The sequence below is a fragment of the Halomonas sp. McH1-25 genome (assembly GCF_022348165.1).
Taxonomy (GTDB): Bacteria; Pseudomonadota; Gammaproteobacteria; order Pseudomonadales; family Halomonadaceae; genus Modicisalibacter.
Map to the genome: position 1 here is coordinate 1 of NZ_JAKRFI010000012.1, position 53,304 is coordinate 53,304.

43 protein-coding genes, 1 other RNA gene and 1 pseudogene are annotated in these 53,304 nt (G+C 59.0%); 35 read left to right on the plus strand and 10 right to left on the minus strand.

The features are described 5' to 3' along the window. Positions 1-296 (plus strand): annotated as a pseudogene (locus MHM84_RS20580) (tripartite tricarboxylate transporter permease); the annotation flags it as partial. 86 nt (positions 297-382) lie between these two features. Here the strand turns inward: MHM84_RS20580 and MHM84_RS20585 are convergent. Beyond that, the gene (locus tag MHM84_RS20585) at positions 383-2,401 is read right to left on the minus strand and encodes a hypothetical protein (RefSeq protein ID WP_239268807.1); all 2,019 of its coding nucleotides are present in this window, start codon (positions 2,399-2,401) and stop codon (positions 383-385) included. Positions 2,402-2,424: 23 nt separating this feature from the next. Beyond that, positions 2,425-3,648 (minus strand): carboxylate--amine ligase, encoded by a 1,224-nt coding sequence (locus MHM84_RS20590; protein WP_239268809.1) that lies wholly within the window; start codon positions 3,646-3,648, stop codon positions 2,425-2,427. Between the two features lie 307 nt (positions 3,649-3,955). Between MHM84_RS20590 and ffs the strand changes: the two genes are divergently transcribed. The 7 genes from ffs to MHM84_RS20625 all read left to right on the plus strand — a co-directional run bounded on the left by ffs (position 3,956) and on the right by MHM84_RS20625 (position 9,111). Continuing rightward, an RNA gene (ffs, locus tag MHM84_RS20595) (signal recognition particle sRNA small type) lies at positions 3,956-4,052 on the plus strand. A gap of 140 nt (positions 4,053-4,192) precedes the next feature. Then, a complete protein-coding gene (gene dnaX, locus MHM84_RS20600; protein WP_239268811.1) occupies positions 4,193-6,232 on the plus strand; it encodes a DNA polymerase III subunit gamma/tau in 2,040 nt (679 codons plus the stop codon). Between the two features lie 25 nt (positions 6,233-6,257). Then, on the plus strand, positions 6,258-6,584 hold the full coding sequence (locus MHM84_RS20605; protein ID WP_239268813.1) for a YbaB/EbfC family nucleoid-associated protein: 327 nt from the start codon (positions 6,258-6,260) through the stop codon (positions 6,582-6,584). Beyond that, positions 6,584-7,189: a recombination mediator RecR gene (gene recR, locus MHM84_RS20610; protein WP_239268814.1), complete on the plus strand. Its 606-nt coding sequence runs from the start codon at positions 6,584-6,586 to the stop codon at positions 7,187-7,189. Before MHM84_RS20605 ends, recR begins: the two co-directional genes overlap by 1 nt. Before the next feature lie 35 nt (positions 7,190-7,224). After that, a complete protein-coding gene (gene rnd, locus MHM84_RS20615) occupies positions 7,225-8,370 on the plus strand; it encodes a ribonuclease D (RefSeq protein WP_239268815.1) in 1,146 nt (381 codons plus the stop codon). 1 nt (position 8,371) lies between these two features. Beyond that, on the plus strand, positions 8,372-8,662 hold the full coding sequence (locus tag MHM84_RS20620; protein WP_239268817.1) for a YcgL domain-containing protein: 291 nt from the start codon (positions 8,372-8,374) through the stop codon (positions 8,660-8,662). Next, on the plus strand, positions 8,662-9,111 hold the full coding sequence (locus tag MHM84_RS20625) for a YcgN family cysteine cluster protein (protein ID WP_239268819.1): 450 nt from the start codon (positions 8,662-8,664) through the stop codon (positions 9,109-9,111). Before MHM84_RS20620 ends, MHM84_RS20625 begins: the two co-directional genes overlap by 1 nt. Positions 9,112-9,173: 62 nt before the next feature. Here MHM84_RS20625 and MHM84_RS20630 read toward each other — a convergent pair whose 3' ends face one another. Continuing rightward, a complete protein-coding gene (locus MHM84_RS20630; protein ID WP_239268821.1) occupies positions 9,174-11,228 on the minus strand; it encodes a prolyl oligopeptidase family serine peptidase in 2,055 nt (684 codons plus the stop codon). 47 nt (positions 11,229-11,275) lie between these two features. Between MHM84_RS20630 and MHM84_RS20635 the strand changes: the two genes are divergently transcribed. The 9 genes from MHM84_RS20635 (at position 11,276) to MHM84_RS20675 (ending at position 23,831) form a co-directional block, all read left to right on the plus strand. Next, the gene (locus MHM84_RS20635; protein ID WP_239268823.1) at positions 11,276-11,704 is read left to right on the plus strand and encodes a hypothetical protein; all 429 of its coding nucleotides are present in this window, start codon (positions 11,276-11,278) and stop codon (positions 11,702-11,704) included. Between the two features lie 9 nt (positions 11,705-11,713). Continuing rightward, the gene (locus MHM84_RS20640) at positions 11,714-13,507 is read left to right on the plus strand and encodes a vWA domain-containing protein (RefSeq protein ID WP_239268825.1); all 1,794 of its coding nucleotides are present in this window, start codon (positions 11,714-11,716) and stop codon (positions 13,505-13,507) included. Next, entirely contained in the window at positions 13,500-14,312 is an 813-nt protein-coding gene (locus tag MHM84_RS20645) for a class II glutamine amidotransferase (protein WP_239268827.1), read from the plus strand. Before MHM84_RS20640 ends, MHM84_RS20645 begins: the two co-directional genes overlap by 8 nt. Positions 14,313-14,462: 150 nt before the next feature. Continuing rightward, positions 14,463-16,118 carry an AMP-binding protein gene (locus MHM84_RS20650; RefSeq protein WP_239268829.1) on the plus strand — a complete coding sequence of 552 codons (1,656 nt, stop codon included), beginning with the start codon at positions 14,463-14,465 and terminating at the stop codon, positions 16,116-16,118. 125 nt (positions 16,119-16,243) lie between these two features. After that, complete coding sequence (gene hrpA, locus MHM84_RS20655; protein WP_239268831.1) at positions 16,244-20,233, plus strand: ATP-dependent RNA helicase HrpA; 3,990 nt, start codon at positions 16,244-16,246, stop codon at positions 20,231-20,233. A 49-nt stretch (positions 20,234-20,282) separates the two neighbouring features. Beyond that, on the plus strand, positions 20,283-21,410 hold the full coding sequence (locus tag MHM84_RS20660; protein ID WP_239268833.1) for a beta-ketoacyl-ACP synthase III: 1,128 nt from the start codon (positions 20,283-20,285) through the stop codon (positions 21,408-21,410). Beyond that, positions 21,407-22,141, plus strand: coding sequence for a VacJ family lipoprotein (locus MHM84_RS20665; RefSeq protein WP_239268835.1), 735 nt, complete (start codon positions 21,407-21,409; stop codon positions 22,139-22,141). Before MHM84_RS20660 ends, MHM84_RS20665 begins: the two co-directional genes overlap by 4 nt. Positions 22,142-22,153: 12 nt before the next feature. Continuing rightward, the gene (locus MHM84_RS20670; protein WP_239268837.1) at positions 22,154-23,338 is read left to right on the plus strand and encodes a SpoIIE family protein phosphatase; all 1,185 of its coding nucleotides are present in this window, start codon (positions 22,154-22,156) and stop codon (positions 23,336-23,338) included. Continuing rightward, positions 23,325-23,831, plus strand: coding sequence for an STAS domain-containing protein (locus MHM84_RS20675; protein ID WP_239268839.1), 507 nt, complete (start codon positions 23,325-23,327; stop codon positions 23,829-23,831). Before MHM84_RS20670 ends, MHM84_RS20675 begins: the two co-directional genes overlap by 14 nt. Positions 23,832-23,910: 79 nt before the next feature. Here the strand turns inward: MHM84_RS20675 and tal are convergent, their stop codons facing one another. Both tal and MHM84_RS21545 read right to left on the minus strand, forming a co-directional pair. Then, positions 23,911-24,846 (minus strand): transaldolase, encoded by a 936-nt coding sequence (tal, locus tag MHM84_RS20680; RefSeq protein ID WP_239268841.1) that lies wholly within the window; start codon positions 24,844-24,846, stop codon positions 23,911-23,913. 66 nt (positions 24,847-24,912) lie between these two features. Next, entirely contained in the window at positions 24,913-26,586 is a 1,674-nt protein-coding gene (locus tag MHM84_RS21545) for a methyl-accepting chemotaxis protein (RefSeq protein WP_275445889.1), read from the minus strand. A 337-nt stretch (positions 26,587-26,923) separates the two neighbouring features. On the opposite strand from MHM84_RS21545, the gene MHM84_RS20695 reads away from it, so the two are divergent. The 8 genes from MHM84_RS20695 (at position 26,924) to pstB (ending at position 36,187) form a co-directional block, all read left to right on the plus strand. Further along, entirely contained in the window at positions 26,924-29,152 is a 2,229-nt protein-coding gene (locus MHM84_RS20695; RefSeq protein ID WP_239268843.1) for a PAS domain S-box protein, read from the plus strand. A gap of 2 nt (positions 29,153-29,154) precedes the next feature. Further along, entirely contained in the window at positions 29,155-29,547 is a 393-nt protein-coding gene (locus MHM84_RS20700; protein WP_239268845.1) for a response regulator transcription factor, read from the plus strand. Positions 29,548-29,749: 202 nt separating this feature from the next. Beyond that, positions 29,750-30,937, plus strand: coding sequence for a Bcr/CflA family multidrug efflux MFS transporter (locus tag MHM84_RS20705; protein WP_239268847.1), 1,188 nt, complete (start codon positions 29,750-29,752; stop codon positions 30,935-30,937). After that, positions 30,930-31,652, plus strand: coding sequence for a sulfite exporter TauE/SafE family protein (locus tag MHM84_RS20710; RefSeq protein ID WP_239268849.1), 723 nt, complete (start codon positions 30,930-30,932; stop codon positions 31,650-31,652). Before MHM84_RS20705 ends, MHM84_RS20710 begins: the two co-directional genes overlap by 8 nt. 96 nt (positions 31,653-31,748) lie before the next feature. Next, positions 31,749-32,762, plus strand: a complete 1,014-nt coding sequence (locus MHM84_RS20715; RefSeq protein WP_239268851.1) for a PstS family phosphate ABC transporter substrate-binding protein — start codon at positions 31,749-31,751, stop codon at positions 32,760-32,762. 110 nt (positions 32,763-32,872) lie between these two features. Then, entirely contained in the window at positions 32,873-34,129 is a 1,257-nt protein-coding gene (pstC, locus tag MHM84_RS20720) for a phosphate ABC transporter permease subunit PstC (protein WP_239268853.1), read from the plus strand. A gap of 16 nt (positions 34,130-34,145) precedes the next feature. After that, entirely contained in the window at positions 34,146-35,312 is a 1,167-nt protein-coding gene (pstA, locus tag MHM84_RS20725) for a phosphate ABC transporter permease PstA (protein WP_239268855.1), read from the plus strand. 65 nt (positions 35,313-35,377) lie between these two features. Beyond that, a complete protein-coding gene (pstB, locus tag MHM84_RS20730) occupies positions 35,378-36,187 on the plus strand; it encodes a phosphate ABC transporter ATP-binding protein PstB (RefSeq protein WP_239268887.1) in 810 nt (269 codons plus the stop codon). A 54-nt stretch (positions 36,188-36,241) separates the two neighbouring features. Here pstB and MHM84_RS20735 read toward each other — a convergent pair whose 3' ends face one another. Then, entirely contained in the window at positions 36,242-37,429 is a 1,188-nt protein-coding gene (locus MHM84_RS20735) for an acetyl-CoA C-acyltransferase (RefSeq protein WP_239268857.1), read from the minus strand. Between the two features lie 76 nt (positions 37,430-37,505). Between MHM84_RS20735 and MHM84_RS20740 the strand changes: the two genes are divergently transcribed. From MHM84_RS20740 to MHM84_RS20755, 4 genes are all read left to right on the plus strand, one after another. Further along, on the plus strand, positions 37,506-38,093 hold the full coding sequence (locus MHM84_RS20740; protein WP_239268859.1) for a TetR/AcrR family transcriptional regulator: 588 nt from the start codon (positions 37,506-37,508) through the stop codon (positions 38,091-38,093). Positions 38,094-38,273: 180 nt separating this feature from the next. After that, on the plus strand, positions 38,274-39,035 hold the full coding sequence (locus MHM84_RS20745; protein WP_239268861.1) for an SDR family NAD(P)-dependent oxidoreductase: 762 nt from the start codon (positions 38,274-38,276) through the stop codon (positions 39,033-39,035). Between the two features lie 142 nt (positions 39,036-39,177). After that, a complete protein-coding gene (locus MHM84_RS20750; RefSeq protein ID WP_239268863.1) occupies positions 39,178-40,992 on the plus strand; it encodes an acyl-CoA dehydrogenase C-terminal domain-containing protein in 1,815 nt (604 codons plus the stop codon). Positions 40,993-41,149: 157 nt separating this feature from the next. Then, positions 41,150-42,235, plus strand: coding sequence for an AI-2E family transporter (locus MHM84_RS20755; RefSeq protein ID WP_239268865.1), 1,086 nt, complete (start codon positions 41,150-41,152; stop codon positions 42,233-42,235). Positions 42,236-42,347: 112 nt separating this feature from the next. On the opposite strand, the gene MHM84_RS20760 is transcribed toward MHM84_RS20755, so the two are convergent. After that, positions 42,348-43,199 (minus strand): hypothetical protein, encoded by an 852-nt coding sequence (locus MHM84_RS20760; protein WP_239268867.1) that lies wholly within the window; start codon positions 43,197-43,199, stop codon positions 42,348-42,350. Between the two features lie 352 nt (positions 43,200-43,551). Then, a complete protein-coding gene (gene trxA, locus MHM84_RS20765; protein WP_239268869.1) occupies positions 43,552-43,875 on the minus strand; it encodes a thioredoxin in 324 nt (107 codons plus the stop codon). Between the two features lie 273 nt (positions 43,876-44,148). Here trxA and cysB point away from each other — a divergent pair, with 273 nt between their 5' ends. Then, a complete protein-coding gene (gene cysB, locus MHM84_RS20770) occupies positions 44,149-45,120 on the plus strand; it encodes an HTH-type transcriptional regulator CysB (protein ID WP_239268871.1) in 972 nt (323 codons plus the stop codon). Between the two features lie 65 nt (positions 45,121-45,185). Here cysB and MHM84_RS20775 read toward each other — a convergent pair whose 3' ends face one another. Both MHM84_RS20775 and pabB read right to left on the minus strand, forming a co-directional pair. Then, positions 45,186-45,806, minus strand: a complete 621-nt coding sequence (locus MHM84_RS20775; protein WP_239268873.1) for a phosphoadenosine phosphosulfate reductase family protein — start codon at positions 45,804-45,806, stop codon at positions 45,186-45,188. 175 nt (positions 45,807-45,981) lie between these two features. Beyond that, a complete protein-coding gene (pabB, locus tag MHM84_RS20780) occupies positions 45,982-47,331 on the minus strand; it encodes an aminodeoxychorismate synthase component I (protein ID WP_239268875.1) in 1,350 nt (449 codons plus the stop codon). Positions 47,332-47,448: 117 nt separating this feature from the next. Here pabB and MHM84_RS20785 point away from each other — a divergent pair, with 117 nt between their 5' ends. The 5 genes from MHM84_RS20785 (at position 47,449) to prpD (ending at position 52,806) form a co-directional block, all read left to right on the plus strand. After that, positions 47,449-48,306, plus strand: a complete 858-nt coding sequence (locus MHM84_RS20785) for an alpha/beta hydrolase (RefSeq protein ID WP_239268877.1) — start codon at positions 47,449-47,451, stop codon at positions 48,304-48,306. A 137-nt stretch (positions 48,307-48,443) separates the two neighbouring features. Further along, a complete protein-coding gene (locus MHM84_RS20790; protein WP_239268879.1) occupies positions 48,444-49,175 on the plus strand; it encodes a GntR family transcriptional regulator in 732 nt (243 codons plus the stop codon). Next, the gene (gene prpB, locus MHM84_RS20795; protein WP_239268881.1) at positions 49,172-50,059 is read left to right on the plus strand and encodes a methylisocitrate lyase; all 888 of its coding nucleotides are present in this window, start codon (positions 49,172-49,174) and stop codon (positions 50,057-50,059) included. The genes MHM84_RS20790 and prpB overlap by 4 nt, the downstream gene beginning before the upstream one ends. Positions 50,060-50,117: 58 nt before the next feature. Further along, positions 50,118-51,245, plus strand: a complete 1,128-nt coding sequence (gene prpC, locus MHM84_RS20800) for a 2-methylcitrate synthase (protein ID WP_239268883.1) — start codon at positions 50,118-50,120, stop codon at positions 51,243-51,245. Positions 51,246-51,321: 76 nt separating this feature from the next. Further along, positions 51,322-52,806, plus strand: coding sequence for a 2-methylcitrate dehydratase (prpD, locus tag MHM84_RS20805; protein ID WP_239268885.1), 1,485 nt, complete (start codon positions 51,322-51,324; stop codon positions 52,804-52,806). Positions 52,807-53,304 lie beyond the last annotated feature (498 nt).

Below are 53,304 nucleotides of genomic sequence, written 5' to 3' on the forward strand. Positions count from 1 at the left end.
CGGCGTTCGATCTGTACTTCATGGTCGCCTTCGGGGTGTTCGGCTACCTGCTGCGCAAGCTGGAGATTCCCATGGTGCCGATCATCCTGGGTCTGCTGCTGGGGCCGGAGATGGAGAAGAACCTGCGCCACACGCTGGACATCGCCGACGGCGACTGGACCGCGCTGTGGGACAGCGGTCTGGCCATCGGGCTGTGGGTCGTGGCCATCGTCGGCCTGGTGCTGCCGGTCATCGTCGGGCCGATCCTGCGTCGGCGTATGCAGGCGGCGGCCGGGCACGGTAACCAGACGGATTGAGCCGTCAGTCCCAAGCCGGCCAACCTGGTCGATGAGGGCGAAGCCCCCGGCAGTGCAAGCTGCCGGGGGCTTCGACGTTCAGGAGGTCAAGCCTGTCCAGTGCCTGCCTGTAACCCACCGGAGGGCTGACGATCGGCACCCCAGCTGCGCTGGATCTTGGCGATCACTGTGTCGATGCTGTGGGGGTCGATGTTGGTGGGCGTTCCCGGTTCGAGCGGATCATAATGGAAGATGTACAACCGCGAAGCGAAGTCCTCGAAGGGTAGTGACGCTTCGCCGAAACGTTCCCCGTGCCCCGAGGTGCTGACGACGACACCGTCGCCCCAGTCTTGCCCACTGTCATTATTGGGATTGAAGAAGTACATCCGCATGACCTGTTGGGGATCGAGACTGACGCGCAGCAGTGTAATGGCATGCCAGCCGATGAAGCGGGCAGCGCTGTCCGTGATGGCGATGCCCGCCGGTTGGGGATGGATCAATGGCTGATTGCCGTTATAGAACGGATGGTAGCTGGCATAGAAGTAGCGCAGGAAGTCGTCCAGGCGATACAACTGACCGGTAGCGATGTCCACGGCAATGCGAAACCCTCGTCCGGCCCACCAGCCATGGAACTCGGGATTGATCCAACGGTGGGGATCTTCGTCGCGTCCGATACAGCGCCGGCCCATTTCCGCATAGATGCGATCCAGGTGCGGTACGACCAGCAGGGAAACCGGGTCGAGGTCGATCGGCAACTGCTTGGCGACGCCTTCGGGATTTTCCCGTGACGAGACCGGCTGGCCTTCGAAATGCATGATGATTTCATCGTCACGGGCAGCCCAGGCTACCATCTGCAGTAGATAGTCGGGGTCGTTGTAGGCCCACATCGACAATGCGCGTGCCGATTGGCAAGTCGGGTTATTGCCTTGGCCGACACCCAGCGGCTGGCCGAGCATGCACAGCACGCCTTCCATGAGACGGGCGGCGGGTGAGGGCGTGTCGCCGAACGCAATATGCAAGCGCTGCTGCGAATAGGGCGATAACGGTAGCGCGACCTGGCGCCATAGAGCTGGAGCGACCGGGGGTTGATAGAGAATGCCCCGCTCGAGCAGCAGAGCCAGGCCATAGATGGCCTGTGGCGTCTGAGGATGCACGGCGAGATCGATCATGGCGTGGACCAACTCACGGTAGCACAGCAGGCAATCGCGTCCGGTGCTGGAGAGCCCCATGGCCTCGCTCAGCAGGTGGTCGCCCCGGGTTAGCAAAAAACGCAGCAATTGCGAATGATAGGGCGAAACCAAACCCGTATCGTGCATTGCCCGGGCAAAGCCGGTGGCTTCGTATTGCAGAGCCGCGTTGTCCATTGCCTCGAGGCGCTGTTGGTAGATGTCCAATCCGGGGTCTTCCCGGCAGCCATTGGTGGTGCCGAACAAGCTGCTGATCAAGCGATCGGCCCCTTGGCCACTGCTGCCCAATTCGATGTTGGGATTGGCCTGGCAGGCAGCGATCTGCAGGATCATTTGCTTGACGGTATCCACCTGGATGGGACGCTGCTCCAGGATACGCCAGATCTCGTCTATCAATTTGTCGACGATATGCTCGTAGCCGATGCCGTCGGACAGATACTGGAACAGACGTCTTGTCAGCAATGCCAGGTTGCCCTGGCGCGTTCGCTCGGCCTCGCTGGGCGGCATGAACAGCAGGTCCAGATTGAGCGCAAGAACCTGAGTCAGGTGGTGGTGGGCCTGTTGCCGTGAAATCGAGGCGTGGGTGTAATTGCCCCGCGCGACAGCCAACATGCGCAATTCGCTCAAGGCTTCCAGCATGACGGTTTCCGTTGCAGCGGCTGCCAGGGAGTGCTTGGCCAAGGCGGGTAATAGAATTTGCGGCTGCGACCAGTCCGAGCCTTCGAAAATGCCGGCGCTTTCCAGCGTGGGCATACGCTTTTCGAGGGCCGCGCAGCCGCCATCGACCATGAGTACACGTCTTGCTGCATGCAGGACACGCCCGCTCTTGAGAGGCTTGGCGAACGAACTGGTCTGGGCCAGCGCCTGCGTCGCATCGTCCAGCTTGTCCAGTAGAGGGGGCAGTTCGCCCCCGCTGGAGGTACGGTCTTCGGTAGTCAAGCAGGATCCTTTCTCACCAATGGTCAGACATAAAAATCGAGTTCTTCCTGATGCTTGAGGAGATCGCGCATCTTGTGCGGCTCGTCACCGAAGAAATATATCAGACCCCAGTGCGTTCCGAACGCCGTACGTTTGGTGACGGTCTCTTCGAGGGGAGCCGTGAGCTCGTGGGATTCGAAGTATTCGTGCTGTTCGGTTTCTTCAGGAATCTCCAGTTTGCTGACGACGCGGCGGCGCGGATAGACCCCGAAGCATCCTGCGTAGCCCTTGGCATCCACCACTTCGCGGGGGAAGAAATTGGTGATCTCTTCTTCGGTGGTCTTGGGATCGAATGTCAGTACCATCGCCTGGTAGGCGTTGAATCCGTAGGCTCGCTCGAGCAGCTCGAAGACCTTGAAGCCCGGGGGGCGGTAGGCGACCTCGCCGAAGTACATTTCGCCATCGCTGGTGACGAAGTATTCGGGATGTATGAAGCCGAACTGAATATCGAAGGTTTTGATCAGTTTCTCGATTTGGGCCGTGATTTGGGGGCGGTATTTCTCCAGCTCCGGTGTGGCGGGAACGAAGACCGAATAGCCCAGCGTCACATATTCGGAAATATTGAGAAAGCGAATCTTGCCATCATGGATCCAGGCTTCGACTGCGAATTCCCAGCCATCCAGATGGCTTTCCATCAGGACGGGAAACTCTTCCTCGGGAATCATGTCGATCTCGTCCGGGGTGCGAATCACACGGTGCCCCAGGCAGCCTGCCTTGTCGAAGGCTTTGAGGTGAATCGGGTCGTTCGGGTCGCCGTCGAGCTTGAGAAGTGTCTGGTTGACGCGCTTGAGGAAGCGCACCACGTCCTCACGGTCGTGGGCTTCCTCGAAGATGCCGACACGAATGCCGCCCAGTTGGGCACGCCGCTTCATCAAGGCCTTGTCGCGAAACAGGATGGACTGACCATAGAGGCGGGGATTGTCCATGAGCACCGAGTTGATGGCACCGGACCATTCCACGGTTTCCTCGAACAGCGGAATGGCGACATCGACGCCCATGTCCTTTAGCGTCTCGGCGATTTCCATGGAGCGATCGTTGAGGCGCTCAAAGTTCCAGGGTAGGTACGGAATGTTATGCTGTTCGCAATATTCCTGCGCCCAGTCGGGGGCCACGATGACGTAGCGGCGGTCAAAACGTTCCAGGGCCTCGATAGCGTTGAGACTCCAACCGAGCATGGCGATATAGCCTTTATTCGGATCCTTGTCCATCAGTCCGCTCCTTTTAGTTAATATTATAAAAAGCAAAAATAATGCGGCGCTTTTTAATAGTAGAAATAAGGGTAGCAGCCAGAGAGATGAATAAAACGCCAAACTTTTAGTTATTTATATCTAATGTTTGTTTTTCTTTCGTTTCTCAGGAGCGAAGCCTGTTTCAGCGCAGGAGTGACAGGGGTGCTTGATGCGCCTTCTGGGTGCTGGTATAGTGTGGCCTCGTTCCACAACGCATTGATGCACAAGCGCTTGTGGGGCTTGTCTCGCCGAAACACGTTTTCGTGCAGGCACGTCTGTGGTGGCCCATCGGTCCTCCCGCAACGCTAAACCGCGAACCCCGCCAGGCCCGGAAGGGAGCAACGGTAGTGGTGGCTGCGTGTGCCGGGATGTGGCTGGTGGGCCGCCTCCATTTTTGGCTGTCGCAATCCTGGCCACGCTTTTCGCCTCTCCCCAAGCCGTTTAGAATAGTCCGTTTCGTTCACTGTCATCGATGGGCTGCCATTGGCATGCCTGGTCCAAGAGCCGAGGACATTCCTGCCGCATGAGCTATCAGGTACTGGCCCGCAAGTGGCGCCCACGCACCTTCCACGAACTGGTCGGTCAGGAGCATGTCCAGCGTGCCCTGGTCAACGCACTCGACCAGGGGCGGCTGCATCACGCCTATTTGTTCACCGGCACGCGGGGGGTGGGCAAGACCACGTTGGCGCGTATCCTGGCCAAGTGCCTCAATTGCGAAAACGGGGTCACCTCATCGCCATGCGGCCAGTGCAGCACCTGCCGTGAGATCGATGATGGCCGTTTCGTCGACCTGATTGAGGTCGATGCGGCATCACGCACCAAGGTCGAAGACACTCGGGAACTGCTCGATAACGTGCAGTACGCGCCAACGCATGGCCGTTACAAGGTGTACCTCATCGATGAGGTGCATATGCTCTCGACGCACAGCTTCAATGCATTATTGAAGACGCTCGAAGAGCCGCCACCTCACGTCAAGTTCCTGCTGGCCACCACCGACCCGCAGAAATTGCCTGTCACGGTGCTATCGCGTTGCCTGCAGTTCACGCTCAAGAACATGCCGCCCGAGCGCATCGTGGAACACTTGGCAAAGGTGCTCCAGGCGGAAGGGGTGCCGTTCGATGAAAGTGCCCTGTGGTTGCTCGGCAAGGCCGCCGACGGTTCCATGCGTGACGCCATGAGTCTTACCGATCAGGCGATCGCCTTCGGCCAGGGTGAAATCGTGCGGGCCGATGTGGCCGCCATGCTCGGCACGCTGGACCACCGTCACATGCTGGCATTGGTCGAGGCGCTGGCCGAGGTCGATGCGGCGCGGGTGCTGGCGGAAATCGCCAGTCTGGCCGAGCAAGGGCCAGACTTTGCCGGCGTACTCGATGACCTGGCGGGCGTGTTCCATCGCCTGGCCATTGCGCAGATGGTGCCGGAGGCTCTCGACAACGGTCACGGTGACCGGGATGAGTTGCTGGCGCTGGCGGCCCGCTTCACTGCCGAAGACGTGCAACTCTACTACCAGATTGGTCTGCAGGGTCGCGCCGATATGGAAAGCGCTCCCGATACGCGTACGGCATTGGAAATGACCTTGCTGCGCATGCTGGCCTTTCGTCCTCAGGGCGTACCCAAGCCGGCGCAGACGCCACTGCCCCTGCGTGGTCAGCAGGCGGAAACGCCTCCGCGGAGTGACACCGGCACGCCCGCGAACGTAACGGAGCGTCCGCCCGTTCAGCAATCCCCGCCCGTTCAGACAGCACCGGCACCCTCTCGCGGAGTGCCTGATGCGCCGGTGTCGGAAAGTGCGAAAGCCGGCGAGAGGGGAGCGAGTCAGCCACTCGCTGAGAGCAAGCCGGCCACGGACGGGGAGCGGCTCGGGGGCCAGGATGAGGAGCCTCCGCCCTGGGAATATGCGCAAGACGCTCGGCAAGACCTTTCTGCTGAGGAAGGTAACGTCGCCAGCGCCGAAGGCGACCCGGTACCAGTAGCTGCTATGTCCGAGGCGGCACCTGTCGCAGAAGCCCCGGCACCGGCAACGCCGGTTGCCGAGGAAGCCGTGCCGCCACTCCCGCCGGCGGATATGCCCGCGGAGTCGGCAGAAGCCACGACGACGGTCGCGGCATCTTCTGCGTTTGCCTCTCCCGAGGCGCAGGCTGTCACCCAGCCACAGGGAACGGGCCCACTCGATCATGCCGCTTGGCTCGACCTGTTTCCTCGCCTGAGTTTGGCCGGACTGACCCGCAATCTGGCAGCGCACTGCATTGTCGACCATGATGACGGCCAGACCGTGCAGTTACGCCTGGCGCCAAGCCAGGCGGCGATGAATGCCGAGGTGCATGTCGAGCGGATCCGGCAGGCGCTGGCTGGCGCAGGTCTGGAGCGGCGTGTGCTCATCGAGCCCGCCGAGCTTCCCGAGGGCATCGAGACGCCCAAGGCACGCAGTGATCGCGAGGCTGCCGAACGTCATGCCTCAGCGGTTGAAGCGTTGCGTGATGACCCGCATATCCAGCAACTGGAACAGGCTTTCGGTGCGCGCCTGCTCGTACAGACCGTTTCGCCCCAAGGGCAAGCGGAGTGATTCATGACACTAACGAGGTGACCACATGTTCAAGGGCGGAATGGGCAACCTGATGAAGCAGGCCCAGGAAATGCAGGAAAAGATGCAGCAGGTGCAGGAGGAGATCGCCCAGTCCGAAGTGACGGGCGAAGCCGGCGCCGGCATGATCAAGGTTGTCATGAATGGCCGTCACGATGTCAGTAAGGTCGAGATCGACCCCAGCATCATGGACGAGGACAAGGAAATGCTCGAGGACCTGTTGGCGGCAGCGGTCAACGACGCAGTACGCAAGGTGGAAACCAGCTCACGGGCCAAGATGGAAGAGGCCACGGCCGGGCTCAATCTGCCGCCCGGTTTCAAGATGCCGTTCTAATGAGCTTTTCGCCTCTCGTCGACCGATTGCTCGAATCGTTGCGGGTGCTGCCGGGCGTTGGGCCCAAAACTGCCCAGCGCATGGCACTTCACCTCCTCGAGCGGGATAGGGAAGGGGGGCGTCGGCTGGCTAGCGTGCTCGAACAGGCGTTGGAGCGCGTCGGCTATTGTCGACGTTGTCGCACCCTGACCGAGGAAGCGTTGTGCTCGATTTGCAGCAGCCCCCGACGTGACGTTTCGCTGTTGTGCATCGTCGAGTCGCCAGCCGACCTGCTGGCCATCGAAGATGCCGGTGGGTATCACGGTTACTACTACGTTCTGCATGGCCACCTGTCGCCCTTGGATGGGATCGGGCCCGAGGATATCGGACTCGACCAGCTCGATGCGCGTCTCGACGAAGGGGGCGTCGAGGAAGTGATACTCGCCACCAACCCGACAGTCGAAGGTGAAGCGACGGCACACTATATTGCCGAGCAGATACGCGAGCGTGGCTTGCGGCTGTCACGACTGGCCTATGGCTTGCCCATGGGGGGCGAGCTGGAGTATGTCGATGGCGGTACGTTGAGCCGGGCCTTCAATGGACGACAGCCGTTTCTCGGCGACTGACGACCGCAACAAGAACCGAACCAGACGATGACGCGATGCCTGTTGATCCCGATATACACTGGGTGGATACCCCAGAGACCTTGAACCGTGCCTGCGACGAGCTGGCGAAGGCATCGTATCTGGCCATGGACACCGAATTCATTCGCGAATCCAGTTTCCATCCGATACCTGCCCTGATCCAGCTGACGGGTGGCGACAAAGTCTTCCTGATCGACCCTCAAGCTCTGGAAGCGAACGATGCCGTGCGTCACCTGTTGGGCCAAGAAGGGCCGGTGAAGTTGCTGCATGCCTGTAGCGAAGATCTGGAAGTTCTGGCCAAGTGGTCCGGCGTCGTCGTGCAGCCGATGTTCGATACCCAGCTTGCCCAGGCCATGTTGGGTGAAACGCCCGCCATGGGTTACCAGCGCCTGGTCGAGCACTGGACAGGGGATGTGCTGCCCAAGGACGAGACCCGTTCCGACTGGCTCGAGCGTCCTTTGAGCGAGGCGCAATGCCGCTATGCGGCATTGGATGTCGTCTATCTATTGCCGATCTGGCAGTTGCAGCGTCAGGCCCTGGAATCCAAGAATCGCCTGGCGTGGCTGCAGGCCGACTGCGACGAACTCGTGAGCCAGGCCCAGCGTAGCGCCGAGAACGACGATGAATGGTATCGCCGACATCGCCAGTTGTGGCGGCTGGATCCGCGTTCGATCGCTGCCTATCAACGACTCACGGCCTGGCGCGAAGGGGAAGTGCGTCACCGCGATATGCCGCGCAACTGGCTAATCAGCGACAAGGTGCTGTTTTCCATCGCCGAGACGTTGCCTGCCAATCGCTATGAGCTGTCCCAGGTGGAAGGCGTCAAGCCCAGCCTGGTCAAGCGTGAGGGCGATACGCTGCTGGCCATTGTACGTGACGTGATCCATCTCGAGCCGGAGCAGCTGCCGGCGGCCTTGCCCTCGCCGATGTCGGGGGCATTCAAGCGTCGCCTCAAGGCGCTCAAGAGGTGCGTCAGCGAAGCGGCGGAGCGGCTGGGGGTGGCACCGGAACTGTTGGCGCGCCGGCGTGATATCGAAGCGCTGGTCGTGGCTGACATGGAGCGTCTGCCCCTGCCGTTACCCGATGGGTGGCGGGGCGAGCTGCTCGCCGACCCCTTCAGGAAGGCGTTGGACGCCGTAGCCGCCGAGACTGCAAGGAGCTGATATGCGCAAGATGATATGTGAAATCTTCAAGAGCCCCCTAAAGGACGAGATGTATCTCTACGTTGACAAGCGCCGCGGCCTGGAAGACGTGCCGGCTGCATTGCTCGAACGCTTCGGCCAGCCGGTGTCGCTGATGACCCTGCTGCTGACCGAAGACAAGGCGCTGGCACGAGCCGATGCGGGCAAGGTCATGGCAGCGATAGACGAGCAGGGGTTTTATCTGCAAATGCCGCCGGCCAAGGAAGAATATCTATTGGATCTGTATCGCACCCCGACGCAGGCCCGGTATTGATGCGTGAGCGGTTCTGGGAGCGCTTTTCGCTATCGGAAATGAGCGACGACGAGTGGGAAGCGCTCTGTGATGGCTGTGGCCAGTGTTGTCTGGTCAAGCTCGAGGACGAGGATAGCGGCGACATCGTTACCCTCGACCTGGCGTGTCGACTCCTCGTTATCCCGCATTGTCGTTGCAGTGACTACGCCAACCGTTTTACGCATGTGCCGGGTTGCACCAAGCTCAGCTTGGATAACTTGCCGGCCTTTCGTTGGCTCCCCGGGAGCTGTGCCTACCGACGGCTGCATGAAGGGCGCGGGCTAGCGAGTTGGCACCCTCTGGTATCCGGCGATCCACGCAGTGTGCAGCGTGCGGGTATCGGGGTGGCACGCTTCGCCGTCCCTGAAGGAAGCGTGCCCGACGATGAACTCGAAGACCATATCATCGCTGTGCTGTCCATCGATGACTGAATCCGCTAGCTGGCTCACCCATGCCGGGCATGGGTGAGCCAGGGGCTTCATTGTCTCCTGACTTAGCGTTCCGCCTCGCCCAGCGCCCACAGCACGAAGGCATCCTGCCGGGCGACATCGCGCCAAGCCTTGAAGCGTCCCGATGCACCGCCGTGGCCGGCGGCCATGTCGGTGTGCAGTAGCACCGGCCCTCTTGCCGTGCCCAACTCGGTCAGGCGGGCATATAGCTTGGCGGGCTCCCAGTAGGGCACCCGTGAGTCATGCCAGCTGCCTTGCAGGAAAACGCTGGGGTAGGGATGGGCAGCCAGGTTGTCGAGTGGGGAATAGGCGCGAATGCGACGCCGGACAGCGGGCTCGTCGGGATTGCCCCATTCGGTGTATTCCGCCGTCGTCAGCGGCAGGTCGGGATTCTCCATGGTGCGCAGTACGTCGACGAAAGGGACGTCGAGTACTGCAGCGCAGAAGGCCTGGGGAGCGAGGTTGATGCTGGCGCCGACCAGCAGTCCGCCGGCACTGGCCCCGTAAGCGGCGATGCGTTGAGCGTCGGCCAGGCCGGTATCGACCAGGGCATTGCGGGCGGAGAGGAAGTCGCGGAAGCTATTCTCCTTATGCTCGAGCTTGCCTGCCAGATACCAGGGTTCGCCACGATCGCCGCCGCCGCGTACATGGGCAACGGCAAATGCGATACCGCGCTCGAGCAGTTCCAGACGCGCCACCGAGAACCAAGGATCGAGAACCTCGCCATAGGCGCCATAGCCGTAAAGCAGCGTGGGCAGGGGATGCTTGCCCAGCAGGTCGGCGCGAGCCACGACCGATACGGGGATACGTTCGCCATCGTGGGATGTCGCCCAGATGCGCTGACAGACGAGCGCCTCGGGAGGAAGGTCGCCGTGGATCGGCATGCGCTTCAGCACGCTACGCGTATCGCTATCCAGGTCATGTTCGACCCAGCGGACCGGGAGCGTGAAAGACTCTTCGCGCAGGCGCAGACGCCGGGAAAAGAAATCGGGGGTGTCGCCCAACGTCAGGCTGCATGGCGTGTCGGCCAACGGCAAATAACGATCTTCACGAATGGCATGCCGGACGTCGAACTCGATGACACGCAGCAACACTTGGGCCTGTTCGTGGTCGCGTTCGGTGAGGACCACTCCCCAGTCGAAGGCATCGATGCCCTCCAGAGTATGATCCTGTCGGTGATCGAGCAATGGCTGCCAGTGGCCGGGTGTCTCTTCGTCGGCGATGTCGAGCCGAAAATGCGGAGCGGCGCGGTTGTGAATGACGTAGAAATGTCCGGGACGGTGTTCGATGCTGTATTCCACGCCATTTTCCCGAGGGCGAATGCAGCGCGGAGGGGCGGCTGGCGAACGCGCTGGAATCAGATGGCATTCCGAGGTGTCCTTGGAAGCTGTCTCGAGAACCAGCCAAGCCTTTGACCGGGTCTTGCCCAGTCCTACCCAGAATTCCGGATCGGCTTCTTCGAAAATGCACACGGGCTCATTGCCGTCTCGTGTCATTCGCCAGACACTCGAGGGGCGCTGTGTGGCATCGTAACGGGTAAATAATAAAGTCCGGTTATCCTCGGCCCAGGTAAGTTCGGGACCGATATCCGTGAGCATGAGCTGCGGTTCGCCATCGGGCAAGCGGCGTAGATAGAGTTCGAAGTATTCGTCGCCACGACGATCCTCTGTCCACGCCAGCCAGTCTTCATCCGGTGAAATGGCCAGGTCGCCGAGCTCCAGGTAGTGATGTTCGCTGGAGCGCCGTTCGAGATCGAGCAGGCATTCCTTCTGAGCAGGGATCTGATTGGGGTGACGCCACCAGACCGGATAGTCGGCATCCGCCGCGGTCTCGCTCCAGTAGGTGTAGCGTTCCAGCGGCGTTCGCAGTCCTTCGACGGCCAGTTCGCGACGCGCCAAGTGGCCTTGGTAAAGCGCTTCCATCAAGGGCTCGAGCGTTTTCAACGCCTGCTCGCTCTGTGCATTGGCGGCATCGAGAAAGCGCTTGACCTCGGGGTCGTCGCGGTCTTCCAGCCAATGCCAGTCGGGATCGTCGGCACGCGCGAAGCGGGCTACAGGAGATTCGGAGTTCGACGAAATGATCGGCGGCTGTGCTTTCATTGGGTGCGGTGTACCATGATGGACAAATGAGTTAGGGAAATAAGCAGATGCTGATATCCGATTCCATACCATTACTATGGCTGTGCTATGTGGCATTGTCGCTCGTCGTCCTGGGGACTGGCTACCTTGCCATTCGTTGGTTGCCGCGATTGCCGAAATTGGTGATTACGGGCGTGGTGGCTGGTCTGGTGTGGATGCCTGCCGGTTTTACCCTGACCCGGCTGGAGGGCGGCTCCACCTATGATGGCCTTGCACCCGCCGTTGTGGTGTCCAGTGTGGCGTTTCTGCAGCACGACGGCGAGGCAATGCGCGGTGCGCTAGCGCTGCTGCTGCTGGGTGCCGGCATTGGTGCGGCGCTGAGTGTAATGCTATGGGTATGGCTGAGACGGCGCGATGCCGGCGCAAACGATGGCGCAGAGGATGGCGATGCTCCGGTGAGCACTGCCCAGGATCGCCGGGAGCCGGTGATAAGATAAGGATACTCGATGCGAAGTTTGATCGCTGCGATAGTCATGGCGTTGCTGGCTTGGGCCGGCCAAGGGTGGGCTCAGGAGCGGCCGGACGTTCGCTTGGTAGTGGATGTCTCGGGCAGCATGAAGCAGAACGATCCCAACCGTTTGAGTGGCAGTGCACTGGAACTGCTGGTCTCCCTGATGCCATCGGGCGCGAGCAGCGGCCTTTGGACGTTCGGCAGCGATGTTTCCAATATCCTGCCCACCTCGCAGGTTGACGAGGGCTGGCGTCGGCGCGCCCTGGCCTTGAAACCGGCGCTCGTCGACTATCAGCAGTATACCGACATCGAACAGGCCATCCGTACGGCCGCCCAGGCCGATCCGGCATCGGGGGAACGGCATCTGATCCTGTTGACCGACGGGGTGGTCGATGTCCCCGCGCCACGCGGCGACAAGCAGGCGGCTGATGCCGCCTCACGGCGACGTTTACTTGAAGAGCTGGCGCCCGAACTGGCCGATCGGGGCGTGGTGATACACACCATCGCCTTCTCGCCAGGCGTCGATCTGTCGCTGGTCGAGCAGCTGGCTACCATGAGCGGTGGGCTTGCCACCGTGGCGGAAAATCCCGAAGCGCTGTTGCGCGCCTTCCTCGATGTACTCGACCGCATCTTTCCGGTCGAGCAGGTGCCATTGCAGGAAGGCCGCTTCACCATCGACGAGCGGGTCGATTCCTTTTCGGCACTGCTGTTCCACGATCCCGACTCGCCGCCGTTGACTCTGGTCGGTCCGGCCGGCCAGCGATACACCGCCAAGGATCATCCCGATACGATTCAATGGCAGGCCCAGGATCGCTTCGACGTCATTACTGTGCCTTCACCCGGCGCAGGCGAATGGCGTATCGAAGGCAACATCGGCGACGACAGTCGCATCAATGTCGACTCGTCCCTGACGCTGCGTACGAGCGAAATGCCGACCACTCTCTATCAGGGTTTCCAGGCTCCGGTCGAGGCCTGGATGGAATCCCGAGGGATCCCTCTGACCGAGGAGGAAGCTGCCGGACTCGACATCACCGCCGAGTTGCGTGCGACCGAGGGTGACGTCATCGAGTCGGTGACGCTGCGGCGTGAAGGTGATCGTTATCAGGGAGCGTTTCCTCCGCTGGAGGCCCTCGGCAATGCCCGCCTATCGGTAACTGCCAGGGGGCGCGGATACGTCCGGCAATTGCAGCAGGCGGTCAATGTGCTGCCGGCCATCGAGGCGCAGCTCGATGAAAACGCCGGGCGCGTCGCCCTACGCTCCGAACATCCGCGCATCGGTGTCGACAACACCCGGATCGAGGCACGGCTTTTGGGAGAGACGCTCGAGGTGATTCCTGTCGATGACAAGCGCTGGCGCATCGACCTGCCTGAGGTCGACCCCAATGTCAGCGTTCCTGTCACGCTATCGGCGCGTGTCGAACTCGACGGTGAGACGCGTATCCTGACCTTGCCCGATCTACAGCTCAACGCCGATGCCGAGACAGGCCTCGATAGCATCGGTTTCGGTGAGGGGCTGAGTGGCCAGGAATTGCAGGGTCAGGAGGCGACTACCCCTGACCAGCCGACCCTGGCGGATCGTGTAAATACCCTGTTGAATCGCGTGGCCAATGCGCTGCCGCGAGAAGCGCAGAAACTCTGGGGCGAGGGGAGCCCATACTTGCAGGAATATCGTTTGGCGCTTGGGTTTTGGCTGTTGGCCGCGATTGCCGTGGCAGTGTTGTTGATCGTCTGGCGGCGACGCGCATCGCGACGTCGCCGGGCCATGCGCCGGGAGGAGCCGCATGTGTGAGTTGTTGGGCATGAGCGCCAACGTGCCCACCGATATCTGTTTCAGCCTGACCGGTTTTCTGCGGCGTGGCGGTGGGACCGGACCGCATCGCGATGGGTGGGGAATCGCCTTTTATGAAGAAGGAGGCTACCGCGATTTCCGCGATCCGCATCCATCGGCCGACTCGCCGATCGCCCGCTTGATTCGCGATTATCCCATCAAGTCGAATGTCGTGATCAGTCACATTCGTCAAGCCAACGTGGGTGGAGTGCGCTTGGCCAATACGCACCCTTTCACGCGTGAAATGTGGGGGCGGCAGTGGTGCTATGCCCATAACGGCCAGCTCCAAGCATGGGAAACGCTGGCGTTGCCGTTTTATGCGCCGGTCGGCACGACCGATAGCGAACATGCCTTTTGCTGGTTGATGGGTGAGCTGAGACGCCGTTTTCCCTCGCCACCGGCGTGTCACGAGAGCCTCTGGAAGGCGCTGCACGAAATTTGCGAGCACCTCAGAACATTGGGCGTTTTCAATCTGTTGCTGTCGGACGGCCACTATCTGTATTGCTTCTGCTCCACGAAACTGGCCCATATCACGCGACGTGCGCCCTTTGGCAAGGCGCAACTCAGCGATACCGAGATAGTGGTCGATTTCGTCGAACACACCACCAGTCATGATGTCGTGTCGGTGATTGCCACCGAACCGCTGACCGACAATGAACGCTGGACTCGTATGGAGCCTGGCGAGATGCTGGTGTGGCGGCATGGCGAGGTCCAGGCACGCCTGGTCTCCCAGCGAGAGGCGAATTCCCCATTGGTCGATAAGTGAACGATTGTTTCAATCGTTCGTTTTACAGCGCGGCGGCCTTGTTATAAGGTGCGATCAAAGCACGTGCCTGTCCAGGCGAACGGCGCGTTCCACACTACGCTCGAGATAACAAGAAACCGGTACCGATCGGTTCACTGCGGAGAAAAATCCATGAGCCAGCACGCCACCGCTCCCATCCTTTCCGGACCCGCCCTTGAGGGGCTGGATGATTACGCCTCGGTCATGGACGTTTTTCATGCCTCGGTCAGGCGTTTCGCCGACAAGCCAGCTTTTAGCTGTATGGGGCGTACGCTGAGCTATGCCGAACTGGACCGACTGTCCAGCGATTTCGCCGCATGGCTGCAGCACGAGACCGATCTCGAGCCCGGTGATCGTATCGCCATTCAGTTACCCAATCTGTTGCAGTTCCCGATTGCCGTTTTCGGCGCCCTGCGTGCCGGTCTGGTGATCGTCAATACCAACCCGCTCTATACCGAGCGGGAAATGCAGCATCAGTTCACGGATTCCGGCGCCAAGGCCATCGTGATCCTGGCCAACATGGCGGACAAGCTGGAGCGGGTCATTGCGCGTACCGAGATTCGCCATGTCCTGGTGACCCAGATCGGTGACATTCACGGCTTTCCCAAGCGTCTGCTGATCAACGCGGCGGTGAAGTACATCAAGAAGATGGTGCCGCGCTACTCGCTACCGGAAGCGGCCGACTTTCGTCAGGCGCTAGCGAAAGGGCATGGACTGGGGCATCGCGAGATCGTTCGCCAGCAGGACGACGTGGCTGCGTTGCAATACACCGGAGGGACGACGGGGCTGGCCAAGGGCACGATGCTCACCCACTCCAACCTGGTCGCCAACATGCTGCAGTCACGTGCGGTAATCTCCGACGTGCTGGGTGAAGGCTGCGAGACGGTGATTGCACCGTTGCCGGTTTATCACATCTATACTTTCACCGTGAATTGCCTGTTCATGATGGAGACCGGCAATCATACGATCCTGATACCCAATCCACGCGATATCGACGCTTTCATCAAGTTGTTGAAGACCACGAAATATACCGGCTTCGTGGGCCTCAACACGCTCTTCAATGCGTTGTGCAATCGCGAAGACTTTCGTGGGCTGGACTTTTCGTCGCTCAAGCTGACGATCTCGGGCGGCATGGCATTGACCAAGCCCGTGGCCAAGCGTTGGGAAGAGGTGACCGGATGTCCGGTGGCCGAAGGTTACGGCATGACGGAAACCTCGCCGGTAGTGTCGTTCAACCCTCCGCGCGCCATCCAGTTGGGCACCATCGGCAAGCCGGTGCCGGGTACCTCGGTCAAGGTCGTCGACGGCGATGGCGAAGCTCTGCCCTTCGGCGAAGCCGGTGAACTCTGCGTAAAAGGCCCCCAAGTCATGAAGGGCTACTGGAACCGTCCGGACGATACGGCGGTCACTCTCGATACGGAGGGATGGATACGAACCGGCGACATTGCCGTGCTGCAAGACGATGGTTACATACGGATCGTCGATCGCAAGAAGGATATGATCATCGTCTCGGGGTTCAACGTCTACCCTAACGAGATCGAGGATGTGGTGGCGGGTCACCCCGACGTGATCGAGGCCTGTGCCGTCGGTGTCCCCGACGAGACCAATGGCGAAGTGATCAAGCTATTCGTCGTGTCGCGCAACGAGGCACTGGATGCCGAGACGTTGCGTCAATGGTGTCGTCAGCAACTGACCGGCTACAAGGTGCCCAAGTTGATCGAGTTCCGCGACGAGTTGCCCAAGACCAACGTCGGCAAGGTGCTGCGTCGCGAACTTCGCGTCAGCTGAGCATCGATTGGCCGCCAGAGCGGCGATGACGGTACAATAGCCTGTCCGCACCGGTCGCCGGTGCGGACAGGCTATTTTTACGATGCGAGGATGAATTGAGCCCGACCTCACCCCCGACCCAAGTCTTGAAAGAACTCGATCAGCGCCGCTCACGCCTCGACACGTGCCTGCTTCGCGATGCCCACGATCAGGCACGGCGCATTGCACGCCTGAGGCAGCGGGCGCGGGCCGGCAAACCAGTCGATCGGGCGCTGCGCGATATCGATGCGCGGATGTCCTCGTCACAGGCAGCATTGGAGGCGCGCCGGAAGTTAGCGGTGACCCTGCGCTATCCCGAGTCGCTGCCGGTCGCGGAAAAGCGCGAGGATATTCTCGCCGCACTTCGCGACCACCAGGTCGTGGTGGTGGCCGGCGAGACCGGGTCGGGAAAGACGACGCAATTGCCTAAGCTGTGTCTGGAACTCGGGTTGGGCCGGCGCGGTCTGATCGGGCATACCCAGCCGCGCCGCCTGGCGGCGCGCTCGGTGGCCACTCGCCTGGCAGAAGAGCTCGAGGTGCCGCTGGGTGGGCAGGTCGGCTACCAGGTGCGCTTCACCGATCAGACCAACGAGCGTACGCTGGTCAAGTTGATGACCGACGGTATCCTGCTTGCCGAGACACAGCACGATCCCGACCTCGAGCGCTACGAGGCGATCATCATCGACGAGGCCCACGAACGCAGCCTCAATATCGATTTTTTGTTGGGTTATCTCAAGCGCCTCATCGAGCGGCGTCCCGATCTCAAGATCATCATTACCTCGGCGACCATCGATGTGGAGCGCTTCGCGGCGCATTTCGCCATGCCGAACGAGGAAGGCGTACGCTGTCCGGCGCCCGTGGTTCAGGTATCGGGACGTACCTATCCTGTCGAGGTGCACTATCGGCCACTGGTGCGTGAGGCGGACGACGAGGAGGATCGCACCCTGCAGGAAGGGATCCTTCACGCCATGGAGGAGATCGAGTCCATTGAGCGCGAGAAACGCTGGTTCAGTGGGCCGCGCGATGTGCTGGTGTTCCTGCCGGGAGAACGCGAGATCCGAGAGACGGCCGATACGCTGAGGCGGGCCGACTTGAAACATACCGAAATCCTGCCGCTGTACGCGCGGCTCTCCAACGCCGAGCAGAATCGCGTTTTCCAGTCGCATAGCGGACGCCGCATCGTGCTGTCGACCAACGTCGCCGAGACCTCGCTGACGGTGCCGGGTATCCGCTATGTCATCGATCCCGGCCTGGTTCGTATCAGCCGCTATAGTTACCGGGCGAAAGTCCAGCGTCTGCCCATCGAGCCGGTGAGCCAGGCCAGTGCCGATCAGCGTAAGGGACGCTGCGGTCGCGTCGCCGAAGGGGTATGCATCCGGCTCTATAGCGAAGAGGATTTTCTCTCACGGCCCGAGTTCACCGAACCCGAGATACAGCGGACCAACCTGGCTTCGGTGATTCTGTCCATGCTCTCGCTCAAGCTGGGAGACATCGAGGCATTTCCGTTCGTCGATGCACCGGACTCCCGCTTCATCAAGGACGGTTTTCGTCTGCTGTTCGAACTCGGTGCCGTAGACGAGGGCAATCGGCTGACGACTACCGGTCGCCGGTTGGCACGGCTACCCATCGATCCTCGGCTGGCGCGGATGGTACTGGCCGGGGCCGAGCGTGACTGCCTGCGTGACGTGCTGATTATCGTCAGCGCCTTGTCGGTGCAGGATCCGCGCGAGCGTCCGGCCGAGAAGCGCCAGGCCGCCGACCAGGCCCACAAGCGCTGGGACGATATCGACTCGGACTTTGTCGCCTGGCTCAATCTCTGGACAGGCTTCGAGCTGGCCCGAGACGAGCTGTCAGGCAGTCAGCTACGCCGCTGGTGCCGCGACAACTATATCAACTACTTACGTGTTCGCGAATGGCACGATACCTACCGGCAGTTGCGCCAGCTGTTGCGCGACATGGACATCGAGGTGCCTTCGGTACCGCCAGCGAATGAGCAGGCCGAGCCTGACGAAGCGGTTTTGCGCGAGCAACGACGTCATCACTACGGTCAGTTGCACCAGGCCTTGCTGACCGGTCTTTTGTCTAACATTGGCCAATTCATCGAGAACCGTGAATATCTCGGTGCACGAAACCGACGTTTCATGATCCATCCCGGCTCGGGACTGGCCAAGAAAACGCCGAAATGGATCATGGCCGGCGAGCTCGTGGAAACCACCCGGTTGTTCGCTCGCGACGTTGCGCGCATCCAGCCGGAGTGGATCGAACCCTTGGCCACTCACCTGACCAAACGTTCCTACAGCGAGCCGCACTGGGAAATGAAGCGTGCCCAGGTGGTCGCTTATGAACAGGTTACCCTGTTCGGCCTGCCGATCGTGGCGCGTCGAAAGGTGCATTACGGACCGGTGGCACCCAGCGAAGCGCGGGCAATCTTCATCCGCCGGGCTCTGGTAGAAGGGGAGTACCGCACCAATGCGGCATTCTTCTCCCATAACCGCGCACTGATCGATGAAGTGGAAAATCTTGAAGATCGGGCCCGCAAGCGCGATATTCTGGTAGATGAAGAAACGCTGTTCGATTTCTATGACCAGCGCTTGCCAGAGGACATCATCAATGGCAAGGGGTTCGAGCACTGGCGGCAACAGGCCGAGCGTGACGAGCCGAACATACTGAAGTTCGACAAGGCGGCACTGATGGCGCGCAGCGCCGAGGACGTCAGTGCCGTCCAATATCCCGACGAACTGGTGCTGAATGGCGTTCGCTATCCCTTGAGCTATCACTTTGCGCCAGGGGCCGAAGACGATGGGGTAACGATGACCGTGCCGGCTGCCATGCTGCCGCAACTGCCGCGCTACCGTCTCGAGTGGCTAGTGCCAGGGCTGTTGCGTGAAAAGTGCATTGCACTGCTCAAGTCATTGCCCAAGTCGGTGCGACGCCAGGTAGTGCCGATTCCCGACTGGGTCGACGCGGCACTGGAAGCGCTGACCCCTGACAATGTGCCACTGACCGAGGCGCTGGGCGAGTTTCTGCGCATCAAGACGGGATTGCGCCTGTCGGGTGAAGACTGGCGGACCGAACAGCTCGAGCCGCACCTGCGCATGAATCTCCAGGTGGTCGACCACACCGGCAAGACGCTCGGTCAGGGCCGCGACCCGGCTGAATTGGAGCGGCGTTTCAACGCCGAGGCGAGTGCCGGTGCGCAGGCGCTGGGCGAGACTGTGGATGCCCGTCAGGATGTCGATGACCTGCCTGAAACACCGCTGGTCGAATCCAGCACCACCAGCCAGGCAGGCATACGTGTCAAGGCGTACCCTGCCTTGGTGGAGCAGGACAAGAGCGCGCACTTGTCGGTACGTTTGTTCGATCATCCCGACAAGGCGCGCGAGATGCATCGCCAGGGTATCAAGCGCTTGGCCATACAGCGTCTGCCCGGGCAGGCCAAGGCCATCAGGCAGCTCAAGGGCGTGGACCGCTGTGCGCTGTTGTTCACCAAGGTAGGCAGCAAGACACAACTGCTCGACGATCTGGTCGCAGCGACGTTCCTGCATGAGATTGCGTTCGACCCGCTGCCTCGTTCGCGTGGCGATTTCAACCAGCGGCTGGATGAGAAACGCGCCGACCTGGTGCCCTATGCCGAGACGTTGGTCGAGACGCTGCTCAAGGCGCTGGAAGGGCACTTGGCAGTGACCCAGGCGTTGAAAGGTAATCTGAATCTTGCGCTGGCCTTGGTATACAGTGATTTGAAGGCCCAGATGCAGCGCCTCGTCCATCCCGGCTTCGTCAGCGAAGCCGGAGAATGGCTCAAGGAATACCCTCGCTACATGGAAGCGGCGAGAATTCGGTTGGAAAAAGCGCCACGGGAGCGCATGCGCGACCAGATGCTGATGCAGGAAATTCACGATTTCGAGACGCGTTGGAACGATCGCCGACAAAGCGAGCGGCGCAGTGGATGGGAAGATCCGGCCCTCGTCGAGTTCGGCTGGTGGTTGGAAGAGTTTCGCGTATCGTCGTATGCCCAGCAGTTGGGAACGCGTTTTCCCATATCCGCCAAGCGCCTGGAGCGGCGCTGGGCGGAGATTACCGGGCGACGCAGTGAGTGACGCCCGGCAAGACGTGGCGGGTGGCAACGACCACCGCGAGGAGATAACCATGACAAACGCCGTGATTACCGGCACGGGCCTTTACACGCCGGAGCACGCTATCGACAACGACACCCTGGTGGCGGCTTTCAATACCTGGGTGGATCGTGAAAATGCCAATCACGCCGATGCCATCGCGCGGGGAGATAGGGAGCCGCTGGCATATTCCAGCAGTGAGTTCATCGTTAAGGCGTCGGGTATCCAGAGTCGCTACGTGCTGGACGCTCAAGGCATTCTCGATCCCGACCGCATGCGCCCGTACTTGCCACAGCGCCGCAACGATGAGGCGTCGATCCAATGCGAGATGGGAGTGGCCGCCGCTCGGGCAGCGTTGGATCGTGCTCGGGTGGAGCCGGCCGAGATCGATATGCTGATCGTCGCCTGTTCCAACCTCGAGCGGCCGTATCCCGCCGTGGCGGTGGAGTTGCAGGCGGCCCTGGGCACGGGCGGCTATGCTTTCGACATGAACGTGGCTTGCAGCTCCGCTACGTTTGCCATCGAAACCGCCAACAATGCCATCGCCAGCGGGAGCGTACGGCGAGCATTGGTCATCAACCCGGAAATTTGTTCGGCCCACCTCAATTTCCGCGATCGCGATAGCCACTTCATTTTCGGCGACGCCTGCACCGCCGTGGTTGTCGAGGCACGAGACTTGGTCAGAGCCGATATCGGTTACGAGATTCTGGGTACCCGATTGCTGACGCGTTTCTCCAATGCGATTCGCAACAATGCCGGCTTTCTCAATCGTGCCAGCGACAGCGATCCTTTGGCCCAAGACAAGCTTTTCGTGCAGGAAGGACGACGGGTGTTCAAGGAAGTTTGCCCTTTGGTCGCGCAGCTCATCACCGAGCACCTGGAAGCCCTGCAGCTATCGGGTAACGATCTCGATAGGCTATGGCTGCACCAGGCCAATCGGCACATGAACGACCTGATCGCTCGCAAGGTGTTGGGCTTTGACCCTTCGGAAACACAGGCACCGGTCATCCTCGACCGTTATGCCAATACCAGTTCGGCAGGCTCGATCATTGCCTTCCATCTGCATCGTGACGATCTTCCTCTAGGCGCGCTGGGCGTGATCTGCTCATTTGGTGCCGGCTACAGTGCCGGTAGCGTAATCGTACGCAGGATAAACGAATGAAAACGATAGCTATGGCCGTCGCGGCCAGTGTGATGCTGGGCGGTTGCGCCAGTCAGGCTCAACAGACCGCCGCCAATCCCGCCGATCCCTGGGAACCCTTCAATCGTCGGGTCTTTGCGTTCAATGATGCGCTGGATCGCTATGCCCTCAAACCGGTGGCGCAGGGCTATGACACGATCACTCCCGAGCCGGTGCAGACTGGCGTGGGTAATTTCTTTACCAACCTTGGCGAGGTGCGCACCATCGCCAACAGTATGCTGCAGTGGAAATGGGCAAATGCCGGTGTGGCCTCGAAACGCTTTATCCTCAACTCGACGCTGGGACTCGGTGGGATCCTGGATCCGGCCACCGAGCTGGGATGGACGGCGCGCGAGGAGGACTTCGGCCAGACACTGGCGACCTGGGGCGTGGGTGAAGGGCCCTTCGTTGTCCTGCCGATCTTCGGAGGGCGCACCCTGCGCCATGCCGGTGGCATGCCCGCCGACTGGTACGCGGACCCGGTAACCTATGTCGAAAAAGATGCCGTACGTTATGGTGCGCGTGGGCTCGAACTGGTCAACTACCGGGCCAGCGTCCTCGACGAAGAGGCTTTGATTCGCGGGGATCGCTACATCTTCCTGCGCGACACTTACCTGCAGCAACGGCGTTTCGAGGTCAACGATGGCGAAATGGGAGCGGATCCGTTCGCGAGTGACGATTTCGAATTCGACGATAGCGACTTCGCCGAGTAGAGGCCTGCCGACATGGCCAGTTCACGCATCCTGATCGGTTTGCTTGATCTGCCTGGCGAAGCGCGTGACGCCCTGGCCAAAACCATCGCCAAGGGATGTTTCGCGGTTGTTGCCGCCGAGCATATCGATGCGTTGCCGGCCGAGACCAGGCTGATCGTGGCCCATGTGCGTGCAGTGCCTGCACGGGACTGGCCGAAGCTTTCCCTGCGCCTGCCTACGGTCGTGGTTAGCGATAAACGTCTCGATGGCGACTTGCTCAAGGCCGTGGATGCTGGACTCGTGGACTATCTGGTGGATCCCCAGCGCCATGGCGATGTGTTGCGCCGGCTGATTGCGCGTACCCTGGAGCATCATCAGTTGGCTGAAGAGCATGCGCGTGACCGAGCGAGGTTGGCCGAGCTCAACGAGAATCTGGAAACGCATCTGGCCATGCTGAGACTCGATCAGCAGGGGGGGAGCCAGATCCAACGTCGGTTGCTGCCCCCGCAGCCGCTGACGGTCAATGGCGTCGAGTGCGAATACTGGCTGGCGCCGTCGTTGTACTTGTCGGGCGATTTTCTCGATTATCAGCGTTTCGACGATCGATACAGCGTGTTCTACTTCGCCGACGTATCGGGGCACGGTGCCTCGTCGGCCTTCGTGACGGTCCTCCTGAAGTATCTAAGCAACCGATGGTTGAGCGAGTGGGACGGAAGGGAGCCCGAAACGCTGGCCTCGCGCTGGCTGGCCCAACTGAACAATGAGCTTCTGGAGACCGGCATCGGTAAGCATGCCACGCTGTTCGTGGGGGTCATCGATCGTGAATGCCATCGCATGCATTACTCGCTGGGCGCACAGATGCCCATGCCATTGTTGACGGCTGGCGATGCAGGCGAGGCCCCTCAGGTGATCGAGGGAGAGGGAATGCCGGTCGGTTTGTTTCCAAAAGTTACCTATCCATCCTATGATGTTACGTTACCAGATAAATTCCGCCTCTGGCTGTGTTCGGACGGGGTATTGGAATGTCTGCCAGGTAACACGTTGGATGAGAGACTCGTCGAGCTGAGACAGCTCGTAGCGCAATGTCGGAATGTCGCGGACTTGCGGACCGGCCTGGCCGTGGATCGCTCGGTGAACGACGAAGTGACTGAACGTCAAGAATTGCCGGATGATTTGACCATCATGTTATTGAGCGGATTTGACCATGACGAGCGGTGAGGGACGAATCAAGGCGGCGTACGAAGCCGGTGTGTTCGTACTCAAACTGTGCGGTGACGTACGCCTCACCCTATGTGCAACGCTGGACAACGAGGCACAGCGCTTGGCTGATATGCCTGGGTTGAAAGCGGTAATCGTCGATCTGCGTGAAGCCACCAATGTCGATTCCACGGCGCTGGGCTTTCTTGCCAAGGTGGCCATGGCCGTCCAGGGGCGCTTGTCTCATCCGCCGACCATCGTGGCCGACCATCCCGATGTGCGCCGTATGTTGGATGTCATGGGATTCGCACGTTACTTTACGCTGGTACGAGCCCCGCTCGTCGAGCCTGCCGAACTGGATGAACTGCCTCAGGTGCAAGCCGATGAGATGGGTATGCAGCAGCGTATTCTCGAGGCGCACCGAATCCTGATGCGCATGAACGAGCACAATCGCGAACAGTTTCAGCCGTTGGTGGAATTGCTCGAGGCCCAGGAGAGCAAGTCGACGCACTGAGACGACGTGGGGAACGACAATGAAACGCCCGGCTCATGCCGGGCGTGTTTGCAACGAGTTGGACCTGGTGACTCGTACGCTAGCGACGTAGCTCGGCGAGTAACCGTTCGAGTTTGCGCTGGTCGGCCATGAATTTACGAATGCCTTCGGCCAGCTTTTCGGTGGCCATGGCATCTTCGTTCATTTCCCAACGAAATTCGCTTTCGAGGTAGGGTTCGGGGGGAGAGGTCTCGGCTTCGAATGCGACGAGTTGGCGTTCCAGAGAACCTTCGGTCGTGGCCAGTTCTTCGAGCAGCTGTGGCGAGATGGTCAGGCGGTCGCAACCGGCAAGCGCCTCGATCTCGCCACTGTTGCGAAAGCTCGCTCCCATGACCACTGTCTTGTAGCCATGTCCCTTATAGTGCTCGTAGATGCGCTTGACCGACTGTACGCCCGGGTCGTTCTGGCCGGAGAAGTCGGCGCTGGGTTCCTTTGCCCTGTGCCAGTCGAGTATGCGACCCACAAACGGTGAGATCAGCGTCACGCCCGCATCGGCACAGGCTTGGGCCTGAGCAAAGCTGAACAGCAGCGTCAGGTTGGTATGGATGCCTTCGCGTTCGAGTTGTTCGGCGGCGCGGATGCCTTCCCAGGTAGAGGCCACCTTGATCAGGATTCGATTCCGAGCGACGCCGCGCCGTTCATAACGCTCGATCAGCGAGTGTGCACGAGACAGGGTGGCCTGGGTATCGAAGGAGAGCCGGGCGCTCACTTCCGTCGAGACATAGCCAGGCACCAACTCGCTGATTTCGGATCCGACTTCGACGGCCACGGCATCGACGGCATCGTCGATGTCAGTGCTTTCACGTGCCAGTTCGGCCATTCTCGCCCGACGGCTTTCGTGCTGGGCAGCTTGCAGTATCAGCGACGGATTGGTCGTGGCATCGGTCGGCGCGAAGCGTCGAATCGCTTCCAGATCGCCGGTATCGGCGACCACCGTGGTCATCGACTTCAACTGGCTCAGCTTATCCTTTGCCATGTCATGCAGTTCCTTGGTTCGAGACGATCGACAACTTTATCAAGCGTGCCACGATGCGCCTAGCAATCATGCATAGGCCGGTGCCGGTGAAATAAGGTCCTCGGTGTCGGGTGAGGTGGGCAGTGCTTTCGGCTCCGGCGAGGGTCGGGAGGGCAGCGATGTCATTTCGTGGGCGTCGTCGCTTTCTGCCAGGCGAAAGTGGGCGACGCTATCGCGAAGCGTAACGGCCGCCTGCTCCAACGCCTGTGACGCTTCGGCGGCTTCCTGCACCAGTTGGACGTTCTGCTGAGTAACCCGCTCCATCTGGCCGATGGCCTGGTTGACCTGGTTGATGCCGTGGCTCTGCTCGGATGAGGCCGCGGCGATCTCTTCCATGATGTCGTTGACGCGCTGAATTTCGCTCACGATGTCTTGCATGGTCTGTCCGGCCCGGTCTACCAGTGCCGTACCGTTAGCCACCTTTTCCGATGACGCCTGAATCAGCTCACGAACCTGGCTGGCTGCACTGGCGCTGCGACCGGCCAGGGCCCGGACTTCACCGGCAACCACGGCAAATCCACGGCCTTGTTCTCCGGCACGGGCTGCCTCGACCGAGGCATTGAGCGCCAGGATATTGGTCTGAAAAGCAATCTCATCGATCACGCCAATGATGTCAGCCATCTGGCGCGCACTATGGTCGATGTCGCGCATGGTATCGACGACATGACCGACCACTTGGCCGCCTTGCTGCGCCGTCTGTGAGGCATTGGCGGCAAGCCTACTCGCCTGGCGGGCGTTGTCGGCATTCTGGGTCACTGTCGCTGTCAGTTCGTCCATGCTGCTGGCTGTCTCGACCAGGGCGGCGGATTGCTGCTCGGTACGCGACGAGAGATCATCGTTGCCGCTGACGATGTGGTGAGTGCCGTCATGGACCTCCTGGCTACTGTGGCGTACGTGGGCCACGGTGGCGGCCAGGCTTTGTTGCATCGCGCTGAGTCCCTGATAGAGCCTGCCGATTTCATTGTCGCGACGATGTGCCAAGGGCTTCGACAGATCGCCTTGCGCAATATGCTCGAAATGCTCTCCGATTCGACGTAGGGGACGTATCACATTGGCGGTGACGCCCCAAAGCACCAGGCCTGCCAGCACGAGAGCGAGTGCAACGGCAACGGCAATGGCGCGATCCATCCAGCCACTGGAACGATGGAATTTTTCAACCAATGCATTGCCACTGAGTTGAGAGGCCTGGAAGAAGGCGTCGGCGCTCTCCATGAAGGCTTGGCTCATCTCGCTGACCCGGGCTTGCCCCGAGCGATACCCGGAAAAGTCGCCATCCTCTAGGACCATGAGCTGCAGTGAAAGGCCTGTATTCAACAATGACTGGAAGCGCTGGGACAACGTTTCGACGGCCTCTTGCTGGCTTGCCTGGGAGGGCACGGCCAAAAAGCGCTCGAAGGCGGCATCGGCGCTTTTCATCAGCGCTTCTGCGCGCTCTATGACCGGCCCGGGTTGGTCGAACGAAGGTACGCGAATCAGTTCTGCGGCACGGTCCATTTCCACGCGCGCGCGTAACATGTCGACATAGGCGTGGTTGAGGGCCGTGGTCTGCTCGACATTGAGTTGATTCAAAGTGCCGAACGCCTGTCGGCTGAAGTGATTCGAGTAGAGCCCCATGGCGCCGACGACGATCAGCAATACGCTGAAGGCTGTGAGAACCAGCATCCAACTGAAGCGAACGGTCATGTTGTCGAGTGCTTTCATCGTAGTCCCTGCGTGGCTTCTTTTTTACTTGCCAAGATCGACGGTGTCGCCTTGGCCGAGTCGGGTTTTTCCCGATTTCTAGCAAAGGTTTATTGCACTTTGAGGAAAATCCACGGAGCCTAAATGGAAATGAAAGCGTTTGGATGGTTGACTGGTGTGTCACGCTGACCGAACAAGAATGCTCACCTAAGTAGGTAATCCACCGTTGTCGTTAACCGATCAAGCCTTCCGGCAGAATCTGACTGCGAAAATTTTTCATGGCGAGGGCGAGCTCGCTCGACGCTGCCGTGAAAAGGACTGGTCGCAGACCCCCCTGGGGCCCGTAGAGAGCTGGTCGATGAGTCTGCGTACTACTGCCGGGCTTGTCGTCGCATCGCCTACGCCCATGATACTGCTCTGGGGCCCGCAACTCGTACAGATCTATAACGACGGTTACCGCGTTGTCATGGGCAACAAACATCCGGTTGGCCTGGGCCAACCCAACCGGGATTGCTGGCCTGAAGTCTGGGAGTTCACAGCGCCCATTTACAACGGCGTGATCGCACGTGGGGAATCGTTCAATTTCGATGACCAGCGGTTGGTTCTGGAACGAAACGGGCGTCCGGAAGAAGCATTCTTCACGCTGGCATACAGCCCTGTACTCGATGATGACGGTGATATTGGCGGAGTGTTGGCTACGGTGCTCGAGACGACCGCCTTGGTGGAGCGTGCAAGGGTGGAAGAGGCGTTGCGTGAAAGTGAGCAGCGGATTGCACGTGCGCTGAAGATCGAAATGGTCGGGGTATTGTTCTTCGACATGCGAAGCACGTTTCTTGAGGCCAACGATACGTTTCTGCGCATGACCGGGTTGCGGCGAGGGGCCCTGCAACGTGGCGAACTGAATTCGGCGTTGGTGACACTGCCGGAGTGGATGCCGCGCACATGGCAAGCCTTCGAGGAACTGAAGGCCAATGGACGTTTTGCCCCTTATGAAAAAGAGCTGGTGCGCCCTGATGGGTCGCGCTGGTGGGGATTGTTTGCCGGTGCCCAGCTCAGCGAAAACGAGTGTGTGGAATTCGTGATCGATATCACGGCGCACAAACGAGCCGAACAGGCACGCTATGAAAGCGAAACCCGCTTTCATGCCATTGCAGACCTGGTTCCCGACATGCTCTGGCAGGCCGACCCCGGTGGGCAGCGAGTGTGGTGCAATCATCGCTGGACGGAATATACCGGCCAGTCCTCCCAGGAGGCGAGTGGTTATGGCTGGGTGGAAACCATCCACCCGAGCGAGCGAAACGCCGTCCTGCACAAGTATCGGCGTGCGATGGAGACTGGCGTGCGCTTTCGCAATGAACATCGCATGCGCCGGGCCGATGGCGGCTACGGTTGGTTTCTGGTCGAGGCCGTACCGATATGCAATGACGCCGGCGACATTCTCCACTGGTTCGGGTCGGCCAACGATATCAACGATCAGCGCATGACAATGGATCGACTCGAGGAATTGGTAGCCGAAAGAACCCAGTCTCTTGCCGAAAGCGAAGAACGTTTCCGCCTGCTGGTGACCACGTCGGCACAGATCATCTGGAGTACCGATGCCGCGGGACGTGCGGCCGAAGACTCGCCTTCCTGGCGTGCCTTTACCGGACAGGATGCGGAGTGCTGGCTGGCGGGAGGTTGGTGGAGTGCGGTGCATCCGGACGATATAGCATCGACTGAACGGACTTGGCAGATTGCCGTCGGCTCCGGGCAGCCCTTCGTCGCGGAATATCGTCTTTGGCATGCACGCAGTGGCAACTGGCGCTGGGTGGCGGCGCGTGGCATTCCGCTCTGCGACGGGGTGGGGAGAACGTTGGGATGGTTTGGCACCAACACCGACATCGACGAGCGCAAGCGGGCGGAAGAAGAAGTCCGTCGTATGGCCTACAGCCTAACCATGGCCGAACAGGAGGAGCGTCGACGGGTATCGCAGATTCTGCACGATGACCTGCAGCAGCTATTGTACGCCTTGCAGCTGAAACTGCGCATGGTCATCAATCGCTTGGCCCTCGAAAAGCAATCGGCCTTGGCCGAGATGATCGAAGAGGCACGCGTTATCATCAAGCAAGCCATCACTACGACGCGACAGTTGACCGTGGACCTCAGCCCCCCGATTCTCAAGACAGAGGGGCTGGCCGATGCCTTGGAGTGGTTACAGCGACAGATGCTCGAACTGCACGGCCTCGAGGTCGAATTGGTGAGCAGGCCTGTCATGCCTGGCATCGATGAAGATCTTCGTGTCATGCTTTTCCAGGTCGTGCGTGAATTGCTCTTCAACGTGAAGAAGCATGCCGGGGTGGAACGCGCCACCGTTGTGCTCGAGCAGGCCGATCGCGACCTGATCATTCGTGTCGAGGACGACGGGTTGGGGATGGGTAGATCGGCGGATGTTGCGTTTCAGGGAACGGGCTTCGGATTGTCGAGCATCAGGGAGCGACTGCGTCAGGTCGGTGGGAGTATGGGCATCGATTCGTCTGTAGGCGCTGGTATGCGGGTGACGATTCGCGTGCCGTGCAATCCGATAGGTATCGGCAACGTCAAGGAGTGATCATGGTACGGGTATTCGTGGTTGAGGATCATCCACTGATGCGGGACATGTTGACCGAATTCCTCGCATTGGAGGAGATCTTCGAGGTAGTGGGCGTCGTGGATAGTGCAGAAGCCGCACTTGAGCGATTTCCCGATCCGTTGCCGGATCTGGTGCTCATCGATATGTCGTTACCCGGCATGAGCGGCATAGATCTGCTCAGAAAGCTTCATGAGCGACAGCCTGGCTTGCCTTGCGCCATGCTGTCGGGGCACGGAGAAAAGCATTACGTCGAACAGGCCTTCGAAGCCGGCGCCAGCGGCTACATTCTCAAGGGGGAGCCCGACGAACTACCGCAGGCAATCCAGCAGATACTTGCCGGCAAGCCGTTCATCAGCCCGGAGCTACAGCGCTAGTCAGGCGGCTAACCATACACGCTGGCCACGCTTTTTATAGTCCCGCTTATAGTCCCGTGCCTTCCTGGACCCCCTCGTTGTACTGAGTTGCTTTGCGTTTGTCGTGCAGAAGGGCGCGATACGCGCGCCCTGGCATCTTCGCTGTTATGATTAGCCCCCTTACGTCTTTATGGTTCCTGGCGCTGGACCTGCAAGGAGGCTTATGCATCAGTTCGATTCCCGACGCATCGCATTACTGGTCGCGGCAAATACGGCCCTCGCGCCACTGGCTATCGACGCTTACCTTCCGGCAATTCCGGCACTCGCCGAAAGCGTTGGCGCAAGCGTTCATCTTACCGAGTTGTCCGTCAGTGTGTTCCTGTTCGGCTTTGCGCTGGGCCAACTGGTCTTCGGGCCATTGTCCGATCGGGTCGGCCGACGGCCTGTCCTTTTCGGCGGTATTCTGACGTTCCTGCTCGCCAGCCTGGCCATCACCCAGGTCGAGTCACTGGAAATGCTATGGGCGCTACGTTTCATTCAGGCCCTGGGTGGCGGAGCATCGGTGGTCAATTCTTCGGCCATCGTGCGTGACTGTTTCAGTGGGCGCGAAGCCGCCAAGGTCTTCTCGACCATGGTCATGATCATGTTGCTGGCGCCATTGGTGGCCCCAGCCCTGGGCAGTGCGCTGTTGTACCTGGCCGACTGGTGGCTGATCTTCGTCTTCCTCGGGGTGTATGCCGCGTTCTTGCTGTGGCTGCTTAACCGCTATCTTCCCGAGACGCGGAGTGCCGACGCCGAGGTCGCCGGGGTCCGCCAGATACTCGCCAACTATCTGGCCGTGCTTCGCCACCGTGAAGCGATGGGTTACATCAGCGCCGTGGCCATGTCGTTCGCCGGCATGTTCGCCTTCATTACCGGATCGCCGTTTCTCTACATGGACTATTACGGGGTCTCGCCGGCGGTCTATCCCTTCATCTTTGGTGCCAATGTCATCGTGATGGCCGGGTCCAACCGATTGAACATTCGGCTGCTCAAGCGGCGTGCTCCACAGCAGAACCTGTTATGGGGGCTGGGTATCCAATTGGCGACCGGGCTTCTGCTGGTGCTGGTGTTCGCTACCGGGCTCGACTCGTTGGCTGTCGTCGTGCCGCTGATGACGCTATTCGTCGGTATGCAGGGGCTGATCAGTCCGAATGCCATGTCCTCGATGCTGGACCATTTTCCCGGCATGAGCGCCACGGCGACCGCTCTGATGGGCAGTATCCAGTTTTCCTGCGGTGCATTGGCCGGGGTGCTGGTCGGGGCCTTCGAGATTCCCAGCGCCTGGCCGATGGTATTGACCATGCTGGGGGCGGCCGTGCTCGGCAACCTGGGGGTCCGGGCGCTTTCAGGGTCGGCATTGCGTGGCTGAATGGCTGGACGTTTCGTTTTGGGTCTGGCTCGGGTGTGCAGGTAGCCTGTGTCTGGGCGCCTTTGTCCAGCGCGCCACCGGGTTCGGCCTAGCGGTCATCGGCACACCGTTGATATTAATGCTGGAGCCGCGCCTAGTGCCGGCCGTTCTGGTCATGTTCGGCCTGCTTGTAGCAGTGATGATGGTCGGGGCCTACCGACGGGAAATTCGTCTGAATGCGGTCGGGATGGCGCTGGTAGGACGGGTTCCGGGTACCGTATTGGGCATCTGGCTGCTGCTGGCGGCCCCACTGGCCGTTCTCGAAAAGCTCATTGCCCTGATTGTGCTGTCGTCGGTGGCGGTCAGCCTGCTCAAGTTCAGCGTGCCTCTGAACAGGGTGAGCCTGTTCGTTGCCGGTATCGTCTCGGGCATTTTCGGGACCGTGTCGGCCATCGGGGGGCCACCGATCGCTCTGCTCATGCATCGTCTACCTGCGGATGCGGCGCGTGCGAACCTGTCTGCATTCTTCATCGTCAGTGCCGCGATGACGCTGTTGGCTCTATTGCTGGCCGACAAGATCCAGCTTTGGCATTTAGGGATGGCGACCACCTTCGTTCCTGCCGTGGTACTCGGCCATTTGCTGGCGTCACGTATCGCCCATCGCCTCGATCGGCGAGCGTTGCAGTGGTCCTCTTTGATATTGAGTACCGTCGCCGCCCTGGGGTTACTGTTCTGACCGGCAATCACCGTAGCGTCTGTCATGAAGTTGTCATCTTTGTTGGGCATCTTGTGCCTCGCGAAGGTTGAACACTTTCATCGACAGGAGTTACCCATGAATCGCATCCTCAAGAACACCGCCATTGCTGTCGCCGTCATGGGCGTGGCCGGTGTCGCCCAGGCCCGCGACCAGATCCGCATCGTTGGTTCCAGTACGGTCTATCCGTTTGCCAGCTATGTGACCGAGGAATTTGGCGCCGTTACCGAATATCCGACACCGGTCATCGAGTCCACCGGGTCTGGTGGCGGTATCCGCCTATTCTGTAATGGCGTGGGTGAGGGGACGCCGGATATCTCCAACGCTTCGCGTCGCATCAAGGCTTCCGAGCTTGAGCGTTGTGCAGAGAATGGTGTTACCGATGTCACCGAAGTAAAGATTGGTTCTGATGGTATCGTGTTTGCCCAGTCGAGCGAGAACGACGAGCTTGAGTTGACTCTGGAGCAGTTGTTCCTGGCGGTGGCCGCTCAGGTCCCGCAGAATGGCGAGCTGGTCGATAACCCCTATCAGCGTTGGAGCGACATTGACTCCTCGCTGCCTGATCGCGAAATTTCCATCTACGGGCCGCCCAGCACATCTGGTACCCGCGATGCCTTCGAAGAGCTGGTCATGGAAACGGCTTCTGAAGACATGGAAGCCTACGGCGGTGAGGCATATACCGAGATTCGTGCCGATGGTGCATATATCGATGCCGGTGAGAATGACAACCTGATAGTCCAGCGTCTGAGCGAGGACACCGATGCCTTCGGTATCTTCGGTTACTCCTTCCTTGAGGAAAACTCACGCTCACTGAATGCCGCCAGTATCGATGGTGTCGAACCGGAGCCCGAAGCGATCAGTTCGGGCGACTACCCGATCGCCCGTTCGCTGTTCTTCTATGTCAAGAACCAGCATGCTGATGACGTGCCGCCGCTGTATGACTACGTCGACATGTTCGTTTCCGAGCAGATGATCGGCGAGGGTGGCTACCTGGCGGATATCGGTCTGATTCCGCTGCCCGAGAGCGAGCGTGAACAGGTTCGCAATACCGTCGAAGAGCGTAAGCAACTGCAGGCTTCCGATCTAGAGTAACTGCGTTAATGGGCAGACATGCCTGAGCCGACCGGCAGCTTAAAGCTGCCGGTTGCTGCACTTCTCCGGTCGCCCTGGGCGGCCGTCGCGACATTCACCGAGAGAGCTCTATGCAGACCAACCAACTCCTGGCGATTTTCAGCGGCGTCCTGCTGCTGCTGGGTCTGGTAGCCTTCTTCCTGGGCCGTGCTAAAGCGGCGCGCGTGCGCGCGTCTGGGTCAGCCATGAGTGCCCAGCCCGAACAGTATGCCTGGTTCGCGGTGCTGGCCACTGCGGGGCCGGCGTTCGCCGTAAGTTCGGTAGGTGCCTTCATCATGTTGTTGTTGGGCGCCGATATCCCCACATTTTTATTGTTGGCTGGCAGCCTTGTTGCCGCCGCGCTCGGCCTGATGGTTGGGGTCAGCCAAGTAAAACCCGCCTTTCACGCACGTCAGGCCATTGAAAAGGTTATTCAATGGATTCTCATTGCCGCGGCCCTGATCTCTATCTTCACGACCTTCGGCATTCTATTTTCCATCATTTTCGAAGCGCTGCGCTTCTTCCGGATGCATAGCTTCTGGGAATTCATCACAGGTACCGTCTGGAATCCAGGGGCGAGCTTCCTTGCCGCGGCCGGGCGTGCTGAGGAGGGTGCCAGCGCAGCGCAGTTCGGCTCGGTACCGCTGTTCGCCGGTACCTTCATGATTACCGCCATCGCCATGCTGGTGGCGATTCCCGTAGGGCTTTTATCGGCCATCTACATGTCTGAGTTCGCTCCCCAACGGGTGCGCACCCTGGCCAAGCCGACTCTCGAAGTATTGGCAGGTATCCCCACCGTGGTTTATGGCTTCTTCGCTGCGATCACCGTGGCGCCGATTATCGTTGATGTGGCGGGCTTTTTTGGCCTCGACTCGTCATTCAACAATGCTGTGGCGCCTGGGGTGGTTATGGGAGTCATGATAATTCCTTTCATTTCGTCGCTTTCGGATGACGTCATCAACTCTGTCCCCGACAGTATGCGCCAAGGATCACTGGCGCTGGGCATGACCAAGGGCGAGACAATCCGCGACGTAGTCATTCCGGCTGCACTGCCGGGCATCATCTCCGCCTCGTTGCTGGCCGTTTCGCGGGCGCTGGGTGAAACCATGATTGTGGTCATGGCGGCCGGTATGCGCCCCAACCTGACGGCTAACCCCCTGGAAGACATGACGACGGTGACTGTGCGTATCGTTGCTGCACTGACCGGAGATCTGGAATTCGAGAGTGCCGAAACGCTTTCCGCTTTCGCTCTGGGTCTGGTGCTGTTTATCGTCACACTGAGCCTAAACTTGGTGTCGGTACTCATGATCCGCCGCTTCCGCGAAAAATATCGCGTCAATAATCTGTAAAGCCGAGGAAACGCAGATGAGTCAATCCTTCGACGACATCAGCGCCCAGCTAAAGCGGCGCCATCGCAAGTCGAGTAGGTTGAAATGGATATCCATGGGCGCGCTGGGCCTGGCCGGCCTGTTCCTCGTTCTATTCTTCGCCGATATGCTAAGCAAAGGCCTGCCGGCCTTTCAGCAGGCCTATATCGAGGTCGAGCTGGACTACAATGAAGACGCTCAGCGGATGGGGCGTGCTGCCCTCGACCCCGAGGTTTCTCGGCTGGTCAGCCGCAGTTTCGAGCGGCTGATACCGGGCATGCTGCGCGACGACCCCGGCCTTATCGGGACAACCGAGCAGCGTTGGGTGCTCGCCGATAGCGAAGTGGATCAATATCTCAAGGGGCACCGTAGCCGGCTTTCGGAGGATGAGCGCGAGACGGTGGACGAGCTCGTCGAGAGCGGTCGCCTGGAGCTGCAATTCAATACCACCTTCTTCACCGAGGGCGACTCCAAGATGCCCGAGCGGGCAGGTATCCTGGCTGCCGCCGTGGGTACCGTAATGACCATGCTGGTGACGCTAGCGATCGCGTTTCCGATCGGCGTGATGACGGCAGTCTATCTCGAAGAGTTCGCGCCTGATAATCGTTTTACCCAGCTGATCGAGATCAATATCAACAACCTGGCAGCGATCCCTTCGATTCTGTTCGGCTTGCTGGGCCTGGCGATTTTCATCAACTTCTTCGGTGTGCCGCGCTCTTCAGCATTGGTCGGTGGCATGACCCTGGCTTTGATGACATTGCCGGTGATCATTATCGCTACACGTACGGCGCTGCGCAGCGTGCCTGATTCGATCCGCCATGCGGCCTTCGGAGTAGGCTGTTCTCGCTGGCAGGTAGTCCGCGATCACGTACTGCCGCTAGCCACGCCCGGCATCATGACCGGTTCGATCATCGGCTTGGCCCAGGCCATGGGCGAGACGGCGCCGCTCATCATTATCGGAATGGTGGCTTTTATTCCCGATGTTGGCGCTTCCTTCACTAACGCTTCGACAGTGCTACCGGCGCAGATATTCACTTGGGCGGGCGAGCCCGAACGTGCTTTCGTCGAGAAAACCGCCGGCGGGATTCTGGTGCTCTTGAGCATACTGATCGCGCTCAATGCCGCTGCGGTGGTACTGCGCAAGAAATTCGAGCGTCGCTGGTAAATCGCCGCTGCACACACAGGATTGAACCCATGAATATGCAAGTTGCCGAGCGGGAGCGTCTCTCCATGTCTAGTCAGCACGCCGGACAACCGGTTACACGCAACGATAGCGCCAATCATGAACTAAGCATTCGTGTACGTGACTTGAACCTCTGGTACGGCCAGAGCCAAGCCCTGAAGAATATCAATCTCGATATCTTTCAAAAGAATGTCACGGCATTAATCGGGCCGTCGGGGTGTGGCAAGTCGACTTTCCTGCGTTGCCTGAACCGCATGAATGACTTGATCCCCGGTGTACGCACGGAAGGGTTGGTGGAAATGGATGGCCGCGACGTCAACGCGGCGAAGATGGACGAAGTCGCCTTGCGTCGCCGGGTAGGGATGGTGTTCCAGAAGCCTAATCCGTTTCCCAAGTCGATTTTTGAAAACGTAGCCTATGCGCCCCGCATGCACGACATGGTCAGCCGCAAGGCAGAACAGGATGAACTGGTAGAGCAGGCATTGCGCGATGCAGGGCTATGGAACGAGGTCAAGGACAAGTTGCAGCAACCCGGCACGTCTCTCTCGGGCGGACAGCAGCAGCGTCTATGTATTGCACGTGCGATCGCAGTGAAACCGGATGTGATATTGATGGACGAACCTACATCGGCTCTCGATCCGATTTCCACGGCAACCATCGAAGACCTGATGGACAAGCTCAAAAAGCAGTTCACCATCGTCACGGTCACTCACAACATGCAACAGGCTGCGCGTGTCGCCGACTACACCGCGTTCTTCCACCTGGGTGAGGTGATCGAGTACAACGATACTCGCATGATGTTCTCCAACCCGCATACCAAGAAGGCCGAAGACTACATCACCGGTCGTTACGGTTGATGCAAAGAAGGCCGGCGCAATGCCGGCCTTCTTGCGATTGTCGGCAGCACGGTTTCATTCGAGCAATTCGATTGCCACGGCCGTTGCCTCGCCACCACCAATGCACAGGCTGGCAATGCCTCGTTTGCCGCCACGCTGGCGAAGTGCATTGAGTAGGGTGACGATGATTCTCGATCCCGTCGAACCGATCGGGTGTCCTTGAGCGCAGGCACCACCAAAGACGTTGACCTTGTCGTGGGGAATGCGGTGGTCATCCATGGCCATCAACGTCACCACGGCAAAGGCTTCGTTGATCTCGAACAGGTCGACGTCGTCTACATGCCAACCGAGATGTGTCAGTAACTTGCCGATGGCGCCGACCGGGGCGATGGTGAATTCACTTGGGTGCTGAGAATGCGTGGCGTGTCCGAGAATGCGTGCCAAGGGTCTGGCGCCCTGAGACTCGGCGGCCTCGCGATTGGCCAGGATCAGTGCCGAGGCTCCGTCCGAGATCGAACTGGCGTTGGCTGCCGTGATCGTTCCGTCCTTGGCGAAGGCCGGGCGCAACGTTCGAATCTTGTCCAGGCGGGCGGAGAAGGGCTGCTCATCGCGGTCGACCACGCTCTCAGCGGCACGCGAGGCCACCGTGGCCGGGGCCATCTCCGCCTCGAGCCATCCCTTCTCTTGCGCGGTCATGGCGCGTTCCAGCGAGGCGATGGCGAAATCGTCCATACGCTCCCGGGTGTAGCCGCGTTCGTCGGCAACATGCTGGGCGAAAGTTCCCATGAGACGGCCGGTCTCGGCATCTTCCAGGCCGTCGAGGAACATGTGGTCCTTGAGTTCGCCATGGCCCAGGCGATAACCGCCACGCGCCTTGGTCAGCACATGGGGGGCGTTGGACATCGACTCCATGCCGCCGGCCAGCACGATGTTTCCGCTGCCGGCGCGGATCAGGTCGTGGGCGAGCATGGTCGCCTTCATGCCCGAGCCGCAAAGCTTGTTGATCGTGGTGGCACCGATGCCGTCCGGAATGCCGGCCTGCCTCATGGCTTGGCGGGCGGGGCCTTGCTTGACGCCGGCGGGAAGAACGCAACCCAGAATGCCTTCGTCGATGGCATCGGCGGCAATGCCGGCGCGGGCGATTGCGCTACGGATGGCGATCGCGCCCAGTTGTGGTGCAGTCAGGCTCGAAAGGCTGCCCAGCATTCCGCCCATTGGCGTACGGGATCCGGATAGAATGAAAACGTCGTCAGCATTGGTCATGGCATTCACTCGATTGACCATGGCGTGGGGCTATGGTTTGCTCAGGATTAACCAAGCAAGCGCTAGTGTTAATTCGATGACTTTAGTGAACGCCTCCAGCCGTCGCAAGGAACTGATCCGGATCGCTGCTCGTCTTTTCGTCGTAGAGGGCTTCGATCGGACGACCGTACGCATGATGGCGCAGGAAATGGGGATCAAGTCAGGCAGTCTGTTCCATCATTTCAGGGACAAGCAGGAAATCCTCTGTGCAGTCATCGAAGAGGGCATGCATAACGCCCTGGCGCTGGCACGCCAAGCGTTGAGCGACGCCGACGACACGCCACGAGCGAGACTCGACGCCATGGTCCGTGCACATCTGGAAACCCTGCTTACCGACCGCAATGCTCATGTGGTTGCGCTCTATGAATGGCGGCGCCTCGACGATGAATCCCGATGCCATCTCGTTCACTTGCGGGATGCTTACGAAGCGTTATGGAAGAAAGTGATCGATGATGCCCTGGACGCCGGCCTTATCTGCGGTGACCCGTTAGCGGTGCGTCGCTTCGTGCTTGGCGCGCTCAACTGGACGGTTCGCTGGTACGACCCGGAAGGACCGCGCTCGCCGGAGTCGCTGGCGCGGGAGCTGGTCGCAATGATCACTCGTTCTCCCACTTCTCTCCGATGAAGCCAGACATCGCGCCCTTGTGCATGTCAGGCACCATCTGTACGCCGTTGAGACAAGACTGGACCGTGTCTTAAAAATCGTTCGAAGCAGACATTCTTCGGACAGGCCGTGGCAACAGCGGCTATTACTCCATTACCCACGTCATGAGTGGGCCATGTCGTCGACAAGAGGGAAGCGCATATGCAATTGGCACACCATACGTTTCTAGTGACCGGGGCTGCATCCGGTCTGGGGGCGGCGACTGCCGAGCGACTGGCGGCAGGCGGCGCCAATGTCGTACTCACCGACCTCAGCGAGACCGTCGAACATCAGGCGAGGCGCTTGGGAAGCGCCGCCGTGGCAGTTCGCGGCGACGTGGTAAGTCCCGACGACATGCAGGCTGCCGTGGATTGTGCCGTGGCGATGGGCGGCCTGCATGGCGTAGTGCATTGTGCCGGTGTCGTCAGTGTCGCCAAGTTGCTCGATCGCGAGGGCAACCCGGCCGACTTGGAGGCATTCAGGCGAACGGTCGACATCAATCTCGTAGGCACGTTCAACGTGTTGCGGCTTGCGGCGGCGGCAATGCTCAAGAATGCCCCAGAAGGGGACGATGGCGAGCGGGGCGTGATCATCGATACCGCATCGATCGCCGCCTACGATGGCCAAGTGGGGCAAGCGGGCTACAGTGCCTCAAAAGCTGGTGTGGCCGGAATGACACTGCCGTTGACACGTGAACTGTCGCGTTATGGCATTCGTATCATGACCATTGCTCCCGGCGTTTTCGAAACGCCGATGATGCAGGGCATTCCCGCCGAGGCGGTCGCTTCTCTATCTGCGTTGGTGCCGTTTCCCAAACGGCTGGGCAAAGGGGCGGAATTTGCCGCATTGGCAGAGCACATCGTGACCAACCCTATGCTCAATGGCGATGTGATCCGCCTCGACGGGGGGATCCGCATGCAATGACCAGTTGACCTGATACGCACAATGGCATGGATGTCAGGGTTCAAACGAACGCTTGACTTGAGGGGGGCGCTTGGCCTAGTTTCAAACGCATGTTTGAAGGCGCGTGAGGCTGCCTTCCATGTCGAATGCCAGGAGAGATGACATGCCGGATTACCAGGCCCCCTTGCGCGATTTGCGTTTCGTGATGAACGAAATGCTCGATTATCCTGCCCACTATGCACGTCTGCCCAACGCTGACGATGCGACTCCCGATGTCGTGGCGGCAATTCTCGATGAGGGCGCGCGCTTCGCCCGCGAGGTCCTCTTGCCGCTCAATCAAGTGGGCGATCGTGAGGGGTGCCGTCTCGAAGGTGGTGACGTCAAGACGCCTCAAGGATTCAAGCAGGCCTATGCCCAGTATGTCGAAGGGGGCTGGCCGAGTTTGGCGGCCGATCCCGAATATGGTGGACAGGGCTTGCCGCCCTCATTGGGCATGGCGCTGTCCGAGATGATCTGTGCAAGCAATCTCGCCTGGGGAATGTATCCAGGACTGTCGCACGGCGCGGCCGATGCGCTCCGCCACCACGGCAGTGCTGAATTGAAGTCAGCCTATTTGAACAAGCTGGTGGAGGGGGTATGGACGGGCACCATGTGCCTGACCGAGCCACACTGTGGAACCGACCTGGGGTTGATCAAGACGCGGGCCATACCCACGGATGGCGACGCATACCGCATCACGGGCACCAAGATCTTCATTTCGGCGGGTGAACATGACCTTGCCGAAAACATCGTCCATTTAGTGCTTGCCAAGTTGCCGGACGCCCCCGAAGGGTCGCGAGGCATCTCGCTGTTCGTGGTGCCGAAGTTCCTTCCCGATGCTCAGGGCAATCCTGGCGAGCGCAATGGCGTAACGTGCGGTTCGCTAGAGCACAAGATGGGCATCCACGGTAACGCGACTTGCGTCATGAACTTCGATGGCGCTAAGGGCTTTCTGGTGGGTCCGCCCAACAAGGGCTTGGCCTGCATGTTCACGATGATGAATGTGGCGCGTATCGGTGTCGGTATTCAGGGCTTGGGCTTGATGGAAGCAAGCTTCCAGAATTCGCTGGCCTACGCGCGTGACCGCCTGCAGATGCGCGCGCTCTCCGGTCCCAAGGCTACAGACAAGCCTGCCGATCCGATTATCGTGCATCCCGATGTGCGGCGCATGTTGCTGACCCAGAAGGCACTCGCCGAGGGTGGGCGAATGCTGGTGTTATATACGGCGCAGCTGGTCGACATCGTCGAGCAGGGGGAAAATGAGTCCGAAAAGGCGGATGCCGAGGCATTGCTGGGGCTGCTGACACCTATCGTCAAGGCCTTTCTCACCGAACTGGGGTTCGAGGCGACCAACGAAGGCGTACAGATCTTCGGCGGGCATGGCTTCATCCAGGAATGGGGCATGGAGCAGTTCGTTCGTGATGCCAGGATTACGCGCCTTTATGAAGGCACTACCGGTATCCAGGCATTGGATCTGTTGGGCCGTAAGATCCTCATGAACCAGGGTGAAACATTGAAAGTGTTCACCAAGGTAATACACAAGTTCTGCCAGGCCGAAGCCGACAATGCGTCTTTGAAAGAATTCATCGAGCCATTGGCACGTCTCAACGCCGAGTGGGGCGAACTCACCATGACGGTAGGCATGAAAGCCATGAACGACCGTGAAGAGGTGGGAGCGGCGAGTGTCGACTACCTGCTCTATGCAGGCTACGTGACGCTGGCATACCTTTGGGCGCGTGCTGCACGTACCGCACAGTTGGCCCTGGAGGCGGGTGACGATGCATCCGCTGATTATTATCGGGCAAAGCTCGATACGGCGCGCTTCTATTATCAGCGGCTACTGCCACGCACGCGGGCTCATGCCGAAATGCTTAGGGCGGGGAGCGAGTCACTGATGGCCATGTCAGCCGAGTCGTTCGGTTTGGGATTCGAGGTTTGAAGATCGGTTAGCTCTCTCTGGGTCAGGCGCTCTGACCAGTCGCTTGCAGCGGGCCTCTTGGCCCGCTTTTTTATTGTCCTATTTAGTGTGGCTGATTGTCGAAGCCTCTTCATGCCGTCATCATGCAGGTTAGAGTCATTTTGCCAGGAAGGCTTTCATGGACCACGATGTCGATCACGGTAAGCGCACCATCCCTTTTCATTTGCTGCTGGCGCTGGCTGCGCTGGTCATCATTATTGCCGGGATGAAACTCGGCGCAGACATTCTGGTGCCCTTGGTGCTGTCGTTGTTCATCGCCGTCATCTGTACGGCGCCGGTGCAATGGCTGCAACGCCTAGGTCTGGGACGTCATATGGCGGTGCTTGTTACGCTGCTCATCCTTGGAATATGGGTAGTGCTGCTAGGGTCGCTGCTGGCGGGCAGTATTGCCACGTTCATGGAAGTGCTCCCCAACCTCGAGGAGCAGTTACTCGCCCAGTACTATGCCCTGATAAGCTGGGCGCCAGAGCTCGGCGGTTATCTTCAGCCGCATAGCATTACCACATGGCTCGACATGTCGACCTTGTCTCAGTTCATGCCGGCCGTTCTCGACAGCCTGGGTAGTCTGATTTCGCAAAGTCTGCTGATCACTTTACTGGTCAGCTTCATGTTATTCGAGACACTGCACTTTCGAGACAAGGTGCTTTTTGCCTTGGAAGATCCTGTGCCCAGCCTGATGCGCTTCAATGAGTTCAGCGCCAACCTCAAGCGCTATCTGGCGATCAAAACGCTGATCAGCCTGGCGACAGGCGCATTGATCTTCCTGTCTTGCATCGTTATCGGTGTCAGCTTTCCCCTGCTATGGGGCACGGTGGCGTTCTGTCTGAACTATATACCCAACATCGGCTCTGCCTTGGCAGCGATACCTGCCGTATTGTTGACTCTAGTGATGCCGGAGGGAGGACCCTGGGATGCTTTCATGCTGGCCATCGCTTATTTGGTCGTCAACTTTGTCATTGGCAATTTGATCGAGCCACGAGTCATGGGACACACACTGGGCCTGTCGACGCTCGTGGCCTTTCTGTCACTGGTGGTCTGGGGCTGGATATTGGGACCTGTAGGTATGCTGCTGGCTGTACCGCTGACCATGACACTGAAGATAGCTCTCAATAGTCATCCTGAAACACAGTGGCTGGCGCAACTGTTAGGCGGTAGTTCAGAGCAACGCCGAGCAAGGCCGCGTTTTTATAAGCGGCAAAAATAACTTTAAAGTTATAAAAATTGGACTGGGCAAGGGCGAGGGCGTGTGTACCCTCGCAACACCGGACATCGGCTGCCACTTGAACTTCAGTCCGCTGGTAGTGTTCTTGAAGGTCTTACGTTTCTAGCTGCTCCATAGGGCTACGTGTGGAGGTCTTTTCGGTATCTTCATGTCTTTTGTTGATTACCGTAGGTACAAAATTTTCGAAAAGATTCTTCTTTTCTTCAAAGCTGGCTTCTGCATCGATTTCAATGACTCTGCATCCGAGTGAAACGGCTAGATGGACCAGTCGTAAGTTACTTTCATTGTACCTCTTGATCATGTCATGGGCTTTCTGGAGGCCTAAGTTACCAATCCAGTCATTGCCTGCGCCTGGGGTTTCTTTTTTGCGCTTTTTTAAGTTCTCCAGGATGTAGTGATCGCTGGCCATGAAGTTTACGACATGCCTTTTCCGGAACAGGTTATTCATTGTCAGGAGCAGATCGGGCGAGGCGCCAGTCCTAACAGATACTAACTCGTCACAGAAATTCAACAGCAGGCCTCCTTCGGAAAGTAATCCCTTGCCAAAGTTTGCCTTTCTAAAGAATATGTCCGTTTTCATTTCCTTGGTGAGGAAACGGTAAATGCCATCACTTACTGGTAGAGAAAGGTCGTCTTTGATAAGGCTTTGATAAGCCAAATCCATGACCTGCGAAACGACCTGTTCTTCTTGTTTGCTTAGTAATTTGAATGAGTCGTCCAGTTCATGAACGTGAGCGAGGTCGTCCTTGAAAAGCCAAGTATGTTTGTATTCGTCTTTTATACGTTGAAAGAACGTGGTCTTTCCAATGCCCGATGGCCCGACGAATTCAATGATCACCCCGGAGCTAGGCGCTTGAGGGATGCTTTTTAGCTTATGCAAGTTTCCCTTTCTGTTTATATCGTAACCAACTTTGTGTAAGGTCTTTTTTGTTAGGCTCTTGATCATGGCCCTGCACCCTGATGACTCATTTTTTAGCGTGTTGCATAAAGGTTAGAGCGGTGACACAAAAAATCCACAAAAAATTCATGTTCTGTATATAAAACCGACATATGTTTGGGTTTTTGGTTATTTATTGCATTAATAAAACAGGTCCGCGCCTAGGGGGTAGGACTGCTTTTTTGTATTTATGGGGTGGCTGGGCTAATTAAAATAAACAACAAAAACACGAGAACTGTTAATGCCGAGGTGGTGAATGTTTTCATGGATGCCGATAAGGTTGTTTATAAATCGGTAGGTAGAGGCTGGAAAACAAAACGAACGTCCAGAGGACGTTCGTTTTGGGGGGCTATTGCTAGGATCAGGCGTTCTGATCGATGAACTGGTTGAGCTGAGACTTGGACTGGGCACCTACCAGAGAAGCAACCTTGGCACCGGACTTGAACAGCATGACGGTCGGAACACCACGCACGCCATGTTCGGCTGCGATTTCCGGTGCATCGTCCACATTGATGCTGACGACTTTCAGATTGTCAGCTTTCTCGTCGGCAACCTCTTCGACGACCGGCGCCATCATCTTGCACGGTCCACACCAGGGTGCCCAAAATTTGAGCAGAACCGGCTTCTCGGACTTGAGCACTTCCTGCTCGAAATTGGCAGTAGTGACGTCGACATTGTTGGCCATGGGAAATCTCCAATTGCTTGCGCTTACCACTAGCGTAGTAGTGTAGTCGGCTGATGGTAGCGTTAGCCTGCTTGGCTGGCAAATGGCTCCGCCAGGAAAGACGAAGGCTAACTGTTATGCGGCTACCCGGCAGGGCGTCTCTTGCCGTTGGTCAGCGAGCCGACTATGATGCTTTTATATTCTATTTGGTAATCATTTTCTAGAATTTTATCTCTTTTTAGAATTAAGGGTGGCAGCCAATCGGCTTTCCCGCCCTTGCGCGGAGCAGTCGGCATGAAGCTACAGCAGCTACGTTATATCTGGGAGGTTACCCGGCACAATCTGAATGTTTCGGCTACGGCACAGAGCCTGTTCACGTCCCAACCGGGCATTTCGAAGCAGATTCGTCTGCTCGAGGATGAGCTCGGTGTCGAGATATTCGCACGTAGTGGCAAACATCTTACGCGAGTGACACCGGCGGGACAGTCGATCATCGATCTGGCAGGGGAGGTCCTGCGCACCGTCGACAATATCAAGCAGGTTGCGCAGGAGCATAGCGACGAGCGGCGAGGGAGCCTTTCCATCGCGACAACCCACACCCAGGCCCGATATGCATTGCCGCCGCTGATTGGCGAATTCACTCGCAAATACCCCGATGTAGCCCTGCATATGCAGCAGGGCACCCCAAAACAGATCGCTCAGATGGTAAGCGAAGGGGCAGCGGACTTTGCCATTTGCACCGAGTCGCTGGAATTGTTCAACGATTTGGTGCTATTGCCGTGCTATCGCTGGAATCGGTGCGTTCTGGTGCCAAAGGGACATCCCTTGGCCGAGCTTGGTGAGCTGACCCTGGAAACCCTGGCTGAGTATCCGCTGGTGACTTACGTTTTTGGCTTTACTGGTCGCTCTCAACTTGACGATGCCTTTCGTGGCAAGAACCTGACCCCCAATGTAGTGCTGACGGCGGCGGATGCCGACGTTATCAAGACCTATGTGCGTCTTGGTATGGGAGTTGGCATCGTCGCGCGCATGGCTATCGACCCCCAGGCGGATCAGGATCTGGTACCCCTGGACGCCAGCCATCTCTTCGCGAGTTCGACGACCAAGATCGGTATTCGGCGAGGCACTTTCATGCGCAGTTTCATGTACGATTTCGTCGAGCGCTTCGCGCCCCACCTTACCCGTGACATCGTCGACGAGGCACTGGCGGCCGGCCCACGACATGAGCAAAGACTGTTTGCCGAACTAGACTTGCCAGTGCGTTAGGTGCAAACCAAAAAGCCCTGCCATAAATGCATGGCAGGGCTTTGTGCCGAACGACTGCAATGTTTTTAATGTTGCAGATGTAGACCGCACTCGCGCTTCTCTTCGACCTTGGTGGGGTCGAAATAATCAAAATTGTTGGGTAGATCGTGTTTTTGCAGATACTGGTACATGTCCTTGGCTGTCCAGTGCAATACCGGCGCTACCTTTATCAGTCCACTGCCGTTGATCGATACGGGCTGCATCTGAGCGCGTTGCGCCGTATCTTCAGCCCGAACCGCAGTGAACCAGACCTCAGGGGCCATCTCACGCAGGGCGCGTTCGAACGGTTCGAGTTTCACTTCCTCGGTGAAGGCCGCATGACGAGGTTCGTCGATGGTCGGCGCCGGCCCCTCCAGTGCCTCACGATGCGCGCGTGAGCGTCTCGGATGGTAGATGCTCAGGTTCAATGAGAGTCGCTTGGCGAGGTCATCGGCAAACCGGTAGGTTGCTTCAGTGTTATAGCCGGAGTCCATCCAGACGATGGGAATGTCGGGTTGGACTTGCGTGACCATGTGCAGAATGACGGCTTCGAAGGGACGAAAATTCGTCGTGCAGATGGCGCGCTTGCCGAGGCCCAGTGCCCAACGGGTCAGAGCTTCGGGATCATTGCCATATTGCTCGTTGATTGCATCGATGTTTAGGTCCATAAGCCCTCCAGAAACGTGAAGGAAGCAGGCTTCCCAGAATGTCGTTACCCTAACAAAGCCTGCGCTTACCGCCCCAATACTGTTTTGTTCGGTACTTATATAGCTGGAACAGGGGGTTGAGCCGTCCTTAAACATCGATCTCATAAAATCTGCGGGGTGCCGTCATCGTGCCTGCCTATGCCGTTGAGAGCGCGTCCATCAGTCGGGTTATCTTGGCCAGGCTCTCCTGATATTCCTCTTCTGCGCTGGAGTCGCTGACCAGACCGCCGCCGCCCCAGACATGGAGTTGCCCGCCATCGGCGATGACGGTTCGAATTGCGATCGAGGTATCCATCGCCCCCCGTCGGTCGATGTAACCGAGACTGCCGCAGTAGACGCTACGCCGGCTGGGCTCGAGCTCGTCGATGATTTGCATGGCGCGTATCTTGGGGGCCCCGGTAATCGAGCCGCCGGGAAACGCGGCGGCAAGCAGATCGATCGGCGAGTACGAGGATGCCAGTTCGCCCGTGACCACGCTTACCAGATGATGCACATTGGCGTAACTTTCCAGTCCACACAGCTGTGGCACCCTGACGCTGCCGGGGCGGCAAACGCGGCCAAGATCGTTGCGTAGCAGGTCGACGATCATCACGTTCTCGGCCCGATCCTTGGGGCTGGCCGACAGTTCCGTAGCGAGTCGAGCGTCTTCTTCTGCGGTCATGCCGCGCGGACGGGTTCCCTTGATGGGACGGGTTTCCACTTGTCCCTCGCGCACTTGAAGGAAGCGTTCAGGAGACATCGAGAGAACCGCCTTGTCATCCCAAGCCATGAAACCGGCAAAGGGAGTCGGAGTGGCGCGCCTCAGGGCCAAATAACCCTCCCAGACATCGCCTTGGTAAGGGGCGCTGAAGCGCTGGGCTAGGTTGATCTGATAACAATCCCCCGCCTGGATATAGCGCTGTATGGCCTGAAAGCGCTCAGCGTAGCTCGCCTGGTCCATTTCCGCACGAAATGGGGTCTTGACGTTGAAAGAGGCAGGCGCCGGGGGCGTACGGGTCAACCACGCGTCGACCTGCCGTCTGCGTTCCGGTGTAGCGACCAACCACGCTTCCCGGCGCAAGTGGTCCTGGATCAGGGCCCAGTCGTAGAGGCCCAGGCGGCTCCAGGGAAGCGTCGCCGCTGCCTGGGCCCGGTTCGGCAATGTTTCCAAGCGTCGGCCGAGGTCATAACTCCAATAGCCTATCAATCCGCCAAGAAAGGGAAGATCGCTGTCAGGCAGCTCGACATCGAAACTCTCGAGTAACGCTTGCTGAGCCGCGAACGGATCCTCAGGCAGGCTGGGAACGCGATCGCAATGTACCTTACCGTGGGTGTCGACTTCGAGAATGGCGATAGGATCGCTCGCCAAAATATCGTAGCGCCCGCCGGGGCCCTCGGGGCGACCGCTATCCAAGAGAACGGCACCCTCCCGATGACGCAAGCGGGCGAAGCGCTCCAAGGGGTCGGCATGGTACGGCAGGGGAGTGATAACGGGCTTTGAGGTCATGCAATGCGACTCCTTCGACAAGCGAGACATTCTAGGGGGAGCGGTCGCATTTGTCCGCCCTCCCGGCGGACGGGATAATGCAAGGCTTCTTCTGACACCGATCACTGGAATCTGCCGATGCATGCCGATTATCGCCTCGAACAAGGAAGACTCGAACGTCGGGACCAGTGCGTAGCCTGGCGTCATCTGCACCGCTACGGGGAGGGCGGTAAGGGAACGTTGCTGTTGCTCCATGGTGCAGGGGTCGCCGGTGAGGCGACATGGCAACCTATGCTCGGTCATCTCGATGCGTGGCAAGACATCGTCATTCCGGACCTGCGAGGGATGGGACAGACCTGCCATCCCGATGGCCAGGAGCGCAGCTTCACTCTGGATGAGGTCGTAGCCGACATCGAAGCGGTATTGGACGCTCGAGGTTGTGATCGGCTGGACGTCGTTGGCTATTCCTTCGGTGGGCTGGTCGCCATGCGCCTGAAACAGCGGCTGGGAGCAAGAGTCGCTCGCATGGGCCTCATCGAACCGGCGCTTCTCGAGAGAGAAGATCAGGCCACGATGATCCAAGTGCGTGAAGCCTACGCTGAGGCGGCGGAGCGGATCCGGCAAGCCGAGACGCCTGAGGCCGGCATCGTGGCTTTTCTCGACCTCATTGCTCCCCACCGATCCCGCAACCCCCGTGCGGAACGACTGTCGGTTACGCGCCTGGCTCATCGGCCGCTGGGGTTTGCCAACGCCCTGGATTGCGTAACCCAGGCTGTCCGGTACGTGGATCGCGAGGCGCTGCTCCAGGCCCAGGAGCACGTTATCAGCATTGTCGGCAGCAAGAGTCTGGAAGCGATGAAGCGTTATCATGCGTTGCTGGACGATTCACGCGCCGATTGGACCTATCGGGAACTTCCCGGTACCGACCACTCCTTACCGTTTCAGAAGCCTCGACGCATTGCATCGTTGCTGACGGCTCATTTAACGTCAACGTAACCCCATTGTCGACAACGCGGCGGCGATAGCTACTTGCTTCTACGCCCAAAGGTGTAGAAGATCGATGGTCAAGCGCTATTGACCGGTCAGCCAGGGCTGGCTAGAGTTCCTTCAATCACTTATTGTCGACAATTAACATGAATTCCAGAATGCAGGATGGTGTGCTTCCCGAAGTGCGAACTCTGGCCGAGCGGGTCTTCAACCAGCTCCAAGATGCCATCGTTCGCGGTGAACTGGCGCCAGGGACCAAGATCACCGAACCGGGATTGTCGAAAACGTACGGCATTTCCCGCGGGCCTCTTCGCGAGGCCATGCGGCGACTGGAAGCCCATCGCCTAATCGAGCGAGTGCCCCACGTGGGTGCACGGGTGGTCAAGTTGTCGATGAAGGAGTTGCTCGAGCTTTTCGATGTACGCGAAGCGCTGGAAAGCATGGCGGCCAGGCTGGCTGCACGTCACATGAGTGGCGAGGAAATCTCAGGCCTTCGCGAAGTGCTGGCCTTTCACGAACGTCAGGCCGACCTGCAGCGCGGTGAAGCCTATTACCAGCGTGAAGGAGACCTAGATTTTCATTACCGGATCGTTCTCGGCAGCCACAACCGTATGCTGATGACCATCCTCTGCGACGATCTCTACTATCTGGTGCGCCTGTATCGCACCCAGTTCAGTGCCAGTGGATCACGACCGCAGCGCGCCTTTGTCGAGCATCATCGTATCGTCGATGCCATTGAAGCGGGGGATGAAGAGCTCGCTGAGCTGTTGATGCGCCGCCACGTTAGCGCCTCACGAGAAAATGTGGCAGAGCGCTATGCCGAAGTGCTTAAGCAGGAAGAAGCCACGATATCGCCCATTCAAAGGACGACCCTATGACCCAACCCACGCCTGGCGCACGTTTCCGTGCTGCCCTAGATGCTCATCGCCCGCTGCCCATCGTAGGCACGATCAATGCCTATTCGGCATTGATGGCGGAAAAGGTAGGCCACAAGGCTATCTATCTTTCCGGGGGAGGGGTCGCCAATGCCTCGTTCGGGTTGCCCGACTTGGGAATGACCACCATGAACGATGTCGTGGAGGACGCCCGGCGCATTACCGATGCCAGCGAACTGCCCCTGCTGGTAGATATCGATACCGGCTGGGGAGGGGCCTTGAATATCGCACGTACCATCAAGGAGATGGGGCGTGCCGGTGTCGCGGCCGTGCACATCGAAGACCAGGTGGCGCAGAAGCGATGCGGGCATCGTCCCAATAAAGCCATCGTATCCAAGCAGGAAATGGTCGATCGCATCAAGGCGGCTGCCGATGCCAGACCGGATCCGGACTTTTACCTGATCGCGCGCACCGATGCGTTCCAGAAGGAGGGGCTGGATGCAGCTATCGAGCGTGCCAATGCCTGTATCGAGGCGGGCGCCGACGCCATCTTTGCCGAGGCCGTGCATACCCTGGACGATTATCGGGCTTTCTGTGAAGGCATTGATGCTCCGATCCTTGCCAATATCACCGAGTTCGGCGCTACGCCGCTATTCTCGCAACAAGAACTCGGTGAGGTAGGGTGCCGTATGGTGCTGTATCCATTGTCGGCGTTTCGGGCCATGAATGCTGCCGCTCTCCAGGTCTATCGCAGCATCCATGAAAAAGGTCATCAACGGGATGTGGTCGAGCTGATGCAGACCCGCGACGAACTTTACGATTTTCTCGATTACCACGCCTTCGAGCGCAAACTTGATGCGCTGTTTGCCGAGAAAGGTGACGAATGACTTTCCGGCTGAATAACAACGATAACGACAAGCTCATCGCGTCCATAGGAGACATGCCATGCCAGAGAAAGCGAACAATGGGGCCGGTTTGCGCGGCCAAAGCGCCGGTAGCACGTCATTGTGCACGGTGGGTAAGAGCGGTTCGGGCCTGACCTATCGCGGTTACGACATCCATGACCTGGCAGAGCATGCCCGCTTCGAAGAAGTCGCTCACCTGCTTCTCAAGGGCAAGCTGCCCACTCGCCAGGAATTGGAGGATTACATTGCCAAGCTCAAGACGTTGCGTGGTCTACCCCCTGCGCTGAAAACAGTGCTGGAACAGATCCCTGCCGATGCCCATCCCATGGATGTGATGCGTACCGGGGCGTCGATGTTGGGTAATCTCGAGACAGAGGAGAGCTTCACAGAGCAGCAGGATCGCAGCGATCGCATGCTGGCGGCATTTCCTTCCATCATCAATTACTGGTACCGCTACTCCCACGATGGGGTGCGCATCGAGACCGAGACCGACGATGTATCGATCGGTGGCCACTTCCTGCACTTGTTGCATGGTAAACCGGCCTCCGAGCTGCATGCTCGAGTCATGAACGTGTCTCTCATTCTGTATGCCGAGCATGAGTTCAATGCCTCGACTTTCACGGCTCGGGTCTGTGCCTCCACGCTTTCCGACATACATAGCTGTGTCACGGGAGCCATCGGTTCTCTCAGGGGGCCGCTGCATGGTGGCGCCAATGAAGCGGCGATGGCGATGATCGAGCACTGGCAATCGCCGGAAGAGGCCGAGCATGAAATTCTTGGCATGCTCGAGCGCAAGGAAAAGATCATGGGGTTCGGGCATGCCATCTACCGGAAATCCGATCCACGCAATGCCATTATCAAGCAGTGGTCGCGCAAGCTGGCCGAAGATGTCGGGGATACGCGCCTCTACCCGGTCTCCGAGCGTGTCGAGCAGGTCATGTGGCGCGAGAAGAAGCTGTTCTGCAATGCCGATTTCTTTCACGCCAGCGCGTATCACTTCATGGGTATACCCACCAAGCTGTTCACACCGATTTTTGTCTGTTCACGTCTGACTGGCTGGTGTGCGCATGTGTTCGAGCAGCGCGCGAACAATCGCATCATTCGACCGAGTGCCGATTACACCGGTCCCGATAAGCAATCCTGGCTGCCAATCGAACAGCGCGATTGAAGCTCGCTGTAACCGGCACCGATCTTTTCTCACCCGATCAGGCGGGATGAAACCGCCATACCAAGGAATGTTTTCGATGAGTGCCAATGTCGACATCAACAAGCGTCCAGACTATGACGTCGAGCTGCAAACGATCGCTGACTACGTTCTCAGCTATAAGATAGAAAGCCAGGAGGCGTTGGATACGGCACGTAATTGCCTGATGGATACGCTGGGTTGCGGTCTCCTGGCGCTACGCTTTCCGGAATGCATCAAACACTTGGGGCCAATAGTGGAAGGGACGGTCGTGCCTCACGGGGCGCGAGTGCCAGGCACTTCATTTCGCCTGGACCCGGTCAAGGCCGCCTGGGACATTGGATGCATCATCCGGTGGCTTGATTACAATGACACGTGGTTGGCTGCGGAGTGGGGACATCCTTCGGACAATTTGGGCGGAATCCTGTCAGTCGCCGATCATTTGTCTCAAAAGCGGGTTGCTGCAGGCAAATCGCCGCTGACCATGCGTGACGTGCTCGAAGGCATGATCATGGCGCATGAAATCCAAGGTGTGCTGGCGCTGGAAAACTCCTTCAACCGCGTCGGACTCGATCATGTCGTACTCGTCAAAGTGGCGTCGACGGCCGTGGTTGCCAAGCTGATGGGCGCGGACCGAGAACAGTTGCTGTCTGCCTTGTCCCACGCATGGGCGGATGGCCAAAGCTTGCGCACGTATCGCCATGCCCCGAATGCAGGGTCGCGCAAGTCCTGGGCTGCGGGAGATGCGACCTCCCGCGGGGTTCGGTTGGCCGATATCGCCATGCGTGGCGAGATGGGAATCCCCGGTGTGCTCACTGCACCGCAGTGGGGCTTCTACGATGTATTGTTTTCCAAGACCAACAAGGATCAGCAGATCAAGGACGCGAGTGAACGTAAGTTCAAGTTCACGCGTAATTACGGAACGTACGTCATGGAGCAAGTGTTGTTCAAGATATCGTTCCCGGCGGAATTCCATGCCCAGACGGCTTGCGAGGCGGCAGTTCTTTTGCATCCCCAGGTCAAGGATCGGCTGGAAGAGATTGACCGTATCGTCATTACTACGCATGAATCCGCGATCCGTATCATTTCCAAGTCCGGCAAGTTGGCCAACCCGGCCGACAGGGATCACTGTCTGCAGTACATGGCAGCGGTACCTCTGGCATTTGGCAGTCTCGTGGCCGAACACTATGAAGACGAATTTCATGAGGCCAATCCAATCATCGACGAGTTGCGTGAGAAAATGGAGGTCGTCGAGGACGAGCGGTTTACCCGTGAGTATCTGGAGTCGGATAAGCGATCGATCGCCAACGCTATTCAGGTTTTCTTCAAGGATGGTTCGAGCACCGAGAATGTCGTGGTCGAGTATCCCATCGGCCATCGTCGTCGGCGTCAGGACGGCATCCCTCTGCTAGAGGCCAAATTCAAGGCCAACCTGGCGACACGTTTCCCTGCCGGACGTAGCCAAGCCATCTTCGATCTCTGCAAGGATCAAAAGGCACTGGAAGCGACACCGGTTCAGGAATTCATGGACCTTTTCGTTATCTGACGTTTCGTACGACGGAAGCCTGGCTTTCTCTGCGGCGCCCAAAATCTTTAGCGACTCGTATGGCGGGCGCCGATAGCTTGGACTACAATTTTTTCTGCTTAGGCACTTGCCAAGTCGCCTGGCGATCCGTAAAGTACGCATCCGCTGCTGACGACGGGCACACGTTGTTGGCGGTGAAGGTGGCGCAAGGCGCTGTTTCTGTTGGGGTTTTTCTCGGTTCGCTGAGAAAGGACAGTTGACAGACAGGCCGCATTCGGTAGAATGCACCGCCACGGATTCGGGGTTCGCCCGACAGGATGGAAGCCGCTTTCGAGCGTCACTTCGGTCCGGCCAGTGCCTCTCGAGGCATCGCGGCCAACGGCGAAACAGGTGCTTGACAGCGCGGCTCGAATCGGTAGAATACGCCTCTCTCGCAACGAGGCAGCCCCGAGGGGCAGGAAGGTTGGCTGGGTTGAATAGCCGCTTCCGGTTGCAACGCTCCACTCTTTATAAGAGCCC

Bases quoted from the DNA above. Each gene is read 5' to 3' on its own strand.
- trxA (WP_239268869.1), bottom strand. From the start codon at position 43,875: ATGGCCAACAATGTCGACGTCACTACTGCCAATTTCGAGCAGGAAGTG.
- MHM84_RS20700 (WP_239268845.1), top strand. From the start codon at position 29,155: ATGGTACGGGTATTCGTGGTTGAGGATCATCCACTGATGCGGGACATG.
- MHM84_RS20745 (WP_239268861.1), top strand. From the start codon at position 38,274: ATGCAATTGGCACACCATACGTTTCTAGTGACCGGGGCTGCATCCGGT.
- MHM84_RS20635 (WP_239268823.1), top strand. From the start codon at position 11,276: ATGCTGATATCCGATTCCATACCATTACTATGGCTGTGCTATGTGGCA.
- MHM84_RS20670 (WP_239268837.1), top strand. From the start codon at position 22,154: ATGGCCAGTTCACGCATCCTGATCGGTTTGCTTGATCTGCCTGGCGAA.
- MHM84_RS20760 (WP_239268867.1), bottom strand. From the start codon at position 43,199: ATGATCAAGAGCCTAACAAAAAAGACCTTACACAAAGTTGGTTACGAT.
- cysB (WP_239268871.1), top strand. From the start codon at position 44,149: ATGAAGCTACAGCAGCTACGTTATATCTGGGAGGTTACCCGGCACAAT.
- MHM84_RS20735 (WP_239268857.1), bottom strand. From the start codon at position 37,429: ATGACCAATGCTGACGACGTTTTCATTCTATCCGGATCCCGTACGCCA.
- tal (WP_239268841.1), bottom strand. From the start codon at position 24,846: ATGGCAAAGGATAAGCTGAGCCAGTTGAAGTCGATGACCACGGTGGTC.
- MHM84_RS20605 (WP_239268813.1), top strand. From the start codon at position 6,258: ATGTTCAAGGGCGGAATGGGCAACCTGATGAAGCAGGCCCAGGAAATG.
- MHM84_RS20650 (WP_239268829.1), top strand. From the start codon at position 14,463: ATGAGCCAGCACGCCACCGCTCCCATCCTTTCCGGACCCGCCCTTGAG.
- MHM84_RS20715 (WP_239268851.1), top strand. From the start codon at position 31,749: ATGAATCGCATCCTCAAGAACACCGCCATTGCTGTCGCCGTCATGGGC.
- MHM84_RS20645 (WP_239268827.1), top strand. From the start codon at position 13,500: ATGTGTGAGTTGTTGGGCATGAGCGCCAACGTGCCCACCGATATCTGT.
- pstB (WP_239268887.1), top strand. From the start codon at position 35,378: ATGTCTAGTCAGCACGCCGGACAACCGGTTACACGCAACGATAGCGCC.
- prpD (WP_239268885.1), top strand. From the start codon at position 51,322: ATGAGTGCCAATGTCGACATCAACAAGCGTCCAGACTATGACGTCGAG.
- MHM84_RS20755 (WP_239268865.1), top strand. From the start codon at position 41,150: ATGGACCACGATGTCGATCACGGTAAGCGCACCATCCCTTTTCATTTG.
- pstA (WP_239268855.1), top strand. From the start codon at position 34,146: ATGAGTCAATCCTTCGACGACATCAGCGCCCAGCTAAAGCGGCGCCAT.
- rnd (WP_239268815.1), top strand. From the start codon at position 7,225: ATGCCTGTTGATCCCGATATACACTGGGTGGATACCCCAGAGACCTTG.
- MHM84_RS20665 (WP_239268835.1), top strand. From the start codon at position 21,407: ATGAAAACGATAGCTATGGCCGTCGCGGCCAGTGTGATGCTGGGCGGT.
- MHM84_RS20625 (WP_239268819.1), top strand. From the start codon at position 8,662: ATGCGTGAGCGGTTCTGGGAGCGCTTTTCGCTATCGGAAATGAGCGAC.
- MHM84_RS20590 (WP_239268809.1), bottom strand. From the start codon at position 3,648: ATGGACAAGGATCCGAATAAAGGCTATATCGCCATGCTCGGTTGGAGT.
- prpC (WP_239268883.1), top strand. From the start codon at position 50,118: ATGCCAGAGAAAGCGAACAATGGGGCCGGTTTGCGCGGCCAAAGCGCC.
- MHM84_RS20660 (WP_239268833.1), top strand. From the start codon at position 20,283: ATGACAAACGCCGTGATTACCGGCACGGGCCTTTACACGCCGGAGCAC.
- MHM84_RS20750 (WP_239268863.1), top strand. From the start codon at position 39,178: ATGCCGGATTACCAGGCCCCCTTGCGCGATTTGCGTTTCGTGATGAAC.
- dnaX (WP_239268811.1), top strand. From the start codon at position 4,193: ATGAGCTATCAGGTACTGGCCCGCAAGTGGCGCCCACGCACCTTCCAC.
- MHM84_RS20630 (WP_239268821.1), bottom strand. From the start codon at position 11,228: ATGAAAGCACAGCCGCCGATCATTTCGTCGAACTCCGAATCTCCTGTA.
- MHM84_RS20695 (WP_239268843.1), top strand. From the start codon at position 26,924: ATGAGTCTGCGTACTACTGCCGGGCTTGTCGTCGCATCGCCTACGCCC.
- MHM84_RS20620 (WP_239268817.1), top strand. From the start codon at position 8,372: ATGCGCAAGATGATATGTGAAATCTTCAAGAGCCCCCTAAAGGACGAG.
- MHM84_RS20775 (WP_239268873.1), bottom strand. From the start codon at position 45,806: ATGGACCTAAACATCGATGCAATCAACGAGCAATATGGCAATGATCCC.
- MHM84_RS20705 (WP_239268847.1), top strand. From the start codon at position 29,750: ATGCATCAGTTCGATTCCCGACGCATCGCATTACTGGTCGCGGCAAAT.
- MHM84_RS21545 (WP_275445889.1), bottom strand. From the start codon at position 26,586: ATGAAAGCACTCGACAACATGACCGTTCGCTTCAGTTGGATGCTGGTT.
- pabB (WP_239268875.1), bottom strand. From the start codon at position 47,331: ATGACCTCAAAGCCCGTTATCACTCCCCTGCCGTACCATGCCGACCCC.
- MHM84_RS20640 (WP_239268825.1), top strand. From the start codon at position 11,714: ATGCGAAGTTTGATCGCTGCGATAGTCATGGCGTTGCTGGCTTGGGCC.
- MHM84_RS20740 (WP_239268859.1), top strand. From the start codon at position 37,506: ATGACTTTAGTGAACGCCTCCAGCCGTCGCAAGGAACTGATCCGGATC.
- MHM84_RS20790 (WP_239268879.1), top strand. From the start codon at position 48,444: ATGAATTCCAGAATGCAGGATGGTGTGCTTCCCGAAGTGCGAACTCTG.
- MHM84_RS20675 (WP_239268839.1), top strand. From the start codon at position 23,325: ATGACGAGCGGTGAGGGACGAATCAAGGCGGCGTACGAAGCCGGTGTG.
- prpB (WP_239268881.1), top strand. From the start codon at position 49,172: ATGACCCAACCCACGCCTGGCGCACGTTTCCGTGCTGCCCTAGATGCT.
- MHM84_RS20785 (WP_239268877.1), top strand. From the start codon at position 47,449: ATGCATGCCGATTATCGCCTCGAACAAGGAAGACTCGAACGTCGGGAC.
- pstC (WP_239268853.1), top strand. From the start codon at position 32,873: ATGCAGACCAACCAACTCCTGGCGATTTTCAGCGGCGTCCTGCTGCTG.
- recR (WP_239268814.1), top strand. From the start codon at position 6,584: ATGAGCTTTTCGCCTCTCGTCGACCGATTGCTCGAATCGTTGCGGGTG.